General features: G+C 64.8%; 59 protein-coding genes and 1 pseudogene (2 of these 60 cut by a window edge). 33 read left to right on the top strand and 27 right to left on the bottom strand.

Annotated elements, in window-relative coordinates:
* From tcuB to E2I15_RS27160, 4 genes are all read right to left on the bottom strand, one after another.
* On the bottom strand, positions 1–14 hold the start of the coding sequence (gene tcuB / locus E2I15_RS27175; protein WP_137481025.1) for a tricarballylate utilization 4Fe-4S protein TcuB. It extends 1,090 nt beyond the left edge of the window; 14 of the gene's 1,104 nt are visible here — the first part of the coding sequence; the start codon lies at positions 12–14; the stop codon falls past the left edge of the window.
* A 16-nt stretch (positions 15–30) separates the two neighbouring features.
* Positions 31–1,431, bottom strand: coding sequence for an FAD-dependent tricarballylate dehydrogenase TcuA (gene tcuA / locus E2I15_RS27170; protein ID WP_170991655.1), 1,401 nt, complete (start codon positions 1,429–1,431; stop codon positions 31–33).
* A gap of 129 nt (positions 1,432–1,560) precedes the next feature.
* Positions 1,561–2,871: an MFS transporter gene (locus E2I15_RS27165; protein WP_137481026.1), complete on the bottom strand. Its 1,311-nt coding sequence runs from the start codon at positions 2,869–2,871 to the stop codon at positions 1,561–1,563.
* Between the two features lie 276 nt (positions 2,872–3,147).
* Positions 3,148–4,047 (bottom strand): transcriptional regulator GcvA, encoded by a 900-nt coding sequence (locus E2I15_RS27160; protein WP_137481027.1) that lies wholly within the window; start codon positions 4,045–4,047, stop codon positions 3,148–3,150.
* A 118-nt stretch (positions 4,048–4,165) separates the two neighbouring features.
* Here E2I15_RS27160 and E2I15_RS27155 point away from each other — a divergent pair, with 118 nt between their 5' ends.
* Both E2I15_RS27155 and E2I15_RS27150 read left to right on the top strand, forming a co-directional pair.
* Positions 4,166–4,384 carry a DUF1127 domain-containing protein gene (locus tag E2I15_RS27155; RefSeq protein WP_422109864.1) on the top strand — a complete coding sequence of 73 codons (219 nt, stop codon included), beginning with the start codon at positions 4,166–4,168 and terminating at the stop codon, positions 4,382–4,384.
* A 69-nt stretch (positions 4,385–4,453) separates the two neighbouring features.
* On the top strand, positions 4,454–5,077 hold the full coding sequence (locus E2I15_RS27150) for a GNAT family N-acetyltransferase (RefSeq protein WP_137481028.1): 624 nt from the start codon (positions 4,454–4,456) through the stop codon (positions 5,075–5,077).
* 178 nt (positions 5,078–5,255) lie between these two features.
* Here E2I15_RS27150 and E2I15_RS27145 read toward each other — a convergent pair whose 3' ends face one another.
* Together E2I15_RS27145 and E2I15_RS27140 are read right to left on the bottom strand one after the other, a co-directional pair.
* Positions 5,256–6,086, bottom strand: a complete 831-nt coding sequence (locus E2I15_RS27145) for an enoyl-CoA hydratase (RefSeq protein WP_026191961.1) — start codon at positions 6,084–6,086, stop codon at positions 5,256–5,258.
* A gap of 195 nt (positions 6,087–6,281) precedes the next feature.
* Positions 6,282–6,983, bottom strand: a complete 702-nt coding sequence (locus E2I15_RS27140; protein ID WP_038384830.1) for an SDR family NAD(P)-dependent oxidoreductase — start codon at positions 6,981–6,983, stop codon at positions 6,282–6,284.
* Between the two features lie 71 nt (positions 6,984–7,054).
* Between E2I15_RS27140 and E2I15_RS27135 the strand changes: the two genes are divergently transcribed.
* Together E2I15_RS27135 and E2I15_RS27130 are read left to right on the top strand one after the other, a co-directional pair.
* Positions 7,055–8,839 carry an acyl-CoA dehydrogenase family protein gene (locus tag E2I15_RS27135; RefSeq protein WP_137481138.1) on the top strand — a complete coding sequence of 595 codons (1,785 nt, stop codon included), beginning with the start codon at positions 7,055–7,057 and terminating at the stop codon, positions 8,837–8,839.
* A 52-nt stretch (positions 8,840–8,891) separates the two neighbouring features.
* The gene (locus E2I15_RS27130; RefSeq protein WP_018269116.1) at positions 8,892–9,980 is read left to right on the top strand and encodes a Zn-dependent alcohol dehydrogenase; all 1,089 of its coding nucleotides are present in this window, start codon (positions 8,892–8,894) and stop codon (positions 9,978–9,980) included.
* A 105-nt stretch (positions 9,981–10,085) separates the two neighbouring features.
* Here E2I15_RS27130 and E2I15_RS27125 read toward each other — a convergent pair whose 3' ends face one another.
* The 6 genes and pseudogenes from E2I15_RS27125 to E2I15_RS27100 form a co-directional block, all read right to left on the bottom strand.
* A complete protein-coding gene (locus E2I15_RS27125; protein ID WP_137481029.1) occupies positions 10,086–10,439 on the bottom strand; it encodes a nuclear transport factor 2 family protein in 354 nt (117 codons plus the stop codon).
* Positions 10,440–10,678: 239 nt separating this feature from the next.
* A pseudogene (locus E2I15_RS27120) lies at positions 10,679–12,149 on the bottom strand (amidase).
* Between the two features lie 83 nt (positions 12,150–12,232).
* Complete coding sequence (locus tag E2I15_RS27115) at positions 12,233–12,763, bottom strand: cytochrome b (protein WP_137481030.1); 531 nt, start codon at positions 12,761–12,763, stop codon at positions 12,233–12,235.
* Positions 12,764–12,798: 35 nt separating this feature from the next.
* Positions 12,799–13,656, bottom strand: coding sequence for a hypothetical protein (locus E2I15_RS27110; RefSeq protein ID WP_137481031.1), 858 nt, complete (start codon positions 13,654–13,656; stop codon positions 12,799–12,801).
* 15 nt (positions 13,657–13,671) lie between these two features.
* Positions 13,672–14,643, bottom strand: coding sequence for an iron exporter MbfA (mbfA, locus tag E2I15_RS27105; protein ID WP_137481140.1), 972 nt, complete (start codon positions 14,641–14,643; stop codon positions 13,672–13,674).
* A gap of 178 nt (positions 14,644–14,821) precedes the next feature.
* A complete protein-coding gene (locus E2I15_RS27100) occupies positions 14,822–15,982 on the bottom strand; it encodes an alpha/beta fold hydrolase (protein ID WP_137481032.1) in 1,161 nt (386 codons plus the stop codon).
* A 103-nt stretch (positions 15,983–16,085) separates the two neighbouring features.
* Between E2I15_RS27100 and E2I15_RS27095 the strand changes: the two genes are divergently transcribed.
* Positions 16,086–16,592: a hypothetical protein gene (locus tag E2I15_RS27095; protein ID WP_137481033.1), complete on the top strand. Its 507-nt coding sequence runs from the start codon at positions 16,086–16,088 to the stop codon at positions 16,590–16,592.
* 110 nt (positions 16,593–16,702) lie between these two features.
* On the opposite strand, the gene E2I15_RS27090 is transcribed toward E2I15_RS27095, so the two are convergent.
* The 3 genes from E2I15_RS27090 to E2I15_RS27080 all read right to left on the bottom strand — a co-directional run bounded on the left by E2I15_RS27090 (position 16,703) and on the right by E2I15_RS27080 (position 20,046).
* Positions 16,703–16,957 carry a hypothetical protein gene (locus E2I15_RS27090; protein ID WP_137481034.1) on the bottom strand — a complete coding sequence of 85 codons (255 nt, stop codon included), beginning with the start codon at positions 16,955–16,957 and terminating at the stop codon, positions 16,703–16,705.
* A 150-nt stretch (positions 16,958–17,107) separates the two neighbouring features.
* Entirely contained in the window at positions 17,108–18,652 is a 1,545-nt protein-coding gene (locus E2I15_RS27085) for an acyl-CoA synthetase (RefSeq protein WP_137481035.1), read from the bottom strand.
* 221 nt (positions 18,653–18,873) lie between these two features.
* Positions 18,874–20,046: an acetyl-CoA C-acetyltransferase gene (locus tag E2I15_RS27080; RefSeq protein WP_137481036.1), complete on the bottom strand. Its 1,173-nt coding sequence runs from the start codon at positions 20,044–20,046 to the stop codon at positions 18,874–18,876.
* 111 nt (positions 20,047–20,157) lie between these two features.
* On the opposite strand from E2I15_RS27080, the gene E2I15_RS27075 reads away from it, so the two are divergent.
* The 9 genes from E2I15_RS27075 (at position 20,158) to E2I15_RS27035 (ending at position 29,890) form a co-directional block, all read left to right on the top strand.
* Positions 20,158–20,886, top strand: a complete 729-nt coding sequence (locus E2I15_RS27075; protein ID WP_137481037.1) for a TetR family transcriptional regulator — start codon at positions 20,158–20,160, stop codon at positions 20,884–20,886.
* Between the two features lie 46 nt (positions 20,887–20,932).
* Positions 20,933–21,691 (top strand): SDR family NAD(P)-dependent oxidoreductase, encoded by a 759-nt coding sequence (locus E2I15_RS27070; protein WP_137481038.1) that lies wholly within the window; start codon positions 20,933–20,935, stop codon positions 21,689–21,691.
* 186 nt (positions 21,692–21,877) lie between these two features.
* Positions 21,878–22,684, top strand: a complete 807-nt coding sequence (locus E2I15_RS27065) for an enoyl-CoA hydratase/isomerase family protein (protein WP_137481039.1) — start codon at positions 21,878–21,880, stop codon at positions 22,682–22,684.
* A 41-nt stretch (positions 22,685–22,725) separates the two neighbouring features.
* Positions 22,726–24,594, top strand: coding sequence for an AMP-binding protein (locus E2I15_RS27060; protein WP_137481040.1), 1,869 nt, complete (start codon positions 22,726–22,728; stop codon positions 24,592–24,594).
* A 132-nt stretch (positions 24,595–24,726) separates the two neighbouring features.
* Complete coding sequence (locus E2I15_RS27055) at positions 24,727–25,854, top strand: acyl-CoA dehydrogenase family protein (RefSeq protein WP_137481041.1); 1,128 nt, start codon at positions 24,727–24,729, stop codon at positions 25,852–25,854.
* 117 nt (positions 25,855–25,971) lie between these two features.
* A complete protein-coding gene (locus tag E2I15_RS27050; RefSeq protein ID WP_137481042.1) occupies positions 25,972–27,219 on the top strand; it encodes an acyl-CoA dehydrogenase in 1,248 nt (415 codons plus the stop codon).
* A 118-nt stretch (positions 27,220–27,337) separates the two neighbouring features.
* Positions 27,338–28,585, top strand: a complete 1,248-nt coding sequence (locus E2I15_RS27045) for an acyl-CoA dehydrogenase (RefSeq protein ID WP_137481043.1) — start codon at positions 27,338–27,340, stop codon at positions 28,583–28,585.
* A 109-nt stretch (positions 28,586–28,694) separates the two neighbouring features.
* A complete protein-coding gene (locus E2I15_RS27040; RefSeq protein WP_137481044.1) occupies positions 28,695–29,408 on the top strand; it encodes a nitroreductase in 714 nt (237 codons plus the stop codon).
* 71 nt (positions 29,409–29,479) lie between these two features.
* The gene (locus tag E2I15_RS27035) at positions 29,480–29,890 is read left to right on the top strand and encodes a hypothetical protein (RefSeq protein WP_137481045.1); all 411 of its coding nucleotides are present in this window, start codon (positions 29,480–29,482) and stop codon (positions 29,888–29,890) included.
* A 1-nt stretch (position 29,891) separates the two neighbouring features.
* Here the strand turns inward: E2I15_RS27035 and E2I15_RS27030 are convergent, their stop codons facing one another.
* Positions 29,892–30,887 carry a helix-turn-helix transcriptional regulator gene (locus E2I15_RS27030; protein ID WP_137481046.1) on the bottom strand — a complete coding sequence of 332 codons (996 nt, stop codon included), beginning with the start codon at positions 30,885–30,887 and terminating at the stop codon, positions 29,892–29,894.
* Positions 30,888–30,970: 83 nt separating this feature from the next.
* Between E2I15_RS27030 and E2I15_RS27025 the strand changes: the two genes are divergently transcribed.
* Both E2I15_RS27025 and E2I15_RS27020 read left to right on the top strand, forming a co-directional pair.
* Positions 30,971–31,618, top strand: a complete 648-nt coding sequence (locus E2I15_RS27025; RefSeq protein WP_137481047.1) for a glutathione S-transferase family protein — start codon at positions 30,971–30,973, stop codon at positions 31,616–31,618.
* 14 nt (positions 31,619–31,632) lie between these two features.
* A complete protein-coding gene (locus tag E2I15_RS27020; RefSeq protein WP_137481048.1) occupies positions 31,633–32,067 on the top strand; it encodes a DUF6157 family protein in 435 nt (144 codons plus the stop codon).
* A 225-nt stretch (positions 32,068–32,292) separates the two neighbouring features.
* On the opposite strand, the gene E2I15_RS27015 is transcribed toward E2I15_RS27020, so the two are convergent.
* Positions 32,293–33,078 carry an enoyl-CoA hydratase/isomerase family protein gene (locus tag E2I15_RS27015; RefSeq protein WP_137481049.1) on the bottom strand — a complete coding sequence of 262 codons (786 nt, stop codon included), beginning with the start codon at positions 33,076–33,078 and terminating at the stop codon, positions 32,293–32,295.
* 11 nt (positions 33,079–33,089) lie between these two features.
* Positions 33,090–34,202: a cyclic nucleotide-gated ion channel gene (locus E2I15_RS27010; protein ID WP_137481050.1), complete on the bottom strand. Its 1,113-nt coding sequence runs from the start codon at positions 34,200–34,202 to the stop codon at positions 33,090–33,092.
* Between the two features lie 322 nt (positions 34,203–34,524).
* Here E2I15_RS27010 and E2I15_RS27005 point away from each other — a divergent pair, with 322 nt between their 5' ends.
* The gene (locus E2I15_RS27005; protein WP_137481051.1) at positions 34,525–35,193 is read left to right on the top strand and encodes a Crp/Fnr family transcriptional regulator; all 669 of its coding nucleotides are present in this window, start codon (positions 34,525–34,527) and stop codon (positions 35,191–35,193) included.
* Positions 35,194–35,222: 29 nt separating this feature from the next.
* Positions 35,223–36,092: a DUF6537 domain-containing protein gene (locus E2I15_RS27000; protein WP_137481052.1), complete on the top strand. Its 870-nt coding sequence runs from the start codon at positions 35,223–35,225 to the stop codon at positions 36,090–36,092.
* Between the two features lie 74 nt (positions 36,093–36,166).
* Here E2I15_RS27000 and E2I15_RS26995 read toward each other — a convergent pair whose 3' ends face one another.
* The 3 genes from E2I15_RS26995 to E2I15_RS26985 are packed head-to-tail and all read right to left on the bottom strand — an operon-like array spanning position 36,167 to position 36,867.
* Positions 36,167–36,385 carry a hypothetical protein gene (locus E2I15_RS26995; protein ID WP_137481053.1) on the bottom strand — a complete coding sequence of 73 codons (219 nt, stop codon included), beginning with the start codon at positions 36,383–36,385 and terminating at the stop codon, positions 36,167–36,169.
* A gap of 49 nt (positions 36,386–36,434) precedes the next feature.
* Entirely contained in the window at positions 36,435–36,650 is a 216-nt protein-coding gene (locus tag E2I15_RS26990; protein ID WP_069280376.1) for a hypothetical protein, read from the bottom strand.
* 25 nt (positions 36,651–36,675) lie between these two features.
* A complete protein-coding gene (locus tag E2I15_RS26985; protein ID WP_069280375.1) occupies positions 36,676–36,867 on the bottom strand; it encodes a hypothetical protein in 192 nt (63 codons plus the stop codon).
* A gap of 312 nt (positions 36,868–37,179) precedes the next feature.
* Here E2I15_RS26985 and E2I15_RS26980 point away from each other — a divergent pair, with 312 nt between their 5' ends.
* The 3 genes from E2I15_RS26980 to E2I15_RS26970 all read left to right on the top strand — a co-directional run bounded on the left by E2I15_RS26980 (position 37,180) and on the right by E2I15_RS26970 (position 38,791).
* A complete protein-coding gene (locus tag E2I15_RS26980; protein ID WP_137481054.1) occupies positions 37,180–37,386 on the top strand; it encodes a hypothetical protein in 207 nt (68 codons plus the stop codon).
* A 91-nt stretch (positions 37,387–37,477) separates the two neighbouring features.
* On the top strand, positions 37,478–37,840 hold the full coding sequence (locus E2I15_RS26975; protein ID WP_028339100.1) for a PRC-barrel domain-containing protein: 363 nt from the start codon (positions 37,478–37,480) through the stop codon (positions 37,838–37,840).
* Between the two features lie 189 nt (positions 37,841–38,029).
* Complete coding sequence (locus E2I15_RS26970; RefSeq protein WP_137481055.1) at positions 38,030–38,791, top strand: Crp/Fnr family transcriptional regulator; 762 nt, start codon at positions 38,030–38,032, stop codon at positions 38,789–38,791.
* Between the two features lie 70 nt (positions 38,792–38,861).
* On the opposite strand, the gene E2I15_RS26965 is transcribed toward E2I15_RS26970, so the two are convergent.
* A complete protein-coding gene (locus tag E2I15_RS26965) occupies positions 38,862–40,274 on the bottom strand; it encodes a TAXI family TRAP transporter solute-binding subunit (protein WP_246668217.1) in 1,413 nt (470 codons plus the stop codon).
* Between the two features lie 423 nt (positions 40,275–40,697).
* Here E2I15_RS26965 and E2I15_RS26960 point away from each other — a divergent pair, with 423 nt between their 5' ends.
* Positions 40,698–41,051: a DUF3307 domain-containing protein gene (locus E2I15_RS26960; protein WP_170991657.1), complete on the top strand. Its 354-nt coding sequence runs from the start codon at positions 40,698–40,700 to the stop codon at positions 41,049–41,051.
* A gap of 171 nt (positions 41,052–41,222) precedes the next feature.
* Positions 41,223–41,624 carry a hypothetical protein gene (locus tag E2I15_RS26955; RefSeq protein WP_069280372.1) on the top strand — a complete coding sequence of 134 codons (402 nt, stop codon included), beginning with the start codon at positions 41,223–41,225 and terminating at the stop codon, positions 41,622–41,624.
* 7 nt (positions 41,625–41,631) lie between these two features.
* Here E2I15_RS26955 and E2I15_RS26950 read toward each other — a convergent pair whose 3' ends face one another.
* Together E2I15_RS26950 and E2I15_RS26945 are read right to left on the bottom strand one after the other, a co-directional pair.
* On the bottom strand, positions 41,632–41,967 hold the full coding sequence (locus E2I15_RS26950; protein ID WP_137481056.1) for a YkgJ family cysteine cluster protein: 336 nt from the start codon (positions 41,965–41,967) through the stop codon (positions 41,632–41,634).
* Positions 41,967–42,665 (bottom strand): helix-turn-helix transcriptional regulator, encoded by a 699-nt coding sequence (locus tag E2I15_RS26945; protein WP_016847472.1) that lies wholly within the window; start codon positions 42,663–42,665, stop codon positions 41,967–41,969. The genes E2I15_RS26950 and E2I15_RS26945 overlap by 1 nt, the downstream gene beginning before the upstream one ends.
* A 219-nt stretch (positions 42,666–42,884) precedes the next feature.
* Between E2I15_RS26945 and E2I15_RS26940 the strand changes: the two genes are divergently transcribed.
* The gene (locus tag E2I15_RS26940) at positions 42,885–43,118 is read left to right on the top strand and encodes a hypothetical protein (RefSeq protein ID WP_137481057.1); all 234 of its coding nucleotides are present in this window, start codon (positions 42,885–42,887) and stop codon (positions 43,116–43,118) included.
* A 64-nt stretch (positions 43,119–43,182) separates the two neighbouring features.
* Positions 43,183–43,914: a glutathione S-transferase family protein gene (locus tag E2I15_RS26935; protein ID WP_137481058.1), complete on the top strand. Its 732-nt coding sequence runs from the start codon at positions 43,183–43,185 to the stop codon at positions 43,912–43,914.
* A 124-nt stretch (positions 43,915–44,038) separates the two neighbouring features.
* Here the strand turns inward: E2I15_RS26935 and E2I15_RS26930 are convergent, their stop codons facing one another.
* The gene (locus E2I15_RS26930) at positions 44,039–44,674 is read right to left on the bottom strand and encodes a pyridoxamine 5'-phosphate oxidase family protein (protein ID WP_137481059.1); all 636 of its coding nucleotides are present in this window, start codon (positions 44,672–44,674) and stop codon (positions 44,039–44,041) included.
* 120 nt (positions 44,675–44,794) lie between these two features.
* On the opposite strand from E2I15_RS26930, the gene E2I15_RS26925 reads away from it, so the two are divergent.
* Positions 44,795–45,688: a LysR family transcriptional regulator gene (locus E2I15_RS26925; protein ID WP_137481060.1), complete on the top strand. Its 894-nt coding sequence runs from the start codon at positions 44,795–44,797 to the stop codon at positions 45,686–45,688.
* Here the strand turns inward: E2I15_RS26925 and E2I15_RS26920 are convergent.
* Both E2I15_RS26920 and pobA read right to left on the bottom strand, forming a co-directional pair.
* Entirely contained in the window at positions 45,685–46,140 is a 456-nt protein-coding gene (locus tag E2I15_RS26920; RefSeq protein ID WP_137481061.1) for a PaaI family thioesterase, read from the bottom strand. The genes E2I15_RS26925 and E2I15_RS26920 overlap by 4 nt on opposite strands.
* 352 nt (positions 46,141–46,492) lie before the next feature.
* Entirely contained in the window at positions 46,493–47,662 is a 1,170-nt protein-coding gene (gene pobA, locus E2I15_RS26915; protein ID WP_137481062.1) for a 4-hydroxybenzoate 3-monooxygenase, read from the bottom strand.
* Positions 47,663–47,940: 278 nt separating this feature from the next.
* Between pobA and E2I15_RS26910 the strand changes: the two genes are divergently transcribed.
* The 7 genes from E2I15_RS26910 to E2I15_RS26880 all read left to right on the top strand — a co-directional run.
* Positions 47,941–48,963 (top strand): TRAP transporter substrate-binding protein, encoded by a 1,023-nt coding sequence (locus E2I15_RS26910; RefSeq protein ID WP_137481063.1) that lies wholly within the window; start codon positions 47,941–47,943, stop codon positions 48,961–48,963.
* Positions 48,964–49,156: 193 nt separating this feature from the next.
* Positions 49,157–49,723, top strand: a complete 567-nt coding sequence (locus E2I15_RS26905; RefSeq protein WP_137481064.1) for a TRAP transporter small permease — start codon at positions 49,157–49,159, stop codon at positions 49,721–49,723.
* A 6-nt stretch (positions 49,724–49,729) separates the two neighbouring features.
* Positions 49,730–51,046: a TRAP transporter large permease gene (locus E2I15_RS26900; RefSeq protein ID WP_016847481.1), complete on the top strand. Its 1,317-nt coding sequence runs from the start codon at positions 49,730–49,732 to the stop codon at positions 51,044–51,046.
* 4 nt (positions 51,047–51,050) lie between these two features.
* A complete protein-coding gene (locus E2I15_RS26895) occupies positions 51,051–51,512 on the top strand; it encodes a DUF3237 domain-containing protein (RefSeq protein ID WP_137481065.1) in 462 nt (153 codons plus the stop codon).
* A gap of 255 nt (positions 51,513–51,767) precedes the next feature.
* Entirely contained in the window at positions 51,768–52,562 is a 795-nt protein-coding gene (locus tag E2I15_RS26890) for a crotonase/enoyl-CoA hydratase family protein (protein ID WP_137481066.1), read from the top strand.
* A complete protein-coding gene (locus tag E2I15_RS26885; RefSeq protein ID WP_137481067.1) occupies positions 52,559–54,430 on the top strand; it encodes a feruloyl-CoA synthase in 1,872 nt (623 codons plus the stop codon). The genes E2I15_RS26890 and E2I15_RS26885 overlap by 4 nt, the downstream gene beginning before the upstream one ends.
* 20 nt (positions 54,431–54,450) lie before the next feature.
* Positions 54,451–54,597 carry the start of an SDR family NAD(P)-dependent oxidoreductase gene (locus tag E2I15_RS26880; protein ID WP_137481068.1) on the top strand. Its footprint extends 615 nt past the window's final position, so 147 of the gene's 762 nt are visible here — the first part of the coding sequence; the start codon lies at positions 54,451–54,453; its stop codon lies beyond the right edge, outside the window.

Raw genomic sequence — 54,597 nt, 5'->3', positions numbered from 1 at the left:
CTCGTCCCGTGCATCGTGTCAGTCCCGCCTTCAGTTCCGCGCATTCTTGGCTGCTTCCCGGCCGGCGACGCGGCCGAACACGCTGCCGATGGTCATGCCGATGCCGGCGGCATAGCCCTTGCCGAGCACGTTGCCGGCCATGATCTCGCCGGCGGCGAACATGTTGGCGGACGGCTTGCCGTCCTTCATCAGCATCCGCGCCTCGCGGTTCACGCGGGTGCCGAGATAGGTGAAGGTGATGCCAGGCCGCACCGGATAGGCGAGATAAGGCGGCGTCTCGATCCGGCGCGCCCAATGCGTCTTCGGCGGCGTGATGCCTTGGGTAGCGCAGTCATCGAGGATGGTGTGGTCGAAGGTGCCGGGCTGCACTGCGGCGTTGAACTCGGTGATGGTCTTTTTCAGCGCGGCCGCGTCGAGCTCGAGCTTGCCGGCGAGCTCGGCAATCGTCGCGCCCGCAATCGGCGGAAACAGCGTCGGCATGAAGCTCGTCACCACGGCCGAGTCGAAGATGATGTAGGCGATCTGGTCCGGCTGCGCCGCGACCAGGCGGCCCCAGATCGCATAGCGCTTCGGCCAGATGTCCTCGCCCTCGTCGTAGAAGCGTTCGGCGTGCTTGTTGACGACAATACCGAACACGACCGAGTCGTGGCGCGTGATGATGCCGCCGTCGAATTTCGGCGCGCGCGCGTCGATCGCCACCGCATGGCATTGCGTCGGATCGCCGATCTCCTGCACGCCCTTGGCGAGCAGCATCTTGAGAATCGCGCCGCGATTATAGGGCGTGCCGCGGATCAGGAAATTGTCGGCCGCATCGCCCCAGGACTCCTTCAGCCATTCGATGTTGGCCTCGAAGCCGCCGGCGGCCGCGACCAGGGTCGAGGCACGGACTTCGGTCTTGCCGCCGACCGGCTGCTTCAGCTGCGCCGAAAGGAACATGCCGTCCTCGATCGTGAGGTCGATGACCTCGGCATCGTATAGGATGTCGACGCCGAGCTCCTCGGCGGTACGATAGAGCGCGTTGAGCATCGCGCGGCCGCCGCCGAGGAAGAACGAGTTGGTGCGGCCAAGGCTCAGCGTGCCGCCGAGCGAGGGCTGCCAGCGCACGCCCTGTTCGACGATCCAGTTCAGGATGTCCTTGGACTCGTGGATCATGAAGCGGGCCAGTTCCTCATCGGTCTGGCCGCCGGTCACCAGCAGCAAATCGTTCCAGAATTCCTCCTCGGTGTAGGGGCCGGTGAGGATCTCGGTCGCCGCGTCATGGGCGCAGCGCATGTTGCGGGTGTGGCGGGTGTTGCCGCCGCGATAGAATTTCGGGGCGCCTTCCAGCACCAGCACGGAGGCGCCGGCGCGCCGTGCGCTGATCGCAGCGCACAGCGCGGCGTTGCCGCCGCCGATCACCAGGACGTCGAACCTGCGCGTCAGATCAACCATGCGTTCTTGTTATCGTTGTTGGCATGGAAAGCAACACGGCCGGGCGCATGAGCATGATCCGGAAAAGCGTGTCGCGATTTTCCGTAAGAAGTCATGCCCAGCGAGCCCGCCCGGCCGCGAAGTGGAATATCAGGCCGCAACCGTCTCGCGCTGCTCGATGGTCTGGCCGCCGCGATAGACGATCAGCGCGGCGACGATGCCGAGCGCTGCGGCGCACATCAGCCAGTAGCCGGGCGAAGCCTTGTCGCCGGTCTGCTGGATCAGCCAAGTCGAGGCGAACGGCGTGAAGGTGCCGAACAGCCCGGCCGCCAGTGCAAAGGCCAGCGAGAAGCAGGTGGTGCGGACATGCGCCGGCACGATCTCGACCAGGCAGCCCAGCATGGTGCCGCTGTAGACGCCGAAATAGAACGAGAACATCATCTCGACCGCCAGCATCTTGCCGAACGACGGATTGGTCACCAGCCAGTGCAGCGCCGGATAGGCCGTGATGAGGGACAGGCCGGCGATCGCCAGCAGCACCGGCTTGCGGCCGAGCCGGTCGGACACCGCGCCGCCGACCGGATTCCAGATGAAGTTGGTCACCGCAACCAGCAGCGTCACCAGCAGCGCATCCTGGGTCGAGAGCTTCAGCACGGTCTTGCCGAAGGTCGGCGTGTAGACGGTGACGAAGTAGAAGGTGGTGGTGGTCAGCACCGCGATCATCATGCCGAGGACGACGATGCGCCAGTTCGCGATCGCCGAGGCGAACACCTCGCTCGCGGTCGGATGCTTCTTCATCGCGAGGAACGCCGGGGTCTCCTCCAGCGTCCGGCGCAGGAAGAAGATCACCGGGATGATCAGGCAGCCGACGAAGAACGGGATGCGCCAGCCCCAGGAGGCAACGGTCGCGGCCGGCATGCTCTCGCTGAGGACGAAGCCGAGGATCGAGGCGACGAAGATCGCGACCTGCTGGCTCGCCGACTGGAACGAGGTGTAGAAGCCCCGATTGCCGGGCGTGGCGATCTCCGCGAGATAGACCGAGACGCCGCCGAGCTCGACGCCGGCGGAGAAGCCCTGCAGCAGGCGCGCGATCAGCACGATGATCGGCGCAGCAATGCCGATGGTCGCATAGCTCGGGCAGAGCGCGATCACCACGGTGCCGATAGCCATGATCGACAACGTCACGATCAGGCCCTTGCGGCGGCCGATGCGGTCGATATAGGCCCCGAGCACGACGGCGCCGACCGGGCGCATCAAGGCGCCGAGCCAGAACACGCCGAACGCGTTGAGCAGCGCCGCGGTCTCGTTCTCGGAGGGGAAGAAGGCCTTCGCAATCGCCTGGGCATAGAAGCCGAACAGGAAGAAGTCGAACTGCTCGAGGAAATTGCCGCTGGTCGCGCGCAGGATGGCGCCAAGACGCGATTTGATCTGCGGGACTTGCGATGAACTCGACTGCGACATAACGCCCTTTCCTCCCCGTGACGAAACGGCCGACGCAAATTGTCTCGCCGGCCGAAGCAGTTAGCTGCCATGTGCGGCAATTTGGCACACCTGTCCGGCGCGACCAACCCGAAATCTCGCGGGGGCTATGGGAAAAAAGCCGTAGGTGGAAATCGCAGGGAGCGTCTCGAGCGAACGGGATGCCGGATCGTGGGAAGAAAGCGCGTCAAAACAACGATCTAGGACCTCAGCCCTGGTTCAATCAGGACCGAAGCTCCGGCCGTCGCGTGCGCCGCATCAAGGCGCGGCGTGCGCCGTAGTGCCGAGCCAGCTCCGGAACGCGGAGAGCTTCGGCGTATCGGCGCGTCCCTGCGGCGAAACCAGGTAGAAGCCGGCGTCTGCCGGCAGCGCAATCTTGAAGGGAACCACGAGGCGGCCCTTGGCGATGTCGTCCTGCACATAGGAGGTGCGGCCCATCGCGATGCCGATGCCGTCGATCGCGGCCTGGATCGTCACGAACAGCAGGTCGAAGGTGACGCCGGGCTGCTTGGAAATATCCGTCGGCAATCCCGCCGCGGTCAGCCACAGCCGCCAGTCATCGCTGTTGGCGTTGCTGGTGTGCAGGAGCGTGTGATCCCTGAGGTCCTCAGGGCATTTCAGCGGCTTGGTTCCCTGCAGCAGCGACGGGCTGCACACCGGAAACAGCTCATCCGCCATCAACCAGTCGGCGCGCAGGCCGGCCCATTGGCCGCGGCCATAGCGGATCGCCGCGTCGACCTTGTCGCGCTGGAAGTCGACCAGGCTGGTCGAGGTGGTGATGCGAACGTCGATGCCGGAATGCGCCTCCTGGAAAGCCGACAGCCTGGGCAGCAGCCATTTGGCGGCAAGCGATGCCAGCGTCGAGACGGTCAGCACGTGATCATCGTCCCGGCGCAGCAGGCGGTCGGTGGCGAGCCTGAGGTCGTTGAAGGCGGCGCGGACGCCGGGAAGGTATTCTGTAGCCTCCGGCGTCAGGCTCAGGGAGCGGTTCTGGCGGACGAACAGGCGGACGCCGAGCTCCTCCTCGAGCCGCCGGATCTGATGGCTGATCGCGGTCTGCGTCACGTTCAGTTCGGACGCCGCCAGCGTGAAGCTCATGTGCCGCGCGGCGGCCTCGAACGCCCTCAGGCCATTCAGCGAAGGCAGGCGGCTAGTCATCTCCGGCGTGTCTCCAAATGCATGACTTTAATTCATGCGAAACGGTACAAAGTGTCGTTTGTGAGTGGACCGAATTGGCCCGATATTACCGTGAATGGGTTACCGATAGGAGCCGCAGATGTCCATTTTCACCCACGAATCGATGATAAATCATCATACGCCAAATCATCACGCATCGGGGCTGCTGAACCAGGTCGGCGAGACCCTTCACGTCTGGTGGGAGCGTTACGAGCGCCGCCGTGAGCTGTCACAGTGGACCGAGCGCGACCTGCACGACATCGGCATGTCCCGCAGCGACATCGTTTTCGAAACCGAGAAGCCGTTCTGGCGGGCCTGAGAAGGACGCCATCGCTGGCGCCGCCTCGATGAGGGGCGCCGGCCAATTTCTTCACCCGAGGAGGGTGTCATGCTTGCGCTGCATCTCGACGATCTCAAGCAATACTCTGATGTGCTGCGCGCCAAGAACGGCAGCGAGGTCAAGGTGCGCTTCGTCGAGCCGCGCGACCGCGAGGAGCTGCAGAGCTACATCCGCTCGCTCTCCGCGGGATCCCGCTACAATCGCTTCCTGGGCGCGTTGAGCGAGCTGCCGAAGACGGAGCTCGAGCGTTTCATCCATGTCGGCGAGGCTGACCGGTTCACGGTGGTCGCGACGATGCTGGTCGATGGCTTTGAGACCATCGTCGGCGAAGCCCGCTACGCCTTCCATGCCGATCATTCGAGCGTCGAGTTCGGCCTGTCGATCGATGACCGGTGGCAGGGCCACGGGATCGGCAAGGCGCTGCTCAAGAATCTCGAATGCCGCGCGGCGTCGTTCGGAGCCGAGCGCATCTTCGGCGACACGCTGCGTTCCAATGCGACGATGATCGGCCTCGCCCGCAAGTCGGGCTACGCCTTCACCCAGAGCCCCGGCGACTGGAAGCTGGTGCGCTTCGTGAAAGAGATCCACGTCGAGCCGCAAGACATTCCCTGTGCCAGCTGGCGGCTTGCCGCCACTTCCCGCTTGGCCGCGATGTCCTCGCTTGCGGTTTGACTGACTGGCCCGGTTCTGGCCCCTCCAGAACCGGGCCCTTTTCTTCAGCCCCTGCCTTTGCCGCGATTTCCGCTCGTCATGCGTGGGCTTGACCCGCGCATCGATCAGACAAGGGCATTCCTTCCTTTGCGATGGATTGCCGGGTCAAGCCCGGCAATGACGGGACACCGAACTGGGATCAGCTCCCCCGAAACACCGGCTTGCGCTTCTCGATGAAGGCCTGCACCGCCTCCTTGTGATCGGCCGTCGTGGTGAGGCGGATCAGCCGCTCGGCCTCGTGGTCGCGCGCGGTGGCGAAGTCGAACTGCAGCGCCTCGTCGAGATTGTCCTTCATGTAGCGCAGCGCCAGCGTCGGGCCCTCGGCGATCGACTTCGCCAGCGCGAACGCTTCGTCCTGCAGCGTCTCGTCCGGTACCACGCGGTTGACGAGGCCGATCTGCTCGCATCTTGCGGCGTCGACCTTCTCCGAGGTGAACATTAATTCGCGGGCGCGCGAGGTGCCGACCAGCCGCGTCAACAGCCAGGCCATGCCGTAATCGCCGCTCAGCGCCACGCGCAAGTAACCGGTCGAGATGAAAGCGGATTGTGCGGCGATCCGGATGTCGCAGGCCATCGCGATCGCAAGGCCGGCGCCGACCGCGGGGCCGGGAAGGGCGGCAATGGTCGGCTTGCGCACCGAGGCGAGCGCGCCGGTGAGCAGGCGCTGACGCTCCTGCAAATCCGCGACCTTGTCCTCGTAGGACATTTCGAGCTTCTTCTTGTCGCGATGCGCGCCCATGCCCTTGACGTTGCCGCCGGCGCAGAACGCCTTGCCGGCGCCGGTGACGAGCAGCACGCCGACCTCGGGGTTCTCGCCGCAGGTCCGGATCATCGTGCGCAGCGCCGGCGTCAGCGTGTCCGACAGCGAGTTGCGGGCGTCCGGGCGGTTCAGCGTGATGACGGCGACGCGATCGCGGATCACGCAGAGCAGTTCGTCGGTGCCGGTCTCGATCTTGATTTCGTTCGACATGTTTTCCTTCCCCAGTTCCATCCGTCATTGCGAGCCACCCGGTCGGCGCGCAGCTCCGCCGGATGACAGACTCCGCGAAGCAATCCATGCCGCTACAAGTGGACGAATGGATTGCTTCGTCGCTTCGCTTCTCGCAATGATGAATGTAGCGGCGGTCTGCGTCCAGCCTACGCCGCTTACATGATCTACGTCATCTCAAAACTTCTCAACCCAGGGCCGCAATTCCAGCTCCCAGGTCCAGGCGCTGCGCGGCTGTTGCAGCACGTTCCAGTAGCTCAGTGCGATCGCGTCGGGATCGAGCATCGAGTCTGGCCGGTCGGCGGGCTCGGTGCGGGCGGCGCTGCGGATGCCGCCGTCGATCACGAAATGCGCGACGTGGATGCCCTGCGGCGACAATTCGCGTGCCATGCTCTGCGCGAGGCCGCGCAGCGCGAACTTGCCCATCGCGAACGGCGCCGACTGCGCATAGCCCTTCACGCTGGCGGAGGCGCCGGTGAACAGGATCGCGCCCTTCTTGTTGGGCAGCATGCGCTTCGCCGCCTCCTGTGCCACCAGGAAGCCGCCGAATGCCGAGACCGCGATCGCCTGCTCGACCTCTGAGGGGACGAGTTCAACGAAGGGGCCGCGCGAGCGGCCGGAGGCGTTATAGACCACGAGATCAGGTGTTCCGATCTCGCGCTCGACCAGACCAAAAAGCCGTTCGACATCCTCGGCCTTGGTGGTATCGCAGGCATAGGCGCGCGCGCCGGTTTCGGTGCAGAGCGCGCCGAGTTTCTCGATGCTGCGGGCGCCCAGCGCCACGCGAATTCCCTCTCGCGAAAATAGCCGCGTCAACGAGGCGCTGAGGCCCGCGCCGGCACCGACGATCAGGGCGATCTTGTATTTTGGAATATCCATTGGGCTTTCCTTTGCTCGGCCGGAGGAGGATAGTCGTGCCCAAACAAATGAGCCTAGATGCCGGGAATTCAATGCAGCCGCACAAGCAGGATCCGAAAACGTCTGCCGCCACCAACCAGCCGGGGCTGCTGGCGCCAGACACGACGGGAATGAATTTCTACCGGGCCGATCCGGCGCTGACCGACCTTCTGAAGCTGCATCTGCCCGACGCATTGTTCCGCCATATCGAGCCGCATCTCGATCGCCTCGGCGGGTTGGCCGGAGGTTATCTCGACGAATGCGCGCGGCTTGCCGACCGGCATACGCCGGTGCTGCATCAGCGCGACAAGTTCGGCCGCGACGTGCAGCACATCGAATATCATCCGGCCTATCGCGAGATCGAGAAGGCTGCGTTCGGCGAGTTCGGCATTCATGCGCTGTCGCTCCGCAAGGGCATCATGGGCTGGCCCGACAAATATCCTGTGGTGGCCAAGCACGCCTTCACCTTCCTGTTCAACCAGACCGAATTCGGCATGGGCTGCCCGATCAACGTCACCGACGGGTGTGCAAAGCTGCTGGCGAATTTTGGCAGCGAGGCGTTGAAGGCGAAATATCTCGACGGCCTGACCCAGACCGACATGAGCAGACTGACGCAGGGCGGCCAGTTCATGACCGAGAAGGAGGGCGGCTCCGATGTCGGCACGCTGACCACGCGCGCCGTGCAGGAGGGCGATCACTGGCGGCTCTATGGCGAGAAGTGGTTCTGCTCCAACGCCGATGCCAAGGTAGTGATGCTGCTGGCGCGGCCGGAAGGCGCCGGGCCGGGCACCCGCGGCGTCGGCCTGTTCCTGATGCCGCGCTTCCTCGACGACGGCTCGCAGAACCATTACCGGATCGTGCGCTTGAAGGACAAGCTCGGCACCCGCTCGATGGCTTCGGGCGAGATCAAGCTCGACGGCGCGATCGCGTACGCCGTCGGCAAGCTCGACCGCGGCTTCGTGCAGATGGCCGAGATGGTGAACTCGTCGCGGCTCTCCAACGGCGTGAAATCGACTGCGCTGATGCGGCGCGCCTGGCACGACGCGATCACCGTGGCGAAGGGCCGCGTGGTGTTCGGCCAGCGCATCATCGACCTGCCGCTGGCGCGGCGCCAACTGATGAAGATCATGCTGCCGACCGAGCAGGCGCTGTCGATGAGCTTTTTGACAGCTGACGCGCTCGACCGCGCCGAGGCCGGCAGCCAGGACGCCGCGGCGCTGCTGCGCATCCTGACGCCGACGCTGAAATTCCGTGCCACCCGCGACGCCCGAAAAGTCTGCGGCGATGCGATGGAGATGCGCGGCGGCATCGGCTACATTGAGGAATTCGTCACGCCGCGGCTGCTGCGCGACGCGCATCTCGGCTCGATCTGGGAGGGCACCGGCAACATCGTCGCGATCGATGCGCTGAAGCGCGCGGTCGGCCGCCATGGCGCCGACAATGCGCTCGCCGCCGATCTGCATGCGCGGCTCGATGATAGCCCGAATGTGCCGCAGGCCTGGCGCAACCGGCTGCGCGACCTCAGCGATCGTGCGGTCGCGTTTGCGCGCGAGGTGGCGAGCCGCGTCGACAATGAGGGCGACGCGCGACGCGCCACCAGCTTGCTCTACCATGTCGCAAGTGCCGTCGCGCTGGCACGGGAGGGCGGACGCATCCACGAGATGCGCGGCGATGCGCGCCGGCTGTTGCTGTCGCGGATGGTGGTCGATCACCGTGTGATGCCGGGCGATCCGTTCCGGCTTGCGGAAAATACCGTTCAGCGCAGGATGACCGAGCACCTGCTCGACGATCGCGCCGTCGGCATGGCCGAGGTTGGCGAATTGCTTGACGCAGCGTAGGCTGCGCGCGAGCGAACTTTTCAAACAAACAAGAACGTCAAGGGAGACCCCGATGAAGGCCGCCGTTCTGCATGAAGTCAATCAGCCGCTGGTGATCGAGGATGTCAGCGTGCCCAATCCGGGGCCGCGCGAGGTCCTGATCCGCACCGCGGTCGCGGGCCTGTGTCATTCCGACTTGCACTTCATGGAAGGCCTGTATCCGCATCCGCTGCCGGCGGTGCTTGGGCATGAATCGGCCGGCGTGGTCGAGAAGGTCGGCTCCGACGTCAATTACGTGAAGCCCGGCGATCACGTCGTCACCTGCCTCTCGGTGTTCTGCGGGACCTGCGACAATTGCACCACCGGCCGCACCGTGCTGTGCACCGACACCACGGTGAAGATGCTGCCCGGCGCCTCCAACCGCCTGTCGTGGGGCAGGAAGGAGAAGCTCAACCAGTTCCTCAATCTGTCGTCGTTCGCCGAGCAGATGCTGGTGCACGAGAACGCCATCGTGAAGATCAAGAAGGAGATGCCGCTCGATCTCGCCGCGCTGATCGGCTGCGGCGTCATCACCGGTTATGGCGCGGTGGTGAACACCGCGAAGGTGACCGCCGGCGAGACGGTGGCTGTGATCGGCTGCGGCGGCGTCGGCATGGCCGCGATCAACGGTGCGCAGATCGCCGGCGCCGGCCGCATCATCGCGATCGACACCAATCCGGCCAAGCTGCAGCTTGCGACCAAGCTCGGGGCCACCGATATCGTCGATCCGGCCCGCGGCGACGTGGTCCAGCAGGTGCGCGAGCTCACCGGCGGCGGCGTACAGCATTCCTTCGAGGTGCTCGGCCGCAAGGACACCGCCGAGCAGGCTTTCGCCATGCTGGCGGCGGGCGGCACCGCGACCATCGTTGGTATGATCCCGTTCGGCCAGAAGATCGAGCTGCACGGCTTCGACTTCCTGCGCGAGCGCCGCATCCAGGGCTCGTCGATGGGCTCCAACCACTTCCGTGTCGACATGCCGCGCCTCGTCGACTTCTACATGCGCGGCAAGCTGCATCTGGAGGACTGGATCTCGGCCAAGCTGAAGCTCTCCGAGATCAACGAGGGCTTTGCCAACATGAAAGCCGGCAAGACGCTGCGTAGCGTGATCATGTTCGACAGCTGATTCCGCGCCACGCGTCATGCCCGGGCTTGACCCGGGCATCCCTCCGTAAATGAATCTTTCGAAGGCGATGGATTGCCGGGTCAAGCCCGGCAATGACGCTTCAAGCTACCGCGCGACGTGCGCGGATACGGCGAGCCATTTGCCGTTCTGCCGCGCCCAGCAATCGGTGTAGCGGCCGTGTGCCGGCTCGCCGTCCGCGTTGGTGTAGCTGGTCTGGGCGTGGATGATGGCGAAATCGCCGAGGATGCGGATTTTGACGTCCTCGGCCTTCAGGCCCTTGATCTTCACCGGGATTGCCGTCTGCTGCAGGAAGGCGGCGCGGTCGACCAGGCTCTTGTCGGGATTGGTGCAGTAGAAGTCCTGCGCCAGGATCTCGTCGAAGCGCTTGACGTCGCAGTTCTGAACGGAGTCGACGTAGTCCTTGTTGAGTTTTGTCAGCTCCTCGAGGTCCTTGCTCATTGTTCCTTCCGGTTGTTGTTGTCGTCATTGCTGCGCGAGCGCAGTAGCGGCGCTCCTTGCCCCGTCATCCTGAGGTGCGAACTCTCGCGAGCCTCGAAGGATGCACGGCCCACAGTCGGGCCGTCGACCCTTCGAGACGCGTGCAAGCCCGCGCACCTCCAGCGACAACGGCGAAGCCGTTGCGCGGGGGTAACGGCGATAGAGTTAGGTGCCCTTCGTCGTTCTGCAATGACCGCTCATCAATCATCAAACATCTTCGGCGGCACGAAGCCGCCGAACTCGCGCTCGATCAGCTCGGCGAGCTTGAGCGGGGTGCGGTCCTCGAGCCAGGGGCCGACGATCTGCACGCCGACCGGCAATCCGTCGGGCGCAAAGCCGGTCGGAATCGCGGTCGAAGGCAGGCCGGGCAGGGTCGCGATGCCGGGCCAGGCGAGCTGGTCGGTGTAGACGTGCGGCACACCGTCGATCAAAATCCGCCGCTGCTCCTGGTCGGGCGCATGATCGTGCGGATAGGCCGGCGTTGGCATGATCGGGCAGATCACCGCGTCGAACGATTTGAACAGCTCGCGCCATTGCGCGCAGCCGCGAGCGGGCGACCGTCGCCTGCACCCAGTCGCGATGGCTGAGCGCGATGCCGCGCAGCCGCTCGGCCTGCAGGCTGGTGTCGCCGGCGGGCAGCGCGGCCGCCGCCGCGCAGGCGCCGGCATAGACCTCCGGCGGGAAGGTCGCGGCGAGGAACGACAGCAGCATCCGCATATAGAGCCGCGAGGACGCCGCGAAATCCGGCAGCAGCGGGCTCGAACGCGATATCTTCGCGCCGGCCTTGTCGAGATGGCTCGCGAGCTTGTCGATGCTGCCGCGAACTGCCTTGTCGGTCGGCAACACCGGATCGGTATCGATGACGAGGATGCGGAAATCCTTCAGGCCGGCGTGGCGCGCGGCCGGGAGGTCGAGGCGATAGGCCTTGCCGGCATCGAGCGGATCGGGAACCGCCATCACGTCGAACAGCAGCGACAGGTCGGCCGCGCCGCGCGCCATCGGGCCGGTTACCGCAAGATCGCGCTCATAGATGATGGGGGGTGCCGGCGGCGCGGTGTGGCCGCGCGACGGGAGCAGCGCGAAGGTCGGCTTGTGCGCATAGACGCCGCAATGAAACGCCGGCACGCGGAGCGAGCCGCCAATGTCGGAGCCGAGCGACAGCGCGCCGTAGCCCGCGGCGAGCGCCGCCGACGATCCGCCGGACGAGCCGCCCGGCGTGCGGCCGAGGTCGTAGGGATTGTTGGTGGTGCCGTAGATCTCGTTGTAGCTCTGCCAGTCGGCGAGTCCGACCGGCACGTTGGTCTTGCCGAGGATGACGCCACCGGCGTCCTTCACCCGCTGAATCGACAGTGCGTCCTCGGTCGCGACGAAGTCCTTGTGCGGCAGGAAGCCCCAGGTCGTCGGCAAGCCGGCGACGTTGTAGGATTCCTTCACCGTCATGGGGATGCCGAGCAGCGGCCTGTGCTCGCCATGCGCGATCGCGGCATCGGCGGCGCGGGTGGCGGCGAGGCCGCGCTCGAAATCGCGCACGCAGACCGCGTTGACCTTGCCGTCATGGCGCTCGATGCGGCCGATCGCGTCTTCCGCGAGTTCGACCGCCGAGACCTGCTTGTTGCGCAGCGCCTTCGACAGTTCGACGGCGGTCTTGAAACTGTATTGCGATTTGGCCACGGCGTGCTCCCTGATTTTGGCGGCGATCATGCGCAGAATGGGGCAGGCGGGCAAGACCGGCTTGATCGCAATTGCGCTGACGCCTAGCTCGGAAGCATGCGCTGCATGATGCGATCACGGTAGATCAGCAGATGGACCAGCGCTGTCGTGACGTGGAGGCCGATCAGAACCAGCAGCGACCATTCCGCGGCCTGATGCAGGCCATCGATCGCCTTGCCTGCCGCGGCATTGTCGGAGGCCAGCATGGGCAGCGGCATCATGTAGAAGAACGAGACGCTCCAGCCGCGAAACGATGCAAACAGCCAGCCGCTGACTGTCGTCGCCAGCACGAGGACATAGAGCATCCAGTGCACGGCTTCCGAGCTCAGCCGCTGCCACGGCGGGAGCGAGCTTTCCGGCGCAACCGGGTGCGTCAATCGCCAGACAAACCGCAGCACAATGAGACCAAGGATGACGATGCCGAACGAGATATGGAACGTCATCGCGGCACCCGGAGACTGACCGTGATGAATGTCCGGCATCAGCCAGCCGATCGGGTATTGCACGGCGAGCAGGACGACGATCACCCAATGCAGCAGCTTGGCGGTGGCGCCGTAGTGCAGACGGTCGGTCATGGACTTTCAATCCGCATTGAGGTCGTCGGCTCAATCTAGAACGGCGTGCTGCGTGCGGACAGATGCGCCAGCGGATTGATGGCGCCGTTCGCGCTTGCCCGCTCCGTTCCCTTGGCGCCCGGTACCGGGAAGGCATATCCGATGATCGTCTTGACGACGAGACGGTCCGACGCCGGCGTGAGGCCGTAACCGACGCCGAAATTGACGTCGAACTCGCCGAGCTTGAAGTCGGTCACCGCGAACAGCGTGTGTTGCTGCTCGGCGAGCGGACTGAAGGCGCCGATCTTGCCAAAGTCGGCGTAGTACTCCAATCCCACGAACAGATCGTCCTTCAGCTTGCGAGCGACGCGCGCGGCCGGCGCGAAATCCGCCTCGCCATGTTTGCCGAAGCCGATGTCGACGATCGGATTGACGATGAACTCGTAATCCGCGTTGCGCATGCCGATGATCGGGCGGATCTCCATGCCGAACCGGGTCTGCGCAAATTTCGGCGTTTCGTAGCTGAACTCGAAATTGATGCCGTAGAACAGGTTGCGCTTGTCTGCGTTGGGCGACACGAACAGCGTGCGCAGCTTGAAGCCGTCGGACAGGAACTGCCGGTCCTGCACGGCAAACGGCAGATAGAGTCCGAGTTCCCACCAGTCCGTCATGCCATAGGCAAACTCCGGCGTGCCGTTGAGGCTGTGGTTGGAGGCGAAGCCACCGGGGAAGGGCGGATCCTTCTGGCCGATCCCGACATAGTTGAGATGCTGCTGGATGGTGAACTGGCCGACCTCCGCGATGCCGGCATTGTAGACCTGGATCTCGTCGGTCGCATGCGCGCGTCCGCTCCAGCCGAGCAGCGGCGGCGCTGCAAGAAGCACTATGCTGGCGAGGTGCCGGTGCGGTCGCATCTTTGCCTCAAGCGGCTACGCCGCGCCGATCAGGATGCCGACCGCGAGCACGATCGCGCCGCCGAGCACGATCTGGAACACCGCCTGCAGGAACGGCGTGTCCATGTAGCGCGCGCGGATGAAGGCGATCGCCCACAATTCGAAGAACACCACGATCCCGGCGATCGCGGTCGCGATCCAGAATGCGTTCGGCCAGGCGTCGGGCACCAGATAGGGAATGGTGTGGCCGAGCCCGCCGAGCGTCGTCATCAAGCCGCAGGTCAGGCCGCGCAGCCAGGGTGAGCCGCGGCCGGTCAGCGAGCCGTCGTCGGACAGCGCCTCGGCAAAGCCCATGCTGATGCCGGCGCCGATCGAGGCGGCAAGCCCGACCAGGAAGGTTTGCCAGTTGTGATGCGTGGCGAAGGCGGCGGCGAACAGCGGCGCCAGGGTCGAGACCGAGCCGTCCATCAATCCGGCGAGGCCAGGCTGCACATATTGCAGCACGAACATCCGCCGCCGCGTGCGGTCTTCCTCCGCGCGCACGTCGGGCTTGAGGATCTCGCCGGTCAGCTTGACCGCGAGCTTCTCGTGACCCCTCTCCTCCTCGGCGAGATCGCCGAGCAGCCGGCGCACGCCGACATCCTCGGCCTTCTCGGCGGCTTTGGCATAGAAGCGCTCGGCCTCCAGCTCCATGGTCTCGACTTCCTTGCGGATGGTGTCGAGTGGCAGGTTCTTGGTGAGCCAGATCGGGCGCCGGCGCAGGAAGCCTTTGACATCCTCGCGCCGGATCGGCGGCAGATGCGCTCCGAAGCGTTGCTCGTAGGTTTCCAGCAGTCGATGGCGATGGCCGCGCTCCTCCTCCGCCATCTCCTCGAAAATCTTGGCGGTGTCGGGATAGCGCTCGGCGAGATCTTCCGCGAACGTCATGTAGATGCGGCTGTCCTCCTCCTCGGAGGCGATCGCGACCGCCAGCACCTCGCGCTCGGTCAGATCGGCAAAGTTCTTCACGGCCACGCCTTGTTCACTGAGTTTAGAATTAGAATAGTTCTAAACTATATGAGCGCACCGGCCCCGGGTCAAATCCGGATCGGCCGGGATTCGCTGCCGCAGCACCGGCAAGCCGCGCGGGTTGAGCGAAGAAGACGCGTGAGATCAACGGGATGCGACGCGACGGCCGAACGGGCATCTAACGCTGCGCGCCGGCCTCTCGCAGGAATGTGAGGAGCAACCGGCTCACTTCATCCGGCTGTTCCTGTTGCACCCAATGGCCGGCGCCGTCGACCAGATGGCAGCCGACCATGTTGGTGCAGGCCTTCGTCTGCATCGCCTCGAACACGCCGGGCCGCTGATAGGTGCCCCAATCCTGCTTGCCCGAGATGAAGGCGGACGGCTGGTCGATCGTGCGGCCGCTCCAGGTCTGCAGTTCCGGGGTGAACGCGCCCGAGGTGCCGCAGCGATACCATTGCAGCCCGCCCTGGAATCCCGTGCGCTGATACTCCGCGCTGTAATAAGCGAGCTCACTATCCGGCAGCCATGTGTTGGCGGCGATCGCCTCGCGTGGCGGCATCTCCTCAGCGACGGTAGCAGCCATGTCCTTGGCGAGATCCATCACGTAATAGGTCGGCAGTTTTGCCAATTCGCCCGCCGACCAGGATTGCAGCGGATACGGCTTGTTGTCTTTCCAGTCCGCGCTTTTGTGGTGGTAATAGGCGCGCAGGAAGTCGTGCACGCCCTGCGGCGCGCGATGCATGTCGTCATTGGCCGGGCGCGTCGAATAGTACCATTGGTAATGCTTGCGCGGCCGCGGCAGCGCCGCGAGCGCGCGATGCACGGGGTCTTCGCTCGCGGGCTTTGCCGGCGCGCTCGCGGTGTTGAACGGCAGCGACGGCGGACCCGAAAACGGCGCGCTCATCATCACGACCGCGCGGAACACGTCGGGCCGGATCAGCGCGCACCACGCCGCGACCGACGAGCCGAAATCGTGCCCGATCACTGCATCGACGTGCTTGTAGCCGAACGCTGCGACCAGCCCGAGCGCATCGCGCACCAGATTGGGCAGGCGGAATGATGCGAGATCGCCGTCATACTTCGCACTCCAGCCGGTGGTGCGGCCATAGCCACGCTGGTCCGGCGCGATGACGTGATACCCGGCAGCGGCGAGCTTCGGCATCACCTTGCGCCAGGAAAACGCCAGCTCCGGAAAGCCGTGCAGCAGCAACAGGCAAGGCCGGCCGGCTGTTTCAAAGCCCGCTTCCAGCACATGCATGCGCAGGCCGTTGATCCCGTCGACATAACGCGAGCGGATGGTGGAGGGGAGCGGGACGGGGACGTCGGGGAGGGCTTCCATTGTGCAGATCACCTGTGGGCATCGCCGCAGAACCAGCGCATTTCACTGTATGCTGACGGTCATTATTGAACGATAGCAATTTTACCCAGGGGATGCATACCGCATGCGCCACGCGAGGATTGCAGAGCAGCCCGGCTGGACGTCGCTTCCGGGTCTCATGATCGTGGCCGCAAGCCTGCTGGTGATCTCGGCGGTGCGTGCCGCCGATATCAAGCAGCTGACCGAAAAACTGCCGCACGCTTATATCGGCGAATTCCTGTGGGACGGCGACAACACGGTGCAGAACATCGTCATCACCTTCGACAAGGTGAAGGCCTTGAACGAGCAGAACGCGGAGGCGCTCGGCTGCGGTTCATACGAGGTCGGCCGTCGCGTGACCAAGATCGGCGTGCAGATGTTCATCCGGCTGTCCGATCTCGAGGTCGAGATCTTCGAACGGTCGCCCGACGGCAACGTCGTGTTCGAGACCGGCGGCAGCCACCGCGGCAAGCTGTCGGAGGATTTTCAGCAGATCGATGCGCAGTGGACCACCGCGGCATCAGGTAAGCACGGTCAGTTGCATTTGCGCGCCGCGGCCTCCGCCGCCTGCGAACCGGCGGAAGATCTGTAGCGGACGATCATGCAGGGCTTTCGAGCGTGCGATTTGCGCGGTCTTGCCAAACGCGTCATGCGCGGGACAGGTCCGGGCATCGGCAAAGTGCCTCTGAGACCTGGGTGTCGTCAGTTACCGGCCGCAAGTTCTTGCATCGCCGCCGCCGGAGGTTGCTTGGCGTGGGGGGCACGTTTCATCCAGCGCAGATATTTGCCGGGTTCACGGCGCTTGATGATCCGCCACGTCCAGGCCATCGCCCGGACGACGTTGCCGTCCTTGTCTGCGAGCCAGATACGACCGGCACCGACAGGTATCGGTGCCTGATCGATCTGCTTCCAGGTTTCCTCGTCAGAAACTTTCCCGAACAAATTCCAGAAGGCCATGGGACCCCCGCATCCGGTTATCCGCACGCCTTCATTATGGCTTAAATGTTGCCGCCTTTGAACCGGCTTTCCGTCAAGCGGTGATCCCCCTTAAGGGGGATATTTGAAGGACAGGCGAGGGCGCTCTGGCCCCGCGCCCGCACTGCCGATCTACGCCTTGCCCGCCACTTTCGGCCAGTACCTGTCGCGCAGATGCCGCTTCACCAGTTTCCCCGTCGGCGTGCGCGGCAGTTCGGCTTCGAAGTGGATGCTCCTGGGGCATTTGATCGGCGACAGATGCTGGCGGCAGAACGCGATCAGCTCGGCCTCAAGCTCCTTGCCAGCCCTGGTGATGTCGTGCGGCTGCACCACGGCCTTGACCTCTTCGCCCATCTCCTCGTTCGGCACCCCGAACACCGCGACGTCGGACACCGCGGGATGCGTGATCAGCACGTCCTCGGTCTCCTGCGGGTAGATGTTCACGCCGCCGGAGATGATCATGTAGCTCTTGCGGTCGGTCAGATAGAGGAAGCCCTCCTCGTCGAGGTAACCGACGTCGCCGAGCGTCGACCAGCCCTTGGCGTTGTAGGCTTTCTTCGTCTTCTCCGGATCGTTGTGATAGGAGAACGCCGGGGCGTCGGCGAAATAGACCTGGCCGATCTGGCCGGTCGGCGCCTCCTCGTCGTTCTCGTCGAGGATCTTGACCTTGCCGACCACCGCGCGGCCGACCGTGCCGCGGTGGGTCAGCCATTGCTGCGAGGTCGAGACGGTGACGCCGTTGCCTTCGGAGCCGGCGTAATACTCGATCAGGATCGGTCCCCACCACTCGATCATCTTGGCCTTGACGTCGACCGGGCAGGGCGCCGCGGCGTGGATCGCGCCCTTCAGCGAGGAGACCTTGTAGCGGGCACGCACCTCGTCGGGCAGCTTCAGCATGCGCACGAACATAGTCGGCACCAGCTGCGACTGCGTCACGTTGTGCTTCTCGACCTGCTTCAGAAATTCCTCGGCATCGAAATGCTCCATGATGACGGAAGTGCCCCCGAGCACGGTCGCCATCATGTTGAAGCGCAGCGGGGCCGCGTGATAGAGCGGCGCCGGCGAGAGATAGATGCTGTCGGCGTTCATGCCGCACATGTCGGCGGTGAGAATCCGCAGGAACGGGTTCGGCACGTCGATCCGGTTGCCTTCGAACTCCTTCTTGATGCCCTTGGGCCGGCCGGTGGTGCCGGAGGAGTACAGCATGTCGTAGCCCGCGACCTCGTCGGCAACCGGCGTGGTCGGCTGCGCGCCGGCCTCCTTGTCATAGGAGCGGAAGCCTGGTGCGGGCTCGTCCATCATGTAGAACAGCGGCTCGCCGGGTTCGCCCTTGATCAGACCCTTCACCTTGTCGGCGCATTGCGGGGTGGTGATGAAAACCTTCGCGCCGCAGTCCTTGATGATGTAGGCGATCTCTTCTTCCGTCAGATAGCGGCTGATCGCCGTGTAATAGAGACCCGAGCGCTGCGCGGCCCAGCAGATCTCCATGAAGGCGAGGCGATTTTCCATCAGCAGCGCGATGTGGTCGCCGGCCTTCAGGCCGAGCGAGCGGAACAGATGCGCGCCCTGGTTCGAAAGCTCGTCGAGCTCGCGATAGGTGATGGCTTTGCCGCTGCCTGCCATCTGGTAGGCGATCTTGTTCGGATGGGTACGCGCGTGGATCGACGGATGGGTCACAGACGTTTCCTCAAACAAGGTGGTCGTCCCTGCCTAGTGCGCAATTGCGCACGGGAGCAAGGACCCATGACCACCGATCTTATCTATTGAAATGAGCTGAGGCCTCAGCTCGCCATAACCACATCGACCTGTGGTTATGAGTCCCGGCTCAACGCCGGGACGACACCCTTTGTATGGAGGCTCTTGCGGCCTCTCAAACGCTTCTTAAAGGTCAGGCGTTCTCACAGCCGTTCGACGATCGTCACATTGGCCATGCCGCCGCCTTCGCACATGGTCTGCAGGCCGTAGCGCTTGTTGCGCTGCTTGAGGGCATGCAGCAGCGTCGTCATCAGCTTGGTGCCGCTGCCGCCGAGCGGATGGCCGAGCGCGATTGCGCCGCCATTGACGTTGAGCCGGGCCGGATCGGCGCCGGTGGTCTTCAGCCACGCGGTCGGCACCGAGGCGAAGGCCTCGTTGACCTCGAAGAGATCGATGTCGTCGATCTTCATGCCGGCCTTCTGCAGCGCGCGCTGGGTTGCCGGCAGCGGCGCTTCCAGCATGATCACGGGGTCGCCGCCCATCATGGTGAGGTGATGGATGCGCGCCATCGGCTTGACCCCGAGCGCCTTCAAGCCCTTCTCGTTGACGACCATGACGCCGGAGGCGCCGTCGCAGATCTGGCTGGCGCTCGCCGCGGTGAGCTTGCCGTTCTCGGCGATCAGCTTGACGCCCTTGATGCCGTCGAGGCTGGCGTCGAAGCGGATGCCTTCGTCGATGTGGTGGGTGTCGGTCGAGCCGTCGGCGCGGGTGATTGTCACCGGCACGATCTCGTCCTTGAAATGGCCGGCCTGCGTGGCCGCGATCGCGCGCTGATGGCTGTTATAGGAGTATTCGTCGAGCTCGTCCTTCGACAGGCCGTACTTCTCGGCCATCATCTCCGCGCCGGTGAACTGGCTGAAGACGATGTTGGGATACTTCGCCTCGATGCCCGGGCTCTTGTAGTGGCCGAAGCCGTTCTTGGCGGGCAGCGAGGAGGCGAGGCCCATCGGCACGCGGGTCATCGATTCCACGCCGGCGGCGATCACGCAGTCCATCGTGCCGGACATCACGGCCTGCGCCGCGAAGTGCAGCGCCTGCTGCGAGGAGCCACACTGGCGGTCGATCGAGGTGGCCGGCACGCTCTCCGGCAGCTTGGAGGCCATCACCGCGTTGCGCGCGATGTTGGTGGACTGCTCGCCGGTCTGCATCACGCAGCCCATGATCACGTCCTCGACCTGCGCGGGGTCGGCACCGGCGCGCTCGACCAGCGCATCGAGCACCGTCGCGGCCAGATCGGCCGGATGCCAGCCGGCGAGACGCCCTCCCTTGCGGCCGCCCGCGGTGCGAGCGGCGGCGACGATATATGCCTCGGCCATGTCTGATCTCCCTGATGTTTCCGGATTGGGCGGTCTGAAAGTTGGGCCGGATTTAAGGGGCGGCTCAGCATTTAGTCAATCAATCAATTAACTCTTGAGTGCGGCCCCGCCATGGGCTTATGTGCGGCCTCGATTTACCGTCGAACCCTGACACTGAGCGGGACCAGAGCGCAGTTGAATACCAGCGTACCGACGAAACTTCCGGCCGGCAAAAATGCCACCGCCGACAAGCTATTGGTCGCAGCCAGCGAGCTGATGATCGAGCGCGCCTCCATCGAGGTCTCGCTGTCCGACATCGCGCAGAAGTCGGGCGTCAACGCCGCGCTGGTGAAATATCATTTCGGCAACAAGGACGGGCTGCTACTGGCGCTGCTGGCGCGCGACGCCGCTACCGAGATATCGCAGCTCGAATATCTCATCGGCCAGCCGATCACGCCGTCCGCGAAATTGCGGCTGCATATCGGCGGCATCATCCGCGCCTATCACCAGTTTCCCTATATGAACCGGCTGATCCATTATCTGCTGCACGAGAGCTCGCCGGCCGCCGCGAACGAGGTGTCGAAATTCTTCGTCGCGCCGCTGTTGGATTTTCACCGCCGGCTGCTCGCCGAAGGCATCAAGGCCGGCGAATTCCGCAAGATCGATCCGGTGCTGTTCTACACCAGCCTGATCGGCGCCTGCGATCATCTGTTCTTCGGCCGCCACGCGATGTCGCGCGCGGTCGGCGTCGGTCCGGTCACCGACGAGGTCTGCCGCGAGTACATCAAGCACATGGAAGCCTTGATCTTCGGCGGCGTGCTCAATCCCGACAAGGAAACGGCAGCGGTCGCCGCCGGATAACAAGTTCGAAGTCTAGAGAAGAAACGCCCAAGGAAAGGTTGTATCCATGCAGTTGAAAGACGTTGCCGTTCTCATCACCGGCGGTGGCTCCGGCCTTGGTGCCGCAACCGCGCGCGCCATGGCGGCCAAGGGCGCCAAGATCGGCGTGATCGACCAGAACAAGGAAAACGCCGAGAAGGTCGCCGCCGAGGTGAAGGGCGTCGCCCTGCATGCCGACGTCACCGACGAGGACGCGATCAAGGCTGTTATCTCCAAGGCCGAGGCCGCGCACGGCATCGCGCGCGTTCTGATGAACTGCGCCGGCATCGGCGGCTCGCAGCGCATCGTCGGCAAGGACGGCGTCTATCCGCTGGCCAAGTTTGTCCGTATCATCAACGTCAATTTGATCGGCACCTTCAACGTGCTGCGGCTGTTTGCCGAGCGGCTGGCGACCGAAGCCCCGATCGGCGAGGAGCGCGGCGTCGCGATCAACACCGCATCGGTCGCGGCCTATGAAGGCCAGATCGGCCAGATCGCCTATTCCGCCTCGAAGGGCGGCGTCGTCGGCCTCACGCTGCCGGCGGCGCGCGACCTCGCCAGCCTGAAGATCCGCGTCAACACCATCGCGCCCGGCCTGTTCCTGACACCGCTGCTGATGGGTCTCAACGAGGAAGCCCGCAAGAGCCTCGGCGCCCAGGTGCCGCATCCGGCCCGCCTCGGCGATGCCTCGGAATACGGCAACCTCGCCGTCCACATCGTCGAGAACCCGATGCTCAACGGCGAAACCATCCGCCTCGACGGCGCCATCCGTATGGCGCCCCGCTAACGGTGAATTCCGCCTGCTTACCCTCCCCCTTGCGGGGGAGGGCGGCAGCGAAGGCTGCCGGGAGAGGGGGTCTCTCCGCGGGCACCCCTCTCCGAAACGAGCACGTGGCACCGCCGCGCTTGCCCTCTCCCGCAAGGGGAGAGGGCGCAATAACAGGCACCGCATCCGCAGACGCAGGAGTAACGCGTGTCTCAGCCGCTGCTGATCGAACATCACGACGGGGTCGATTGGGTCACGCTCAATCGCCCCGAGAGCCTCAACGCGCTCGATCCGGCGCTGATCGACGCGCTCAACGTCTATTTCCAGGGCCTGCAGCGCAATCGCGACATCCGCGTCGTGGTGCTGAAGGGCGCCGGTGCGAATTTCTGCGCCGGGCTCGACCTCAAGCACGCGATGGCGCGCCGCGGCGGGCAGGCCGAGCCGCCCGGTGTCACGGAGTCGCTGGACTCGCAGCGCCGCATTGCCGACATCGTGATCCTGATGCGGCGCGCGCCGCAGCCGATCATCGCGCTGGTGCAGGGCGCGGCCGCCGGCGGCGGCTTCGCGCTGGCGCTTGCCGCCGACATCCGCATCGCGGCGAAGAACGCGCGGATGAATTGCGCTTTCATCAAGCTCGGTCTGGGCGGCTGCGACATCGGCACCAGCTATTTCCTGCCGCGCCTCGTCGGCGTGTCGGTTGCCTCCGAATTGATCCTCACCGGGCGCTTCATCCATGCCGACCGCGCGCTTGCGGTCGGCCTGGTGTCCGAGGTGGTGGAGGCCGCCGATCTCGATGCCGCGGCCAATCCTTATGTCGAGGCGATGATGACGGCCTCGCCGGTCGGTCTCCGCCTCTCGAAGGAATGCATCAACATGAGCGTCGATGCCGGCTCGATCGAGGCCGTGATCGCGATGGAAGATCGCAATCAGGTGCTGTGCAGCCGCTCGGAGGATTTCCAGGAAGGCATCAGGGCCTTTCTCGAGAAACGAAAGCCTGTCTATATCAGGCGCTGAGAACAGATCCTCTAAAGGACAAGAATTCCGGGAGACGCAAAATGGATGGAGACGCGGCGATGCTGACGAAACCTGCCTTTCGCAAGGTGGATTGGCTCGCACGTGACATCGCGGTCGAGCGGCGCGGTGACGGCGCCGTCGTCCTGAAGTCGCGGATTCCGCTCCAGGCCTACGAGACGCACATTCCGGCCTATCTCGCCAAATGGGCGGCGCAGGCGCCGGAGCGGATCTGGCTCGCGCAACGCGGCGGTCCCGACCGGCAGTGGCGCAAGGTCTCCTATGGGGAAGCCAGGCGCACCGTCGATGCGCTGACGCAAGGCCTGCTCGATCTCGGCGTTGGCGACGGCCGGCCGGTCGCGATCCTCTCCGGCAATTCGATCGAGCACGCGCTGATGACGCAGGCCGCGATGCAGGCGAGGCTGCCGGCCGCGCCGGTGTCGCCGGCCTATTCGCTGATGAGCCAGGATCATCTCAAGCTCAAATACCTGTTCAACCTGATCAAGCCCGCCGTCGTGATGGTGCAGGACGGCCCGACCTTCGAGAAGGCGTTGAAGGCAATCGATCTCACCGGCATCACGGTCGTCCACGTCCTGCGTCCCTGCGAAGGCGTGAAGAGCGTCGCCTTCGCGGCGCTCGCGGCAACGCCGGTGACGGCTGCGGTCGGCGAGTCCATCGCGAAGATCACGCCCAAGACCGTCGGCAAGCTGCTGTTCACCTCGGGCTCGACCGGCATGCCCAAGGCCGTCATCAACACCCAGGAGATGATGTGCGCCAACGCGGCGATGATGATGCAGGTGCGCCCGCGTGAAACGGAGGGACCGATCCCGACGGTGCTCGACTGGATGCCGTGGAATCACACGATGGGCGGCAACGCCGCGTTCAATCCGGTGCTGGTCGACGGCGGCACGCTCTATATCGACGACGGCCGGCCGATGCCGGGCCAGTTCGAGGAGACCATCAGGAATCTGCGCGAGGTGTCGCCGACCTATTACGCCAACGTGCCGGCCGGCTACGCCGCGCTCGCCGCCGCGATGGAGAAGGACGAGGCGCTGTGCCGGAGCTTCTTCAAGAACCTCTCGATCATGGCCTATGGCGGCGCGCGGCTGCCCGACGATCTCTATGACCGCATGCAGGCGCTGGCGGTGAAGACCACGGGCGAGCGCATCGTGTTCTACACCGGCTGGGGCTCGACCGAGACCGCGCCGACCTCGACCGGCACCTATTGGGACACCGAGCGCGTCGGCCTGATCGGCCTGCCGTTCCCCGGCGTCGAGCTGAAGATGGTGCCGTGCGGCTCGAAATACGAATTGCGGCTGCGCGGCGTCAACGTCACGCCCGGCTATTTCGGCCAGCCGGACCTCACGGCGAAGATGTTCGACGAGGAGGGTTTCTACTGCATCGGCGATGCCGGCGTGTTCGTCGATCCGGCGGATCCGTTGCAGGGCATCATCTTCGCCGGCCGCGTGGTCGAGGATTTCAAGCTGACCACCGGCACCTTCGTCCATGTCGGCTCGCTGCGCACCGACGCGATATCAGCCGCGACGCCGGTCGTGCATGACGCGCTGGTCGCGGGGCAGGACCGTGAGTTCATCGGCCTGCTGTGCTGGCCGAACCTGCACGCCTGCCGCCAGCTCGTCGGCAATGCCGATGCAAGCTATGAGGACGTGATCCGGCATCCCGAGGTGGTCGCGTGCCTGAAGAAGGGCTTGCAGGTGCACAACGCGTCCACCACCGGCAGCAGCATGCGCATCGCGCGTGCGATGCTGATGGTCGAGCCGCCGTCGATCGACGGCAACGAACTCACCGACAAGGGCTACATCAACCAGCGCGCCGGCCTCGAACGCCGCGCCGCACTGGTCGAGAAGCTGTATGCCGGCAAGCCCGACGACGACGTGATCATCTTGAATTGATCCTACGAAAGCAAACACGTCATTCCGGGGCACGCGAAGCGTGAACCCGGAATCCAGAGGTTCCTTACGTCGAAATTCCGGGCTCGGTGCTGCGCATCGCCCCGGAATGACAGCAAGAAAAAGGTAAGCGCCATGAATTTCGATTTCTCCGACGAACAGAAGCAGATGCGCGACGAGGCGCGGAAATTCCTCAGCGAACAGTGCCCGCCGAAGGCCGTGCGCGAGGTGCTCGACGGCAAGGCGCCTTACGACAAGGCGTTGTGGAAGGGCCTCGCCGAGATGGGCTTCCTCGGCGTCGCGATCCCGGAACAGTTCGGCGGCGCGGGCGCCGGCCATCTCGAGCTCTGCGTGATCGCGGAGGAAATGGGCCGCGCGCTGGCGCCGGTGCCGTTCTCCTCCACCGTCTATCTCGCCGCCGAAGCGATCCTGCTCGCAGGCAGTGACGCGCAGAAGCAGAAGTGGCTGCCGAAGATCGCCGCGGGCGAAGCCATCGGCACGCTGGCGCTGTTCGAAGGCAAGGGCAACCCGTCGCCGAAGGCGATCAAGGTGACGGCCAATGGCGGCGTGCTCAACGGCGTCAAGAAGCCGGTGCCGGATGGCGCGATTGCCGATTTCGCCGTTGTCGCCGCGCGCACCGGCTCGAGCGGACGCGAGTCCGATATTTCCCTGTTCATCGTCGATCTCAAGGCCGGCGGCGTCGAGGTCAAGTCGCTCACCAACATCGACCTGACCCGCGGTCAGGCCGAATTCACCTTCAAGGACGCGAAGGCCGAGCCGCTCGGCGCGGCCGGCGAGGGCTGGAGCGTGATCTCCCAGGTGCTCGATCGCGCGGCCGTGTTGACGGCGTTCGAGCAGGTCGGCGGCGCCGACCGCGCGCTGGAGATGGGCCGCGACTATGCGCTCGACCGTATCGCGTTCGGCCGTCCGATCGGCTCGTTCCAGGCGGTCAAGCACATGCTGGCCGACATGTACGTGTCGGCGACCTTGGCGCGCTCGAACTGCTATTACGGGGCCTGGGCACTCTCGACCAATGCCGGGGAATTGCCGGAAGCCGCCGCCGCCGCGCGCATCAGCGCGACGCAGGCGTTCCAGCACTGCGCCAAGAACAACATCCAGGTCCATGGCGGCATGGGCTTCACCTGGGAGTTCGACTGCCACATGTACTATCGCCGCGCCAATGCGGTGGCGCTCGGTCTCGGCAGCCTGTCCTATTGGGAAGACGCGCTGATCGATCGCATGCGCAAGAAGAACGCGGCGTAAAGCTACGATTCGTCATTCCGGGGCGCGCGTAGCGCGAACCCGGAATCCAGAGGTTGGGAATCGAGATTCCGGGTTCGATGCTCCGCATCGCCCCGGAATGACGGAAAGAAAGCCACCATGAATTTCGACGACACCCCGCAGGAGGCCGCATTCCGCGCCGAGGCGAAAGCCTGGATCGCGGCCAATGCGCCGAAGCAATATGAGGACGAACTGCGCAAGGCCTCGCTCGGCCGCGTCGCGCTCAAGCGCGCCAACATCCTCGAGGTCGCAAAGGCCTGGCAGAAGAAGAAGGCCGATGCCGGCTGGGCCTGCCTGCACTGGCCGAAGGAGTATGGCGGCCGCGGCGCCTCGCCGATCGAGCGCGTGATCTGGCAACAGGAGGAGGGGCCGTTCGGCCGCCTCAGTTCGATGTTCATCATCGGCCACGGCATGTGCGGCCCGACCATGATGGCGTTCGCCGGCGAGGAGCAGAAGCGCACATATCTGCCGCCGCTCGCCTCCGGCGAGAAGATCTGGTGCCAGCTGTTCTCCGAGCCGGCCGGCGGCTCCGACGTCGCCGGCCTGCGCACCCGCGCCGAGAGGCACGGCGACGAGTGGGTGATCAACGGCCAGAAGATCTGGACCTCAGGCGCGCATTATTCCGACTACGGCATCCTGCTCACCCGCACCGATCCGACCGTGCCCAAGCACAAGGGCCTCACCATGTTCTTCCTGGACATGAAGAGCCCGGGCGTCGAGGTCAGGCCGATCAAGCAGGCGAGTGGCGCCTCCGACTTCAATGAGGTCTATTTCACCGACGTGCGCATTCCGGACTCGCAGCGGCTCGGCAATGTCAACGACGGCTGGAACGTGTCGCTGACCACGCTGATGAACGAGCGCATGTCGATCGGCGCCGGCGTCGCCACCGGCTTCCCCGAACTGTTCGACTTCTGCAACAGCCTGATGCTGGAGGATGGCCCGGCGATCGAGAACCGCGCGGTGCGCTCCAAACTTGCGAACTGGGCGGTGAAGGCGAGCGGGCTGAAATACACCAGCTTGCGCGCGATCTCGGCGCTGTCGAAGGGCGAGCGTCCGGGACCGGAGAATTCGATCGGCAAGCTGGTCGCCGGCTCGATGATCCAGGACGTCGCGACCTATGCGCTCGATCTGCAGGGCGCCGCCGGCGCGCTGAACGGGATTGAGGATGCTGAGGTCGCCGGCAAATTCCAGGCGATGCTGCTGCGCGCGCCGGGCACCCGCGTCGAGGGCGGCACCGACGAGATCATGCGCAACATCATCGCCGAGCGCGTGCTGGGCCTGCCTGGCGACATCAGGGTCGACAAGGACGTTCCCTTCAACAAGATCCCGACCAGGGGAAGAGCTTAACCGTCGTTCCGGGGCGGCGCGAAGCGGCGAACCCGGAACCTCGAGCCGCATAACAAATCTCCAGATTCCGGGTTCGATGCTGCGCATCGCCCCGGAATGACAGAACAAAGGAGCCGCCATGAATTTCGATGACACGCCGCAGGAAGCCGAGTTCCGCGCCATCGCCCGCAACTGGATCGCCGCCAACGCGCCGAAGGAGTTCGAGGAGGAGCTCTCGAAGTCCTCGCTCGGCCGCATCAGGCTCGCCAGGCACGACATGGTCGAGGTCGGCAAGGCCTGGCAGAAGAAGAAGGCGGAGGGCGGCTGGGCCTGCCTGCACTGGCCGAAGGAATATGGCGGCCGCGGCGCCACCCCGATCGAGCGCGTGATCTGGCAGCAGGAAGAGGGCGTCTACGGCAAATTGACCCAGCCGTTCCAGATCGGCGAGGGCATGTGCGGCCCGACCGTGATGGCCTGGGGCAGCGAAGAGGCTAAACGCCGCTATCTGCCCAAACTCGCCTCCGGCGAGGAGATCTGGTGCCAGCTGTTCTCGGAGCCGTCGGCCGGCTCCGACGTCGCCGGGCTGCGCACCCGCGCCGAGAAGAAGGGCGACAATTGGGTCGTCAACGGCCAGAAGATCTGGACGTCAGGCGCGCATTACTCCGACTACGGCCTGTTGATCGCGCGCACCGATCCGAATGTGCCCAAGCACAAGGGCCTCACGATGTTCTTCCTCGACATGAAGAGCCCCGGCGTCGAGGTCAAGCCGATCAAGCAGGCCAACGGCATGCAGGAGTTCAACGAGGTCTATTTCACCGACGTGGTGATCCCGGACAGCCAGCGCTTAGGGGCGGTCGGTGAGGGCTGGAGCGTGTCGCTCACCACGCTGATGAACGAGCGCATGTCGATCGGCGCGCGGCTCGCAACCGGCGTGCCCGAGATGTTCGAGTTCTGCTCCAATTTGATGCTGGAGGACGGTCTTGCGATCGACGATCCGGCGGTGCGCTCCAAGCTTGCGAGCTGGGCGGTGAAGGCGAGCGGGCTGAAATACACCAGCTACCGCGCCATCTCGGCGTTGTCGAAGGGCGAGCGGCCGGGGCCGGAAAACTCCATCGGCAAGCTCGTCTCCGGCCTGATGCTGCAGGATATCGCGACCTATGCGATGGACCTCGAAGGTGCCGCGGGCAGCCTCACCGGCACAGATGAGGAGCAGGCCAACGGCCAGTTCCAGCAGATGCTGCTGTCGTCGCCCTCGATGCGCATCGCCGGCGGTACCGACGAGATCCTGCGCAACATCATCGCCGAGCGCGTGCTGGGCCTGCCCGGGGACATCCGCGTCGACAAGGACGTGCCCTACAACAAGATCCCGACCAAGGGCAGAAACTGATCGTCATTCCGGGGCACGCGAAGCGTGAACCCGGAATCTCGAGATTGCGGATCGAGATTCCGGGTTCGATGCTTCGCATCGCCCCGGAATGACGAAAAAGGAAGGTATCATGGACGCCAATACACCTGACCCGCGTTACGCGACCGAGGATCGCATCGGCGCGCTCGAGGAACTGCTCAACGAGCGCTACTCGGTGCGCGCGTTCCAGCCGCGCGAAGTGCCGCGCGAGGTCATCGAGCACATCCTGTCGACCGCGCAGCGCACAGCGTCCTGGTGCAACAGCCAGCCCTGGCAGGTGCTGGTCGTCTCCGGCGAGGCCAAGGAGCGGTTTCGCAAGGCGATCTATGCCGAGGCCTCGCGCGGCCTCGGCGAGGATTACGACTTCACGCCGCCGCGCGAATATGTCGGGGTCTATCTGGAGCGCCGCCGCGAAAGCGGCTTCCAGCTCTACAACACGCTCGGCATCGCGCGCGGCGACAAGGCGGCCTACGCAAAACAGGCGCTGGAGAACTACAATTTCTTCGGTGCGCCGCACATTGCCGTGATCCACACCAACGAGCCGCTCGGCATCTATGGTGCGATCGACTGCGGCGGCTATGTCTCGAATTTCATGCTGGCGGCGCAGGCGCTCGGGCTCGGAACCATCCCGCAGGCGGCGATCGCGCGCCATTCCGGGCTGATCCGCCGCCATTTCAACCTGGCCGACGATCGCCGGGTTGTCTGCGGTATCTCGTTCGGCTATGCCGATCATGCGCAAAAGGTGAATAGCTACCGCACGTCGCGCGCGACCGTGGAAGACACTGTCACATTCGTCGATGTATAATTTCCTCAAGGCGGGAAGGTTCACCCCCCGTCGAGGACAAGAAAAGCTACAAAGAAACGACAAGAACAAAAATGGCGAATAACGCCTCCCTGACGCCTGCTGAGATCAGCTGGCAGCTGCACCGTCTGCCTGCGCTCGAGCGCGACGCGTTCATCGCCGCGCATTATCTGGGCCAGCCCGTCGCCTGGAAGACCCGCTTCTTCGACGCGATCGACTGGGGTGCGGGGTCGGTGCTGCAATTCAGCTTCCTGCAGCGCGGCTGGCATCGCCATTCGCGGCTCGACAATCCGATCTATGCCTATATCGACATCGAGCAACATCCGGAAACCCGCGGCCTGCGTCGCGGCCGCCGGATCGATCTTGAGGGCACGATCAAGGGCGTCGACTTCGTGACCGGGATTACGCTGACGCTGGACCGGTTCGAGATCCTGCCGGTCAATTTTTTCGACCGCTTCGTCATCAGCTCCGACAGCCGGTATTAGTCTAGCGGCGGACCGCGCGACGCGGCGGCGCCTCGACATAGCGCGCAGCCATCGCGCCTGCCAGCTCGGCCATCTTCTCGCGCAGCTCCGCAGGCGCGATCACCTCGGCCTCGGCGCCGAGCCGCAGCAATTCGGTTGCCGCATGCCACACTGTCTTGCCGACCGGCATGACGGCGATCCGCCAGCCGTCGGCGTCGGCGCCATCGGTGAGCCGCATACGCGCCTTCACGTAAGGATGCGCCAGCGCATCGAACAGTTGCAGCCCGAGCGGCGACAGCCGCACCGTGGCTTCGTTCGGATGCAGCTCGGCCTCCAGCCGCTCAATCGAGGCGCGCCAATAGGCAGCGAGGTCGAACTCCGCGGGCCGCGCGAACGGCGTCTCCAGCGTCGCGCAGTCCAGCACGCGTGCGACGCGATAGGTGCGCACATTGCCGTCGACAAGGCCGGCGAGATACCAGCTGCCGCCCTTCAGCACGAGGCCGAGCGGCGCCACGCTGCGCCGCTTCTCGGCCTTCCAGCTCTGGTAGCGGATCTCGAGCATGGTCTCGCGCAGCACGGCGCCGGCGATGGCGCGCAGATGCTTCGGCTCCTCGGTCTCGCCGAACCAGCCGGGCGCGTCGAGATGAAAGCGCTGCTGCATCCCTCTCGCGTTGGGCCGCAGGTTCTCCGGCAGCGCCGCCATCAGCTTGGCCTGCGCCGCCGCCATCGCGGCATCGAGGCCGAGCGCGGCGGCGGGCCCCGGCAGTCCGGCCATGAACAGCGCCTCGGCCTCGCCCTGCGACAGGCCGTTGAGCCGCACGCGATAGCCGTCGAGCAGGCGATAGCCGCCCTCGGCGCCGCGGTCGGCATAGACAGGAACGCCGGCGGCGGCGAGCGCGTCGATGTCGCGATAGATCGTGCGCACCGATACCTCGCAGGCTTCCGCCAGCTCAGGCGCGGTGACCTGCCCCCGCGCCTGCAGGGTGGTGAGGATGGAAAACAACCGGCTCGCGCGCATGGGCCAAATCATACCTGACACAAGATGTCAGGTATAGGCGGTCATAAGGAGCCATGCCCCCTGACGGCTCAAGGAGACCCGCCATGACCACCACCACCGACCGCGTCACGCTGTATTACTCGCCGCAGAGCCGCGCCACCGGCACCCGCGTGCTGCTGGAGGAACTCGGCGCGCCCTACGATCTGCACGTTCTCAACATGAAGGCGGGCGAGCAGCGCAAGGACGCCTATCTCGCCATCAATCCGCTCGGCAAGGTGCCGGCGATCCGCTACGGCGACGCGCTGGTCACCGAACAGGTCGCGATCTTCATCTATCTCGCCGATCTGTTTCCGCAGGCTGGCCTGACGCCGGCGCTGAACGACCCGCGCCGCGGCCCGTATCTGCGCTGGATCGCCTATTACGGCTCCTCGTTCGAGCCGGCGGTGATCGACCATTTCATGCAGCGCGAGCCCGCCCCGATCACGCAGTCGCCCTATGCCGATTACGACACCATGCTGGGCGCGCTGGAATCGCAGCTGGCCAAGGGGCCCTATCTGCTCGGCGAACAGATCACGGCGGCCGACATCCTCTGGGGCATCGCGCTCTCTTGGACCATGATGTTCGGCATCGTGCCGAAAAGGGATGTGTTCGTCCGCCATGCCGACCGCATCGCCGCGCGCCCGGCCTTCCAGCGGATATCGAAGGCCGACGACGAGATGGCGGCGCAGCATGCGGCGGCCGCCGGAGTGTGATACGGATCCTGCCGATGGCGAAAGTCCTGCACAGTACCAACTGCTTCAACACCCTGATCCGCGTCGCGGAGGACTGCCCGGCGCAGCGCGGCGAGGAGCCGCAGCCGCGCGATGGCCAGCCGACGGTTGCCGTGCTGCAATACCAGATGATCGCGGGCGCGCCATACAAGTACACCTCCGACGACGTGGTGTTCGCGACGTCGGCGGCCGGCCGCGCGCTCGATGCGAAAGCGGCGAAGAAGGCGTGCAGCCTCGCCCGCGAGACGTTCTTCTCGCGCGGCCAGGCTTGCATGCGCGCCTCGCCGCTCGGCAAGCGTTTCGGCTGGGGCGTCCATGCCGATGCCGAAGGGCGCATCGCGCTCTACGCCGTCGACAGCAAGCGCTACCAGGCGCTCGCCGCAGACCCGGAGGTCGTGCAGGTCCGCGCGATGCGGAGCAAGCGGGCGTGAAGAAGGGCTGCTCTCATCCTCCCCTGGAAAGGGAGGATCGGTTCGCATGCAATGCGAACCGAGGTGGGGTGATCTCTCCACTCGGGCACCGTTCGTGCTGAGAGATCACCCCACCCCGTCTCACATTCCGCTCCGCTCCATGTGAGCCGACCCTCCCCCTCCAGGGGAGGGTGGAGCATCGCGGCCTCCTCAAGGGCAACGGAATTGGTGGTGTGGAGCGCCGACCTAAAACCGCGGCGCCCGCTTCTCGGCGAAGGCCTTGATGCCTTCCTTGATCTCGTCGCCGCGCATGCTCTCGCGGTGACGGGCGTCGGCGGCGGCCTCATCCAGCTCGCCGCGGGCGAATTCGTTGATAGCGCGCTTCATGCCGGCCATCGCCTTGGGCGCGTTGCCGGCCAGGATCGTCGCGAGCTTGTCGACCTCCTCGTCGAGCAGGTCGAGCGGCACCATCGCGGTGAGGTAGCCGATCCGCAGCATCTCCGGCGCCGTGATCCTTTGCGCGGTCAGGAACAGCATCTTGGCGTTGTCGACGCCGAGCCGCGTGACGTAGCGCTGGATGCCGCTCTTGTAATAGTGCAGCCCGAGCCGCGCCGCCGGCATGAACATCTCGGCGCTATCGACGCCGATGCGAAAGTCGCAGGCGAGCGCGAGGTCGGTCGAGCCGCCATAGACGCCGCCATTGAGCCGGCAGATCGTCGGCACGCTCAAATCCTCGAGGCGGTTGACCACGACCTCGAACGCCGAGCCCGCGCTCTGCTGCTCGCTCGCGCTCACCGCGCGCTCGGCCACAGAGTTGAGGTCGTAGCCGGCGGAAAACGCGCGGCCGGTTCCGGTCAGCACCAGCACGCGGATCGCAGGATCAGCCTCGATCCGGTCGAACAATTTCAGCAGCTCGCCGAGGTCCTCGGCCTGCAGGCGGTTGAGATGCTTCGGCCGGTTGAGGCGGATCGTTGCGCGCGCGCCCGCGACTTCGAGCACGGGTCCGCTGGCGGTGTCGGCCGCGTCAGCCATCTTGGTCTCCATCATTGATTCTCACGTTCGCGCCGCTTCGCCTCGGCATCGATGGTTTCGGCGAGATCGGGATGCCTTGCCATCAACAGGCGGAAATCGACCAGGTCAAGCACCAATAGCCTGGTCACCTTGCTGGTCGCTACGCTGGCGCCGCGCTTGGCGTTGCCAAGCAGTGCCATCTCGCCGAAGAACTCGCCTTCGCCAAGCTTCACCTTGCGTCCGGGCAGGTCGACCTCGACCTCGCCGGCGGCGACGAAATACATGCAGTCGCCATTGGTGTCCTTGCGGATGATCATGGTGCGCGGCGGCAGATCCATGGTCCGCAGCACCTGGGTGACGTCGGCGATCGCGGCCGGGCCGAGATGCGCGAAGAACGGCACCTTGCTGACGGTCTCCCAGGTTCGCAAGAAATTGTCGCGGCGGGTTTCGGCGGCAAAGCCGGTCGCCAGGATACCGGTCCACAGCCCGAACACGCCGAGGCCCGAGATCATCACCATGGCGGCGACCACGCGGCCGAGCGGGGTGATCGGCACCACGTCGCCATAGCCGGTCGTGGTCAGCGTCACCACCGCCCACCACAGCGCTGCCGGCACGCTGCCGAAGGTCTGCGGCTGGACGTCCCGCTCCAGGAAATATTCCGCGACGGAGGCCAGGAACACCACCATCAGGAAGATCACGAGCACGCTGAGCAGCGGCCCGGACTCCACCACCAGCACGCGCCGGAGCTGGCGCAGGCCGGGAATGCCCGGCACCACCTTGAGCACCCAGAGCACGCCGAGGAGCCAGGCGGTTTTCGGCTCGACGCCGGACAGCAAGGCCAGCGGTACGGCCAACGCGCCGATCGCGTCGACCACGCCGGCGCTCGACAGCGCATAGAACCAGAACTTGCCCTGCCGGCCCATGTGGCGCAGCCGCACCAGCCATTCGAACACGAAATAGGCAAGGCAGGCCCACAGCAGCGCATCGACCCAGCCCGGCGCCGCGTCATGGGCCGGCGCGACCGTCAGCAGCGTCATCATGGCGACACCGACCGCGACCGCGACATAGGCCGCCGTGGTCATGTTGCGGCCGGCGGTGGCGGAAACGAAGCGCGTCAAAGCCGGAAGGACGAGCCGCTTGGACATCGGAACGGAGCTTGCCTGTCGGTGAACTGCTGGAAATTGAGGCCCTGCGAACGGCGGAGCCGATGGCACAACGTGCCTCTCCCGGTAGAGGCCGTCAACGCGCAGGCCGTGGCGGCATGATCGCTGGGGAAGACGACCGCATCTGTTGGACGAAAGGCCTAACCATGTTGGCCCGATTTTGCGCCCGCGAATGTGAGAAATCGGACAAAACGTCGCTTTTTCACCGTATATCAGGGATGCTGGTCACCGATGCGACCTTGACCGGAATGAAGCGACTAATAAGGCGATCTTATTCACTTCTTGAGAAATTGGTTGGTTTCCGATGGATACCTCACATCTCGCGGAGCACGCCGGCGCCGCCGGCAGTTTCTTCGCCTCGATCTTCGTGGTCGCCACGCTGTCGATGCGGACCATGATCCCGTTGCGCGTCTTCGCCATCCTGACCAACATCATCCTGATCGCGACCGCGATTCCGACCCACAATTACGCGACGCTGATTCTGCATGCCGTGTTGCTGCCAGTGAACACCTATCGTCTGCACCAGATGCTGCAGCTGGTCCGCAACGTGAAGAAATCGGTCAACAGCGATCTGTCGATGGATTGGCTGAGGCCGTTCACGACCGAGCGCAAATGCGCGGCGGGCGAAGTCCTATTCTACAAGGACGAGAAGGCCGACAGCATGTTCTACATCGTCAGTGGCCGCTTCCGCCTGGTCGAGTCCGGCATCGAGCTGCCGGTCGGCGCCCTCGTCGGCGAATTCGGCATGCTGTCGCCCTCGAACACGCGCACCCAGACGCTGGAATGCGTCGAGACCGGCATGGTGCTGTCGGTGACCTATGACCAGGTCGAGCAGCTCTACGTCCAGAACCCGGCGTTCGGCTTCTATCTCCTGCGTCTGTTCAGCGCCCGCCTGTTCGAGAATATCGCGACGCTCGAGCAGCGGCTTGCGCAGCACGCCACCCCACAGGTCGCGGAGCCCAAATCTGCATGAGCCCCGCGACGAGTTCTGGAGGCGCCGCAGTGCCGGATGACGACAGTCTGCTGGCTTCGCTTCGCTATCTCTTTGCCGATATCATCGGCGATGAGGACGAGGGGCCGCCGGTGCTGCCCGACGCCTGCCCGGACCACCTCGGGCCGGCCGTCACCAGGGCCATCGATCTGTTGATCGCCTACCAGAGCACGAGCTACGCCCAGCTCTATATCGACCGGCTCAAGCGCTTCGTCGGCCGCCGCGGCGTCGACGACGCCCTGCTTGCCGAGATCGCCCGCCTGATGGCGGAGCGCATGGCCTATGAGGACGCGATCCGCATCGCGCAGCTCAAGCTTGGCGAAGTCAGTGCGGTGGGCGGCCTTGCGGCGCGCTCGGCCGACGACGTCAAGAAGTTTCGCCTTGACGAGTTGATCGACGCCCTACCTGCAGTGGTCGCCGATCCGGTGCTCGCCGTACTGGATCAGTTCGGCTGGCGGCGTCGCCGGGTTTCGATTCGCTTCAGCGCCAACAACCGCTTCAGCGTTCGCCGGCTCAGGATCGAGGCGGGCCTGAAGCGCTGGCGGCTGTTCTCGGGACGCTATGCCAGGGAGCGCGTCTGGGTCGAGCGCTGGCTGCACATGATCGACCGCAGCCTGACCAAGCAGCCGAGTGCCGCCCCGGCGGTCGTGCAGACCGCGACCATGATCCAGGGTTACGGCGATCCCTACCGCCAGGGCATCGCGGACTGGCACGTGATCATCGACGGGCTCGCCAAGCCGACCTTCGACGGCGTGCTCATCCTCCCCGACCTTGCCGGCGCCATTGCGGAAGCGCGCACCGCCATCATGCCCGATCCGCGGCAGGCATCGCTGAAGCGCAAGATCGCGGAAATTCGCGCCCGGGCGCCGGCGGCGGCTTGAAATCTGAATGCGAGCAAATCCATCACCGTCACCGCGGCGACAAAGGCGAAGCCTTTGCGCTGCTTCGCCATCAACTACCGCTTGATGTGCGGCGGCTCCTCGTAGCCGCGGCGGCTGGAATAGAACAGCAGGCCCATCAGGCCGATGCAAACCGCAGCCAGAAGCGTAATGCCGATCGTGAACACCACGATGCCGTAGGTCGGCACCGGAGCGTCCACAGTCAGGCCTTCATAGGCGTAGGCGCCGACGGCGGCCAAAAAGGCCAGCAGGCCGATGCTGATTGCAATGCGCATGCGTAGCTACCTCTGCTGAGGGCCGAGAGCAACGGGGCACTTGCGCCGGTTATCCCGCCGCGGCGGTAGCCTTGGCCAGCGCCTGCTGTCCGGCTTCGGTCAGCTCGGAGAGCGTCGTCCTGCCGCTCTTGGCGCATTTGATGATGTATCTGGCAACGCGCCGGCGAGTGTCGTGTTCCTCGCCGTGAAGTGCGTCTGCGCAAACGCGGTCGAGCGCAGCGTTCATGGCGAAGAGCGTGTGTGAGTCAAACCGTTCCTCGATCATCGCAGCTCTCCTTCGCGGCTCGCGGCTACTTGCGGAACGTCAGCCACTCGCTGACTTCCATCACGGTCTCGGTCTGTCTGGCCTTCCTCATCAGCGTTTCGCGTTCCCGTCCCGGCGGCAGCTTGCGTGCCGCAATACGCGAATCCTCGGCGAATTTTTGCAAGCGATTTTCGAACGATCCGGGAGGCCGCGACCTGTTGCGCTTCTTCTTGATCATGCCGTCTCCGAGCTGGAACCAGCAATACTAGGCTTGTTCTCCGGATGGCGTCGTTAACCCATGACATCGGGCGAACTGAAAAAAACACGCGCCCAAAATCGCGACCAAAAATCGCGACCAAGGATGGCGCAAGACCGCAGGAACGATCTTCGGCGCTCTGCGTAACACCCGTGCGTTCGCTGCTTTGCTCCCCGAAAGGCGGTGGACCACTCCGGTGACGGGCCTCGGCGAAATTGATCGCCGGGGCCCGCATGTCTTCAAGCAAAGCAGCCAGGGAAACAAGAACGACATAGGCCAAGAAGGACATGATCAATGGCACATTCCAATCAGGGTATCGTGAAGGACAACAAGGGGCAGGAACAGCCGGCCGACAAGCAGCGCGCGCAAACCGCGCACAAGACCGACTCGCGAAAGTCCAATGCGCGTGAAGCGACGCGTGATCCGAAATTGAACGATGCCGACAAGACGCCGGGATCCGGCATGACATCAGACGACCGCGGCGATCCTCCAACAGGCTGAATGGCGTTCCGCTCTGCAGCGATCGCGGCAATGCGGCAGGAACGATGACTTTGGTCGACCGTTGGCGTCAAGGGATCAATGGAGAACTGACATGGCGATGGACGAGAAGGAGGTCGGAAACCTGATCGGCAGCGACAAGGTCGAGGGCACCGCGGTCTATGGTTCCGACGAACGCAAGATCGGCTCGATCGAACGGGTGATGATCGACAAGAAGAGCGGGCGAGTGTCTTACGCCGTGCTCGGCTTCGGCGGCATTCTCGGACTCGGCAACGACCATTATCCGCTGCCTTGGCAGTCGCTCAAATACGACACGAGGCTGGGCGGCTATGTCACGGGCGTGACCGAGAGCCAGCTGCGCGGCGCGCCGAAATATGGCAGCGAGCGGGATTGGAATTGGTCGGATATCGGCGCTACGCGCGCGGTGAATGAATATTACGGCGTGCCGTTCGTCTGAGCGGCGCCGGTCCGCGCTTCACCGGTGGCGCCCCACCGGAGTTGACCTGTATGGCGTTGACGACGTCACCGTCGCATCCTTCGGGCGTGTGTGCACAAGTGAACATACGTCAATAGCTGTGCAATGTAACATACGTAATTGAAGTCGGTCCTGCAGTTGCCCGATTGAACATGCGGGAGACCAATGTCATTGGCGTCGCTAGTCCGGAAATTGGAGCAGTTTGTACGGCTTTCGCCGGTAGACCACGTCCTTCTCAATCGCGCGTCCACCGAGCGCGTCCGGCATTTCGGTCCGCGGGTCGACATCGTCCGCGAAGGCGAGAAGCCGAAGGACGTCCATCTGATCCTGTCCGGCTGGGCCTATCGCTACAAGCAGCTCGAGGACGGCCGACGTCAGATCGTGGCTTTCTTCCTGCCCGGCGACATTTGCGATGTGAACGTCTTCATCCTGCGCGAGATGGACCATTCGATCGGTACAGCCACCGCGGTGTCGATCGCCGACCTCTCCCGCGAATTCTTCGACAAGGTCGCAGCCGGACATCCGCGCATCGTGACCGCGTTCTGGTGGGAAACCCTGGTCAACGCGGCGATCCAGCGCGAATGGACCATGAGCCTCGGCCAGCGAACGGCGCTGGAGCGGATGGCCCATCTGCTGTGCGAGATCTGGCTCCGGCTGCGTGCCGCCGGCCTGACCCAGGGCGACAGCTGTGATTTCCCGCTGACCCAGGGCGATCTCGCCGATGCCACCGGGCTCTCCAAGGTTCACGTCAACCGAACGCTGCAGGAATTGCGCGCCGGCGGCCTGATCGTGCTGAAGGGGAAGACCCTGGTCGTCCCCAATCTCGAGCCGCTGATGCATGCCGGCCTGTTCAACCCGAACTACCTGCACATGGATCACGAGGGACGGCAGCTCGATGCCGCCGCGACGCCGACGAACGCGGAGGCGGGGTGATGCGCTCCGGTGCATGTGGCGCGACCGCAGGGGCGACAGTTGTATCTGTGGCCTAACCAACGGCTTGGTTTCACCCGTTCGCCGCCTTCACCACCACGAGGTTCTCGTCCGGCGTCGCCGGGTGACGCTTGAGGTGGTCGCGGCGCAGTGCGATCTCGTCGCGGACCAATTCGTAGCCGAGCTTGAACGTGTCCATTCCGTCGCCGGAAACGGTGCCGTCGCGCAGGCCGATCACCGCGCCGCGCAGGATCGCCTCGAGCTCGTCCTGCAATTCGTCGAGATGCTCGGCGCAAGTGGCGTGCTCGACGCGCTCGCCGATGTCGAGGATCCTGCCCGCCAGCTCGCTGGCCTTCTCCGGTGCGACGCGGGTGATCTTGGTGTAGATCGCCGCGAAGATCGAGCCGATGATGCTGAGCGCGGCGGCACCGAGATACATCAGGTCGCTGTAGCGATCCATGAACGACTTGGTATCGTCGTTGATGTATTCGGCGGCGCCCTGATGGGCGACGATGAAGGCGTCCTTGTCGGTCGCCGCCGGCTCGATCTTGGAGGCGAAGCCGTCGTCGAGCGCAAGTTCCGACTTGTTCTCATAGATGATGCGCGCGAGCTCGGCGGCCGTCGTCGTGGACATCGAGGATTGCGCGACCAGCAACCATTCCAGCCCGATGGTATCGACCTCGTCATCGGGGATCGTCGGCGAGGACGACAGCATGCCGGTCGAGACCGTCTCCTCCGAAATCGCCGGGTATTTGCGCGCCAGCGCCTTGGCCGCGTCGATCGCATTCAGCGTGAAGCCGCCGGCGCGCTTGGCATATTGTTCGTAGGTCTTGTCCTTCACGATCTTCGAGGCATGCTCGATCGCGATCACGGCGGCAAAGCCGGAGGCGAATAGCTTGTCGAAAGGTGTGTTCGGCGGCGCCTGCTGTACCCGCGGCGCCGCATCGGGGCTGTCGGCAATCTCGAGCGCGCTGCGGACGAAATTGACGCTGTTCTCGCCGTCGCCGACGACCGCGATCCGCTTCTTCTTGAGCTCGTTCAGCGATTTGATCTTCTTGCCGCCGGGGCTGAGCACCAGCACCACGTCATGCTCGAGGATCGCGATGGTGCGGGCACGCGGCGGCACCCTTGCGTCGGTGCGCAGGATGGCAAGCGAGGCGTCGCGGCGATCGAATTGCGCCAGCGCCTTGGCGTTGTCGGGGGTCGGCGCGATCTTCAGCCGCAGCCGCGATGAATTGCTCTTCAGCACGGTGGCGAGCTTGGCGGCGAATTTCGCCTCCGGGCCGTTGGCATCGCCGACCGCGAACACCAGTGTTTCGGAATTGCGCAGCCAGAGCCGGCCGCCGATCACGGTGACCGCGCTCAGGAGCAGCGTCAGCAGGGTGAAGACGATGATCTGCGCGCGGTTGGTCTTGGCGACCGGTTTGGCGACCGGAGGGCGCGACCGCGGCGGCATCGGCGCAGGCGAGGGGGCTTCGGCACTCATGACTGATCACCTGGCTCATCACCCGTCCGGGACGGCCCGTTGCCGCAACCCGATCGGCGCGGCGCTGCCCGGTGAATCCGTAAATGACTATAAAAGAAAGAAAATTTCCTATGTTGCCGACGATATACCTCCCCGGGGGGAATGCAAACCGGCCGCCGGCCGTAACCTAATCTCGGCCGACCTGTGCCGCGATGCCACATGACCATTGCCACTATCGACGCCCGGACCGAGATGTGATTTTCGACGAGGCGCAGGTGCATTCCGGCGCCGGAGATGTCATAAATGAGACACGCTTCGGTTTGCGGAATTGCGCTGACGGCCTGACCCGGATTTCTTGCAATCACATTCATCGAAGTAAAGGGCGTCAGCTTGTTGTTTCCCTCCATGTCATCGTCGGTGTCGGTTGGTGCCCTGGTGGGATGGATGTTGCTTCTCACCGCAAAGCACATCATCGCCGACTTCATGCTGCAGAACGCCTGGATGGCGATCGGCAAGGACCAGAAGACCGGCTGGGCACTGCCGCTGCTGGCGCACTGCCTGGTCCATCTCGCGGTTGCGCTGGCGCTGATCCTGCTGGTGGCGCCGCGGTTCTGGTACGTCGCCTTCATTGACTTCGTGATCCACATCATCGTCGATCGCGCCAAGGGATACTGCGCCTCGCATTTCGGCGTAACGCTGGAGTCCGGCCATCCCTGGTTCTGGACCCTGATCGGGGTCGACCAGGCGCTGCACCACCTCACCGGCTTCGCGCTGTCGATCTACATGGCCGCGAACTGAGCGGTTCGCGCGCACCTTTCCTCACATCCTGGACCAGGAATCCAGCCGGGCCTCGGCGGGCGGATGTGATTCGCGCGCAACGGGCAAGACCCCCCGGAAGCGACCGGAGGCCGTGGTTAACCTTTCGTTAGAGGATTACGCGGCATCTTCCCGATCGAGGGGGATTTGCAAATGTTTTCAAGCCGCGACGCCTTCGAGAACGATGCCTGCCCGGTTGCCGACGACCTGCTCGGCCAGATGTATCGCGCCAATCCGAACGGGCTCTCGTTGCTGGTTGCCAATGTCGCGCCCGACGTCAGGGCGCAGCTCGCGCTGTTCTGCTATCGCCGCAGCCATCTGCACGCACTCGCGGTCGCGATCGCGTCGAGCTGCAGCGAGTGGGAGCTGGTGAATTCCGGTGGTCGTGTCGGCTCGACGCTCTACGCGCTGTCGCGCGAGCCGGTCCGCGCCGCGACCGTTTCGCATGGCGGCCGCAAGCCGATCACGCTGTCGACCAAGCCGCTGTCGACCTTCGCGCCTGTTGTCGATGACGAGCTTGACGACGAGGACGTCAGCGAGACGGTCTCGGCGTAACGTCTGGTTAGATCGGCTGCACGCTCGGGATGAGCGGCAGCCCGTGCCGGCGCCGCGCCATCGCGCATTCCGCGTCGCCCGGCTGGCAGGTCCGGCACACCTCCGGCCGCACCGCATAGACCTCGCAGTGCGTTGCTTCCCCGACCCGGCCCGACAGCGCCAAGCAGCGGTCGCCCTCGCAGCGCATGCCTGATTGTCGCGCGTTGACGAATTGCGCCGGGATCAGATCGAGCTGCGCGTCGTCCTCGGTGGTGAAGCGCGGCCAGTTCTCCGAATAGCTGCAGCAGGCGCCGCAGGATTGGCAGGGGCTTGCGTCGGCTGCGTCAGTCGCGTTGTCGGCCATCAGGTGTCCCTCGGCGCTTCCCAGACCAGGCTGCGCCGCCAGCGCGCCCTGAGCAGGTCGCGCCGCTCCGGATATTTCTCGTCGTGATAGACCGCGGTGACTACGCGGTCGGTGCGGAAGCTGCGGAAATCCCTGCGCAGCTCGCACCAGGCGGCGAGCAGCCGCACCGCCTCGTGATAGCCGACCGCGATCGGCCAGATCGTGCGCTCGCTATCGCGGCCATGCTCGTCGCGATAGTTCAGCGTGATCTTCTTGCCCTCATGGATCTGGCTGCGGGTCCTGACCATGTCGATGCGGTCGGGCTCCCGGTTCCAGGCCGAGCGGGCCCGGCTTGCCGGCTCCAGCACGAACGGCCGCAGCCGGTCGGGCACGGTCTCGGCGATCTTGGCCATCAGGTCCTCGGCCGCGCGCGCCAGCGCCGGATCGGCGTGGCCGACCACCCATTGCGCGCCGAGTACGCAGGCCTCGATCTCGTCGGGTGTCAGCATCAAGGGCGGCAGGTCGAATCCCTTCTCCAGGATGTAGCCCATGCCGGCCTCGCCGCGGATCGGCACCCGCTGTTCGATCAGGCTGGCGATGTCGCGATAGATCGTCCGCTTCGATGTCTCGAGCTCGGCGGCGATTGCATCGGCGGTCAAAGGCTTACGGGTGCGTCGAAGCACCTGGATGATCTGAAACAGCCGGTCGGCGCGTCTCATGGCAACTCTCTCGATCGCTCTCTTGGCACGTGTCTTGTCGAGTGTCTTGTCAGCTCTCTTGGCAGCTCTCTCGGCAGCTGTCTTGACGAGTGTCTTGACGGGGCTCGTGGTCTCTCGGTGCGCAGACTTTTCTGGGGCCCGTCCGGCTGCTGCTGACAGCATGTTGGCAGCAGGTGGGGGCTATATCAGGACAACAGCTCAAGTGAAGGGAATTTGTCCATGACGAATCTTGACGAACTCGGTTTCCGGCAGGCGCGAGGCTTTGCGCTGGAGCAGCTGGTCACGGTCTACTCCACCTCCGGCGACCTGCGCTGGGCCCTGGTCGCGCTGATCGCGCAGTCGATCAGCACGGTTTGGTCCTACGGGCGGGCACGGCTGGTCAAGCGCGTTCGCGAGGCGGTTCGCCGCCTCGCACCCGCAGGCCCGTTCGACAGTGAATGCCACTACTGCTGACACCATGCTGGCAGCAGGGGACAGCTAGCGTCAATCTACGACCACAGGCGATCGGGAGCTTCATATGATTACGCTTTTTGGCTTTGGCACGGGCTTCGGCTTGCCGGAAATCAGCCCCTTCGTGACCAAAACCGAGGTCCAGCTCAAGATGGCCGGGCTCGACTATCGCAAGGAGAAGGCGATGCCGCCGGCCTCTCCCAAGGGGCAGCTGCCGTTCATCGTCGACGACGGCGAGACGATCGCCGATTCGACCTTTATCCGCGCCCATATCGAGGGCAAATACGGCTTCGACTTCGACGCGCCGCTCAGCCTGCAGGCGCGTGCCCAGGCCTGGGCCTTCGAGCGCATGATCGAGCATCACGTCTACTGGGCGCTGGTCGGCGCGCGCTGGGTCGACGATACCAATTTCGCCAAGGGGCCCGCGCATTTCTTCGACGGCGCGCCCGACCATATGCGCGACAAGCTGCGCGAGGACGCCCAGTTCCGCGTTGCCGAGAACTACCTGCTGAGCGGGCTCGGCCGTCACGGCCCGGACGAAGACGTCGATCTCGCGATCCGCTCGCTGTTCGCACTGTCGGTGCAGCTCGGCGACAAGCCGTATCTGATGGGCGATGCGCCGTGCGGCACCGATGCCACCGCGTTCGGCGCGCTGGCGGGAATCCTCACCCCGTTCTTCGATTCGCCGCTGCGCGAGCGCACCGAGAAGTTCGACAATCTCGCCGCCTATGTCGGCCGGATGATGCGGCAATATTATCCGGAATTCAGCTGGGCGCCGCTGCAGCAGCAAGCGGCTTAAAGCATGATCCGGAAAGGTGCGAAGCGGTTTTCCCTCGCGACAAACGCGGGACGCGTTTGCGCGGAGATCGTGCTCAAACAAAAAGCCAAAGCGCGATGACGATTCAATCTAATCGCATCGCGCTTTAGGCCGGCGCGGCGGGTGCGGGTTGGCCCTTCAATGCGGCGAGTTCCGCCTCGAGCTCGGCGATGCGCTGGTCGCGCGAGGCCAGCGCTGCCGCCACATCGGCCGCGTCGAACTTCTGCGGAATATGCTGCGGGCAGTTGGTGTCCCACGCCGCGACCTTGAACAGGATCGCCTGCTCCGGCCGCGCCCGGTAGCCCTGCGGCATCAGCGCGCGCGTCAGCGCCGGATCGTCCTCGACCACCTTCGCCTCGCCCCACAGCTTGACGCGGCGGCGGTGCGCATAATCCATCACGAAGATGTACGCCTTGGCATTCTCCGACAGATTGCCCTGCGTGATGAACTGGCGGTTGCCGTTGTAATCGGCGAACGCGATGGTGTGCTTGTCGAGCACCTTGACAAAGCCCTTCGGCCCGCCGCGATGCTGGATGTAGGGCTGGCCGTCGGCCGACGCGGTCGCGAGATAGAAGCTGTTCACCTCGTCGAGGAAGCCGGCGAGGTTCTCGTCGATCTCGCTGCGCCAGCCGCCATGTGCATCGACCTCGGCGTAGGTGGCGCGCGAGCCCTTGCGGGTCTGGATCGCCTTCACCGCCGGACTGAATGCGACGTCGCTCGCATAGCTGTGACCATCTGACATCGGAGCCTCCCGTAACGGGCGCCTTAAGTGGTTATCCTCGCCACTTAAAATGTACGTTCCCAGATCGTAAGCAATCTTGTGCATTGACACTTCACTGTTGCCGATTATGCAATAGTGTCCATGGACCGGATCGACGCCATGCAGGCCTTCGTCGCGGTGGCGGACCTTGAGGGTTTTGCCCCCGCCGCCCGCAAGCTCGGCCTGTCGCCGTCCGCCATCACGCGGCTGATTGCGGCGCTGGAGGAGCGGCTCGGCGCGCGGCTGCTGCAGCGAACCACGCGCCAGGTGACGCTGACCGACGCCGGCTCGCGCTATCTGGAGCGGGCGCGCCGGATCCTCGCCGACGTCGAGGAGGCCGAGGACGCGGTGGAGAGCGAGCGCACCCGCCCCGAGGGGCGCCTCGTGATCTCGGCGCCGTTCGGCTTCGGGCGGCTGCATGTCAGTCCGGTCGTGAGCGCCTACCTGAAGCGCTATCCCGATGTCGGCGTCGACCTGCGGCTGTCGGACCGACGAATCAATCTGGTCGAGGACGGCGTCGACCTCGCGGTCCGGATCGGTTACCTGCCGGATTCGACGCTGGTGGCGCGGCATGTCGGCCGGATGCGCCGCATCGTGGTGGCGTCGGCCGGCTATCTCAAGCTTCGCGGCCGGCCGAAGCGGCCGGCAGACCTCACCGCCCATGACACGATCCAGTTCGGCGCCATGACCGCGACGCCGGATTGGCGCTTCATGGAGGATGGCCGCGAAATCCGCATTACCCCTACGCCGCGCTTCACCAGCAACAGTTCGGATGCCGCCATCCAGTATGCCGAGCAGGACGGCGGACTGACGCGGGTGATGGCCTATCAGGCCGCCGAATCGCTGAAGGCGCGGCGGCTCCAAATCGTGCTCGCCGAGTTCGAGCAGCCGGCGGTGCCGATCCACGTCGTCTATCCGACGACGCGGCTATTGTCGGCCAAGGTGCGGACCTTCATCGATCTCGTGACCGAGATCACGGACTGGTATTTCGACTAGCTCACCGGCGGCTTCTTCGGCACCACGCGGAAGGTGCCGTTGGCGCGCGCGATCGTCACCTCGTCAGCCTTGATCAGGCTCTGCGCGAAGCAGATCGTGCTGCCGGTCTTGATCACGTCGCTCTCGATCGCGAGCCACTGTCCGACATTGGCGGAGCCGACGAAGTCGACCGCGAGCGAGATCGTGACGAACGAGGTGGTCCAGCCGGTCGCCTGGCCGCAGCTATAGCCCATCGCGTTGTCGGCAAGCGCTGCGATCAGGCCGCCATGGATCAGGCCGCGGCCATTGGTGTGCGGCCTCGCCAGCCGCAGGCCGATGATGACGGCCCGCTCGGTCTTCTTTTGGTAAAGCGGCTCCCAGGGCTCGGTGAGCGGGCTCTTGCGGAACAGCGGCTCGAAGCCTTGAGGGACGTCCTGGGGAGTATCGGGCACGACTTGCGTATCGGTGCTCATCTGAAAGCTCGCATATGGCGTTGGGTTGACACCATTGAACGCGATGTCGATGACGGTTTCACCGCCTACAAAGTTTTAAACGGGATTTGCGTGAATGTTTGAATGTAGCGCGGGCCTGTCGCCACATCTACTGCTGTCATCGCACGGCTTGCCGCCTTCGCTAAAGCTTCGGCGCGCCAAGGATCCGGAGCCTCGTCGAAGCCTTGGCGTAGACGGGACCGGGTGATCCAATTCCAGAGACCGCACGGCATGAATCGAGAAGCCGCGGCGTGCTGGATACCCCGCATGCGCGGGGTATGACGGCTGGGTGTGTAACGGAGAGGTTGCGCGACAAAAATATCGGCGAGCTCGCCTAGAACGGCAGCCCCACATAATTCTCCGACAGCGAGGTCGAGGCCGCCTTCGAGCTGACGAGGTAGTCGAGCTCGGCGATCTGGATGCGCGCGGCGAATTCGCCCTCGTCGGGGAATTTGTGCAGCATCGAGGTCATCCACCAGGAGAAGCGCACCGCCTTCCAGACCCGCGCCAGTGCTTTCGCCGAATAGCCATCGAGGCCGGCGGAGGATTTCTCGTTGTAATATTCGCGCAGCGCCTGCGACAGATAATGCACGTCGCTGGCGGCAAGGTTGAGGCCCTTGGCGCCGGTCGGCGGCACGATGTGCGAGGCGTCGCCGGCCAGGAACATGCGGCCGAACCGCATCGGCTCGGCGACGAAGCTGCGCAGCGGCGCGATGCTCTTTTCGATCGAGGGGCCGGTGACGATCTCGTCGGCGGCCTTCTGGTCGAGCCGCCGCTTCAATTCGTCCCAGAACCGCTCGTCCGACCATTGGTCGACATGATCGTCGAGCAGGCACTGCACGTAGTAGCGGCTGCGGTGCGACGAGCGCATCGTGCACAGCGCAAAGCCGCGCTCATGGTTGTTGTAGATCAGCTCCGGCGAGACCGGCGGCGTCTCCGAGAGGATGCCGAGCCAGCCGAACGGATACACCCGCTCGTAGCTGGTGATCGCCGAAGCCGGCACGCTGGCGCGGCTGATGCCGTGGAAGCCGTCGCAACCGGCGATGAAATCGCAGGCGATCTCGTGGGTGACGCCGTCCTTGACGTAGCTGACGCGCGGCTGATCGGTGTCGAAATCAAGCGGCTTGACGTCGGCGGCCGAGTAGATCGAGGTCAGGCCGGCAGCCTTGCGCGCATTCATCAGGTCGAGCGTGACCTCGGTCTGGCCGTAGATGGTCACGGTCTTGCCGGTCGAGCCATGCAGGTCGATGCGGTGCCGCGCGCCGCCGAACGCCAGCTCAAGACCGTGATGGACGAGGCCCTCCTGGTGCAGCCGGGCCGCGGCGCCGACGCTCTCGAGCAGCGACACGGTGCCTTCCTCGAGCAGCCCGGCGCGAATCCGTCCCAGGACATAGTCCGGGGCCTGTCGCTCAAGAATGATGTTGTCTACGCCGAAAGTATGAAGTAGTTGCCCAAGCAACAGTCCGGCCGGACCTGCGCCAATGATTGCTACTTTTGTCCGCAATACCTTTTCCTCCCGATCGGATAGGCTTTTGGCCGGTGCCCGCGCCGGCGCGAGCGCCGTCAACTTGCCAAGGCAACTATATCATATAACGGTTTTGGCAAGGCGGATTTGCGCGGGACGCCCGTTCACCGCAGCGCAAGATGCGGCGGGGCGGGACCGGCGGAGGGTGCGACGAGGCGTCCGCCCGGCGGATTTCGTCTTGAATATCTGTGCGAATTAGATAACATGTTAAGTAATAAGATCGAGCACCAAGCCGGTCCTGGAGAGGAGGAGATGTGATGAGGAAAACAGTGTTGGCGGTATTGATGGCCGCCGCCATCGTGCCGGCCGCGGGACCCGCGATGGCGCAGGACAAGACCGTCAATCTCAAAGTGTCGCTATGGGTGCCGCCGGCGCATCCGCTGGTGCCGGCGACCCAGGCATGGGCCGCCGACATCGAGAAGGCATCGGGCGGCACCATCAAGGTCACCGTGTTTCCGTCCGAGCAGCTCGGCAAGGCGTTCGACCATTACGACATGGCGCGCGACGGCATCGCCGACGTCACCTATGTCAATCCCGGCTATCAGCCCGGCCGTTTCCCGATCGCGGCCGCCGGCCAGCTTCCGTTCACCTTTTCCGACGGCAAGAAGGGCACGCTGGCGCTGAACGAATGGTACCACAAATATGCGCCGACCGAGATGAAGGACACCAAGCTGTGCTTCGCCTTCATCCACGATCCGGGCGCGCTGCATGGCAAGAAGAAGATCGTGCTGCCGAGCGACTTCTCCGGCGTCAAGGTGCGACCCGCGCAGAGCACCATCGGCGAGATGGTCAAGATGTTCGGCGGCACCAATGTGCAGGCCTCCGCGCCGGAGTCGCGCGATGCGATCGAGCGCGGCGTGGCCGACGAGATCACCTTCCCCTGGGGCTCGATCTTCCTGTTCGGCATCGACAAGGTGGTGAAGTACCACATGGACGTGCCGCTCTATTCGACGGTGTTCACCTACAACATGAACCTCGCCAAATACAATTCGATGTCGGCTGCCCAGAAGAAGGTGATTGACGATCACTGCACGGCGGAATGGGCCTCCAAGGTCACCGATCCCTGGACCGATTTCGAGGCCAACGGCCGCACCAAGATGAAGGCGCTGGAAGGCCACGAGGTCTATCCGCTGACATCGGATCAGCTCGCCGAGTGGAAGAAGGCGGTCAAGCCGCTGCGCGACAGCTGGGCCGAGGCGGTGAAGAAGGCCGGCGGCGATGCGGCCAAGATCGACGCCGATCTGCAGGCCACGCTGAAGAAGTACGAGGCGGGGATCTGATCCCGCTCCCCTTCACCTCTCCCCGCTTGCGGGGAGAGGTCGGATCGCATCGTCAGATGCGATCCGGGTGAGGGGGTACAGGTCTCACCGCATTCACGATTCGTGGAAGCAGCCCCTCACCCCAACCCTCTAAGAGCGAGCTATGCTCGTCTCGACCCCCCAAGCGGGGAGAGGGAGCTCATCGAAGCAATGCATGACGCAATCTGCCGAAGTTTCCCCAGACGGCGCGATCACCGGCCCACCCGAGCCGGCCCGCAAGAATTTCATGGACCGCTTCATCGATTCGATCGAATGGGTCGCGGCCTTCTTCGTCGGCGTCGTCGCGCTCAACACCTTCACCGCGGTGTTCATGCGAAAATTCTTCGCGGTGACGATCCCCGACTATTACAATTTCGGCCAGTTCCTGCTCGGCATCCTGATCTTCTGGGGCATCGCGGCGACCAGCTATCGCGGCACCCACATCACCGTGGATCTGGTCTGGGCCAATGCCTCGCCGCGCTACCAGCGCTGGATCGACATCTTCGCGACGCTGGTGCTGCTGTTCGTGGTGAGCGTGCAGACCTACACGCTGGTCGACAAGGTGATCGACACCAGGAACAGCCATATCGTCACCATGGATCTCGGCGTTCCGGTCTGGCCGTTCTTCCTGGTGTCGTGGATCGGCGATGTCTCCGCGGTGCTGCTGATCGCGATCCGCACCTACCGCCTGATCTTCCATCCGGAAGATATCCATGATGCCAAGATCAAGACCGCGGAGTAGACGGCCATGAGTCTCGACCTCAGTCCCGAGACCGTCGCCGTCATCGGCTTTGTCAGCCTGTTCGTGCTGATGTTGCTCCGTGTCCCCGTCGGCATGGCGATGGGCCTCGTCGGCATCACCGGCTTTGGCTATCTCACCGGCTTCGCGCCGGCGCTGAAGCTGGTCGGCCAGACCACGATGCGCACGGTGACGGATTATTCCTTCGGCGTGATCCCGATGTTCCTGTTGATGGGCGCCTTCGTGTCCGTCTCGGGCATCAGCCGCGAGCTGTTCCGCGCCGCCAACACCTTCGTCGGCCACTGGAAGGGCGGGCTCGGCATTGCGACGATCGCCGCCTGCGGCGGCTTTGCCGCGATCTCGGGTTCGTCGGTCGCGACCGCCGCGACCTTCTCCGCCGTCGCCTATCCCGAGATGCGCCGCTTCGGCTATCCGCAATCATTCGCCGCCGGCGTGATCGCGGTCGGCGGCACGCTCGGGGCGATGCTGCCGCCGTCCACCGTGCTCGCGGTCTACGGCATCATCACCCAGCAGGACATCGGCAAACTGTTCATCGCGGGCGTGGTGCCGGGCCTGCTCGCGATCGTGATGCACATGATCACGATCGGCATCATCGGTGTGACGCGGCCCGGCTTCCTGCCGGCGGGAAAGAAGGCGTCGTGGCACGAGCGCTTCGTCGCGCTGCGTGACGTCTGGTCGCCGCTGCTGCTGTTCCTGTTCGTGATCGGCGGGCTCTATGGCGGTTTCTTCGTCCCGACCGAAGCCGGCGCGGTCGGCGCGGTGGGCGCCTTCATCATCGGTATCCTCCGCGGCAAGCTGACCAGGGAAGGCATCCTGCAATCGCTGCTGCAGGCGACGCGCACCGCGGCCGCCGTGTTCACGGTGCTGATCGGCGCGCTCTGCTTCGGCTATTTCCTCACCATCACCCAGACGCCGCAGCACGTCACCGAGTTCCTCACCGGGCTCGGCATCGGCCCCTATGGCGTGCTGGCGCTGATCCTCCTGATGTATCTGGTGCTCGGCTGCCTGATGGACGCGATGGCGATGGTGATCCTCACCGTGCCGATCGTGTTTCCGGTGGTGACCGCGCTCGGCTTCGATCCGATCTGGTTCGGCATCATCATCGTCATGACGGTCGAGCTCGGCCTGATCCACCCGCCGGTCGGCATGAACGTGTTCGTGATCAAGAGCGTCATCAAGGACGTCAACATGTCGACGATCTTTGTCGGCGTGCTGCCGTTCGTCATCACCGATCTGATCCGGCTGGTGATCCTGATCCTGTTCCCGCTGCTTGCGACCTGGCTGCCGCAGCGCATGATTGGTTAGGCCTATGAATCCCGAGCTCGAGACCCGATACGTCTTCACCATCACTGCCCGGATCGCCGAGGTGACCTCCGCCGGCGACATCGGCAGCGGCGTCCGCCGCATCATTCCGATCATCGGCGGCGAGGTGAGGGGTGAGACGGTCAACGGCAAGGTGCTGTCGTTCGGCGCCGACTTCCAGATCATCCGGCCCAATGAGCTGATCGAGCTGGAGGCGAAATATGCGTTCGAGACCGACGACGGCGCCGTCGTCTATGTCGAGAACAAAGGCATCCGCTTCGGGCCGGTCGAGTTGTTGCAGAAGCTGAAGCGCGGCGAGCCGGTCGATCCGAAGCTGATCTATTTCCGCACCGTGCCGAAATTCGAAACCGGCGCCGAAAACTACCGCTGGCTGATGCAGCACATCTTCGTCGGCTCCGCCACCCGCCACGCCGACCGCGTCGTGATCGACGTGCATCAGGTGCTGTAGGGGCTCCCATCCTCCTCTGGAGGGGGGGATCGGTTCGCATGAAGCGGAGCGCAATGCGAACCGAGGTGGGGTGAGGGTCTTTGCATTCAAGCGCTGCCCGTGTTGAGAGATCACCCCACCCCGTCTCACACTCCACTAGGCTCCATGTGAGCCTGCCCCTCCCCCTCCACGGGAGGGAGAAGCCGTCACGCGTGTATTGACTCCTGCGATGATAGTTATAAAACATAACTATTCTGAACAGGAAGCAATAACGCCATGGGAAACGCTGCCGGCGGGGGAGACGCCTCGCTGCTCAGGATCGAGACACGAGGGGCGGTGCTGACGGTCGGGCTGAATCGTCCCGCCAAGCGCAATGCGCTGAACGACGGCATCATCCTGGCGCTGCGGGATTGCTTCTCCGCGATACCGGATGCGGTCGGCGCCGTCGTGATCCATGGTATCGGCGATCACTTCTCATCCGGCCTCGACCTCTCCGAACTGACCGAGCGCGACGCCACCGAGGGCCTGCTGCATTCCCAGATGTGGCACCGCGTGTTCGACCGCATCCAGTATTGCCGCGTGCCGGTCATCGCCGCGCTGAAGGGCGCGGTGATCGGCGGCGGGCTGGAGCTGGCCTGCGCCGCGCATATCCGGGTTGCCGAGCCGTCGGCCTATTTCGCGCTGCCCGAGGGCCAGCGCGGCATCTTCGTCGGCGGCGGCGGATCGGTGCGGCTGCCGCGCCTGATCGGCGTGCCGAGGATGGCGGACATGATGCTGACCGGCCGGGTCTATTCGGCGACCGAGGGCGCCGCCTACGGCTTCTCGCAATACCTCACCGAGGCAGACGGCGCGCTGCCGAAAGCGCTGGAGCTTGCCGAGCGCGTCGCGGCCAACGCGCCGCTGACCAACTTCGCCGTGTTGCAGGCGTTGCCGATGATCGCCGAGGCCAATCCGCAGACCGGCCTTTTGATGGAATCGCTGATGGCGACGGTGGCGCAGAGCGACAAGGAAGCCAAGAAGCGCATCCGTGCGTTTCTTGATCGCAAGACCGCCAAGGTGAAGCCGACATGAGCGCCGCGCCGTCTGCAACCGCCAGTACTGCGCATCCGCTGCGCCCGATCTCGTTCGGCAATCCCGACGTCAGCGTCGAGCGCCGCGACGACGGCACGATCTACCTCCGCCCCAAGCTGAAGCTCGCCGACTTTCCGGTTCGCCTCACCGATCGCCTGCACCACTGGGCGGAGACCGAGCCGGACCGCGTGTTCATGGCCGAGCGTGCGGCCGGTGGCGGCTGGCGGCAGATCACCTACGTGCAATTGCTCGAGGCTGTGCGGCGCATTGCCTCCGCCTTGATCGCGCGCGGATTGTCGGCCGAGCGGCCGATCGTGATCCTGTCGGGCAATTCGATCGATCATGCCCTGATGGCACTCGGCGCGCTCTATGCCGGCGTTCCGTTCTGCCCGGTGTCGCCGGCCTATTCGCTGGTGTCGCGCGACTACGGCAAGCTCAGCTTCGTCATCAAGCTTCTGACGCCGGGCCTCATCTTCGTCGACGATGCCGACAAATTCGCCGACGCGCTGCGTGCCAATGTCGGACCCGATGTCGAGATCGCCGCGAGCCGCGGCACCGTGTCCGGCCGTGAAGTGGCGCGCCTCGCCGGCCTCATGGCGACGCCGGAAGACCCGCGTCTCGATGCCACCCATGCGGCAATCGGTCCGGACACGATCGCGAAATTCCTGCTGACGTCGGGGTCGACCGGCAATCCCAAGGCGGTCATCAACACCCAGCGCATGATCTGCGCCAACCAGGTGATGCTGCGCGAGACGCTGGCGTTCCTGAAGGACGAGCCGCCGGTCATCGTCGACTGGCTGCCGTGGAATCACACCTTTGGCGGCAACCACAATGTCGGGCTGACGCTCTATAACGGCGGCTCGATGTATCTCGACGACGGCAAGCCGATGCCGGGCGGCATCGAGGAGACCGTGCGAAACCTGCGCGAGATCTCGCCGACGGTCTATTTCAACGTGCCCAAGGGCTATGAATCGCTGCTGCCCTATCTGCGCGACGACGCCGGTCTGCGGGCAAAATTCTTCGACCGGCTGCATGCGATGTTCTTCTCCGGCGCCGCGCTGTCGCCGTTCATCTGGAACAGCCTCGATGCGCTCGCCGTGCAGGAGAAGGGCTATCGCGTGCCTGTCCTGACCGGCCTCGGCGCCACCGAGACCTCGCCGTTCTTCATGTCGGTGCGCCCCGATACCAGCCGCTCCGGCCATGTCGGGCTTCCGGTGTCGGGCAATGATGCGAAGCTCGTTCCGAACAACGGCAAGCTCGAGGTCCGCGCCAAGGGCCCGAACGTGACGCCGGGCTACTGGCGGCAGCCCGAACTGACCGCCAAGGCATTCGACGAGGAAGGGTTTTACAAGTTCGGCGACGCGCTGAAGCCCGCCGACGCTGGCGATCTTGATGCCGGGTTCGATTTCGACGGCCGCATCGCCGAGGATTTCAAGCTGGCGAGCGGCACCTGGGTCAGCGTCGGCCCGTTGCGGGCGCGCTTCGTCGGCACCTGCGCGCCGCTGGTGCGCGATGTCGTGATCGCGGGGCTCAACCGCGACGAGCTTGCGGCAATCGTGATCCTCGATCTCGATGGCTGCCGCCTGATCAATCCGGCGCTCGCCGGCAATGATATTGCGGCCGCGGCCAATGATCCGCTGGTGCGGGCGGCCTTCCGCGAGCGCTTCGCGCGCGTCCTTGCCGACGCCACCGGCTCGTCGAACCGGATCGCGCGCGCGATCCTGCTCGACACGCCGCTGTCGATCGATCGCGGCGAGGTGACCGACAAGGGCTCGATCAACCAGCGCGCGGTGCTGGAGCATCGCACGGACATCATCGAAGCGCTCTATGCGCCGGTGCCGCCGGCATCGGTGATCACACTCGTCTAGTTCTCGAACAGGAGAAAGCCATGCAGTTGAAGGACCAGGCCGCCATCGTCACGGGAGGCGCATCGGGATTGGGCGCTGCGACCGCGCGCCGTCTCGCCGCGCAGGGCGCCAAGGTCGCGATCTGCGACCTCAACGCCAACCTCGCCGAGAGCGTCGCGGCCGAGATC

This window comes from Bradyrhizobium sp. BR2003, assembly GCF_009720285.1.
Taxonomy (GTDB): Bacteria; Pseudomonadota; Alphaproteobacteria; order Rhizobiales; family Xanthobacteraceae; genus Bradyrhizobium; species Bradyrhizobium elkanii.
Note: the sequence above shows the minus strand (reverse complement) of the source record. Positions and strands in the feature narration are given on the sequence as shown.

Coding starts and splice junctions, on each gene's coding strand:
- tcuA (WP_170991655.1), bottom strand. CDS start 1,431: ATGGTTGATCTGACGCGCAGGTTCGACGTCCTGGTGATCGGCGGCGGC.
- E2I15_RS27165 (WP_137481026.1), bottom strand. CDS start 2,871: ATGTCGCAGTCGAGTTCATCGCAAGTCCCGCAGATCAAATCGCGTCTT.
- E2I15_RS27160 (WP_137481027.1), bottom strand. CDS start 4,047: ATGACTAGCCGCCTGCCTTCGCTGAATGGCCTGAGGGCGTTCGAGGCC.
- E2I15_RS27155 (WP_422109864.1), top strand. CDS start 4,166: ATGTCCATTTTCACCCACGAATCGATGATAAATCATCATACGCCAAAT.
- E2I15_RS27150 (WP_137481028.1), top strand. CDS start 4,454: ATGCTTGCGCTGCATCTCGACGATCTCAAGCAATACTCTGATGTGCTG.
- E2I15_RS27145 (WP_026191961.1), bottom strand. CDS start 6,086: ATGTCGAACGAAATCAAGATCGAGACCGGCACCGACGAACTGCTCTGC.
- E2I15_RS27140 (WP_038384830.1), bottom strand. CDS start 6,983: ATGGATATTCCAAAATACAAGATCGCCCTGATCGTCGGTGCCGGCGCG.
- E2I15_RS27135 (WP_137481138.1), top strand. CDS start 7,055: ATGCAGCCGCACAAGCAGGATCCGAAAACGTCTGCCGCCACCAACCAG.
- E2I15_RS27130 (WP_018269116.1), top strand. CDS start 8,892: ATGAAGGCCGCCGTTCTGCATGAAGTCAATCAGCCGCTGGTGATCGAG.
- E2I15_RS27125 (WP_137481029.1), bottom strand. CDS start 10,439: ATGAGCAAGGACCTCGAGGAGCTGACAAAACTCAACAAGGACTACGTC.
- E2I15_RS27115 (WP_137481030.1), bottom strand. CDS start 12,763: ATGACCGACCGTCTGCACTACGGCGCCACCGCCAAGCTGCTGCATTGG.
- E2I15_RS27110 (WP_137481031.1), bottom strand. CDS start 13,656: ATGCGACCGCACCGGCACCTCGCCAGCATAGTGCTTCTTGCAGCGCCG.
- E2I15_RS27100 (WP_137481032.1), bottom strand. CDS start 15,982: ATGGAAGCCCTCCCCGACGTCCCCGTCCCGCTCCCCTCCACCATCCGC.
- E2I15_RS27095 (WP_137481033.1), top strand. CDS start 16,086: ATGCGCCACGCGAGGATTGCAGAGCAGCCCGGCTGGACGTCGCTTCCG.
- E2I15_RS27090 (WP_137481034.1), bottom strand. CDS start 16,957: ATGGCCTTCTGGAATTTGTTCGGGAAAGTTTCTGACGAGGAAACCTGG.
- E2I15_RS27080 (WP_137481036.1), bottom strand. CDS start 20,046: ATGGCCGAGGCATATATCGTCGCCGCCGCTCGCACCGCGGGCGGCCGC.
- E2I15_RS27075 (WP_137481037.1), top strand. CDS start 20,158: ATGGGCTTATGTGCGGCCTCGATTTACCGTCGAACCCTGACACTGAGC.
- E2I15_RS27070 (WP_137481038.1), top strand. CDS start 20,933: ATGCAGTTGAAAGACGTTGCCGTTCTCATCACCGGCGGTGGCTCCGGC.
- E2I15_RS27060 (WP_137481040.1), top strand. CDS start 22,726: ATGGATGGAGACGCGGCGATGCTGACGAAACCTGCCTTTCGCAAGGTG.
- E2I15_RS27055 (WP_137481041.1), top strand. CDS start 24,727: ATGAATTTCGATTTCTCCGACGAACAGAAGCAGATGCGCGACGAGGCG.
- E2I15_RS27050 (WP_137481042.1), top strand. CDS start 25,972: ATGAATTTCGACGACACCCCGCAGGAGGCCGCATTCCGCGCCGAGGCG.
- E2I15_RS27045 (WP_137481043.1), top strand. CDS start 27,338: ATGAATTTCGATGACACGCCGCAGGAAGCCGAGTTCCGCGCCATCGCC.
- E2I15_RS27040 (WP_137481044.1), top strand. CDS start 28,695: ATGGACGCCAATACACCTGACCCGCGTTACGCGACCGAGGATCGCATC.
- E2I15_RS27035 (WP_137481045.1), top strand. CDS start 29,480: ATGGCGAATAACGCCTCCCTGACGCCTGCTGAGATCAGCTGGCAGCTG.
- E2I15_RS27030 (WP_137481046.1), bottom strand. CDS start 30,887: ATGCGCGCGAGCCGGTTGTTTTCCATCCTCACCACCCTGCAGGCGCGG.
- E2I15_RS27025 (WP_137481047.1), top strand. CDS start 30,971: ATGACCACCACCACCGACCGCGTCACGCTGTATTACTCGCCGCAGAGC.
- E2I15_RS27020 (WP_137481048.1), top strand. CDS start 31,633: ATGGCGAAAGTCCTGCACAGTACCAACTGCTTCAACACCCTGATCCGC.
- E2I15_RS27015 (WP_137481049.1), bottom strand. CDS start 33,078: ATGGCTGACGCGGCCGACACCGCCAGCGGACCCGTGCTCGAAGTCGCG.
- E2I15_RS27010 (WP_137481050.1), bottom strand. CDS start 34,202: ATGTCCAAGCGGCTCGTCCTTCCGGCTTTGACGCGCTTCGTTTCCGCC.
- E2I15_RS27005 (WP_137481051.1), top strand. CDS start 34,525: ATGGATACCTCACATCTCGCGGAGCACGCCGGCGCCGCCGGCAGTTTC.
- E2I15_RS26995 (WP_137481053.1), bottom strand. CDS start 36,385: ATGCGCATTGCAATCAGCATCGGCCTGCTGGCCTTTTTGGCCGCCGTC.
- E2I15_RS26990 (WP_069280376.1), bottom strand. CDS start 36,650: ATGATCGAGGAACGGTTTGACTCACACACGCTCTTCGCCATGAACGCT.
- E2I15_RS26985 (WP_069280375.1), bottom strand. CDS start 36,867: ATGATCAAGAAGAAGCGCAACAGGTCGCGGCCTCCCGGATCGTTCGAA.
- E2I15_RS26980 (WP_137481054.1), top strand. CDS start 37,180: ATGGCACATTCCAATCAGGGTATCGTGAAGGACAACAAGGGGCAGGAA.
- E2I15_RS26975 (WP_028339100.1), top strand. CDS start 37,478: ATGGCGATGGACGAGAAGGAGGTCGGAAACCTGATCGGCAGCGACAAG.
- E2I15_RS26965 (WP_246668217.1), bottom strand. CDS start 40,274: ATGAGTGCCGAAGCCCCCTCGCCTGCGCCGATGCCGCCGCGGTCGCGC.
- E2I15_RS26960 (WP_170991657.1), top strand. CDS start 40,698: ATGTTGCTTCTCACCGCAAAGCACATCATCGCCGACTTCATGCTGCAG.
- E2I15_RS26955 (WP_069280372.1), top strand. CDS start 41,223: ATGTTTTCAAGCCGCGACGCCTTCGAGAACGATGCCTGCCCGGTTGCC.
- E2I15_RS26950 (WP_137481056.1), bottom strand. CDS start 41,967: ATGGCCGACAACGCGACTGACGCAGCCGACGCAAGCCCCTGCCAATCC.
- E2I15_RS26945 (WP_016847472.1), bottom strand. CDS start 42,665: ATGAGACGCGCCGACCGGCTGTTTCAGATCATCCAGGTGCTTCGACGC.
- E2I15_RS26940 (WP_137481057.1), top strand. CDS start 42,885: ATGACGAATCTTGACGAACTCGGTTTCCGGCAGGCGCGAGGCTTTGCG.
- E2I15_RS26935 (WP_137481058.1), top strand. CDS start 43,183: ATGATTACGCTTTTTGGCTTTGGCACGGGCTTCGGCTTGCCGGAAATC.
- E2I15_RS26930 (WP_137481059.1), bottom strand. CDS start 44,674: ATGTCAGATGGTCACAGCTATGCGAGCGACGTCGCATTCAGTCCGGCG.
- E2I15_RS26925 (WP_137481060.1), top strand. CDS start 44,795: ATGGACCGGATCGACGCCATGCAGGCCTTCGTCGCGGTGGCGGACCTT.
- E2I15_RS26920 (WP_137481061.1), bottom strand. CDS start 46,140: ATGAGCACCGATACGCAAGTCGTGCCCGATACTCCCCAGGACGTCCCT.
- E2I15_RS26910 (WP_137481063.1), top strand. CDS start 47,941: ATGAGGAAAACAGTGTTGGCGGTATTGATGGCCGCCGCCATCGTGCCG.
- E2I15_RS26905 (WP_137481064.1), top strand. CDS start 49,157: ATGACGCAATCTGCCGAAGTTTCCCCAGACGGCGCGATCACCGGCCCA.
- E2I15_RS26900 (WP_016847481.1), top strand. CDS start 49,730: ATGAGTCTCGACCTCAGTCCCGAGACCGTCGCCGTCATCGGCTTTGTC.
- E2I15_RS26895 (WP_137481065.1), top strand. CDS start 51,051: ATGAATCCCGAGCTCGAGACCCGATACGTCTTCACCATCACTGCCCGG.
- E2I15_RS26890 (WP_137481066.1), top strand. CDS start 51,768: ATGGGAAACGCTGCCGGCGGGGGAGACGCCTCGCTGCTCAGGATCGAG.
- E2I15_RS26885 (WP_137481067.1), top strand. CDS start 52,559: ATGAGCGCCGCGCCGTCTGCAACCGCCAGTACTGCGCATCCGCTGCGC.